General features: G+C 70.6%; 46 protein-coding genes and 2 pseudogenes (1 of these 48 only partly in view). 20 read left to right on the forward strand and 28 right to left on the reverse strand.

Going from position 1 to position 57,077, the window contains the following annotated elements; translation table 11 throughout:
• From ACZ4WS_RS15200 to ACZ4WS_RS15215, 4 genes are all read right to left on the reverse strand, one after another.
• On the reverse strand, nt 1–395 hold a 395-nt coding region (locus ACZ4WS_RS15200), incomplete at its 3' end, for a MerR family transcriptional regulator (protein ID WP_467980564.1).
• 134 nt (nt 396–529) lie between these two features.
• Nucleotides 530–1,357, reverse strand: a complete 828-nt coding sequence (locus ACZ4WS_RS15205; protein ID WP_467980565.1) for an alpha/beta fold hydrolase — start codon at nt 1,355–1,357, stop codon at nt 530–532.
• Nucleotide 1,358: 1 nt separating this feature from the next.
• Nucleotides 1,359–1,505 carry a hypothetical protein gene (locus ACZ4WS_RS15210; RefSeq protein WP_467980567.1) on the reverse strand — a complete coding sequence of 49 codons (147 nt, stop codon included), beginning with the start codon at nt 1,503–1,505 and terminating at the stop codon, nt 1,359–1,361.
• Between the two features lie 136 nt (nt 1,506–1,641).
• Entirely contained in the window at nt 1,642–2,496 is an 855-nt protein-coding gene (locus tag ACZ4WS_RS15215) for a GNAT family N-acetyltransferase (protein ID WP_467980569.1), read from the reverse strand.
• A 190-nt stretch (nt 2,497–2,686) separates the two neighbouring features.
• Here ACZ4WS_RS15215 and ACZ4WS_RS15220 point away from each other — a divergent pair, with 190 nt between their 5' ends.
• A complete protein-coding gene (locus tag ACZ4WS_RS15220; protein WP_467980571.1) occupies nt 2,687–3,205 on the forward strand; it encodes a GNAT family N-acetyltransferase in 519 nt (172 codons plus the stop codon).
• Nucleotides 3,206–3,270: 65 nt separating this feature from the next.
• Here the strand turns inward: ACZ4WS_RS15220 and ACZ4WS_RS15225 are convergent, their stop codons facing one another.
• Entirely contained in the window at nt 3,271–3,909 is a 639-nt protein-coding gene (locus ACZ4WS_RS15225) for a chaplin (RefSeq protein ID WP_467980573.1), read from the reverse strand.
• 389 nt (nt 3,910–4,298) lie between these two features.
• On the opposite strand from ACZ4WS_RS15225, the gene ACZ4WS_RS15230 reads away from it, so the two are divergent.
• Together ACZ4WS_RS15230 and ACZ4WS_RS15235 are read left to right on the forward strand one after the other, a co-directional pair.
• Nucleotides 4,299–5,867, forward strand: coding sequence for an alpha/beta hydrolase (locus ACZ4WS_RS15230; protein WP_467980574.1), 1,569 nt, complete (start codon nt 4,299–4,301; stop codon nt 5,865–5,867).
• 87 nt (nt 5,868–5,954) lie between these two features.
• Nucleotides 5,955–7,523 (forward strand): FMN-binding glutamate synthase family protein, encoded by a 1,569-nt coding sequence (locus ACZ4WS_RS15235; RefSeq protein ID WP_467980576.1) that lies wholly within the window; start codon nt 5,955–5,957, stop codon nt 7,521–7,523.
• A 3-nt stretch (nt 7,524–7,526) separates the two neighbouring features.
• Here the strand turns inward: ACZ4WS_RS15235 and arcA are convergent, their stop codons facing one another.
• Nucleotides 7,527–8,771, reverse strand: coding sequence for an arginine deiminase (gene arcA, locus ACZ4WS_RS15240; RefSeq protein ID WP_467981083.1), 1,245 nt, complete (start codon nt 8,769–8,771; stop codon nt 7,527–7,529).
• A 36-nt stretch (nt 8,772–8,807) separates the two neighbouring features.
• The gene (locus tag ACZ4WS_RS15245) at nt 8,808–10,226 is read right to left on the reverse strand and encodes a basic amino acid/polyamine antiporter (protein ID WP_467980577.1); all 1,419 of its coding nucleotides are present in this window, start codon (nt 10,224–10,226) and stop codon (nt 8,808–8,810) included.
• 132 nt (nt 10,227–10,358) lie between these two features.
• Between ACZ4WS_RS15245 and ACZ4WS_RS15250 the strand changes: the two genes are divergently transcribed.
• Together ACZ4WS_RS15250 and ACZ4WS_RS15255 are read left to right on the forward strand one after the other, a co-directional pair.
• Entirely contained in the window at nt 10,359–11,456 is a 1,098-nt protein-coding gene (locus ACZ4WS_RS15250) for a baeRF3 domain-containing protein (protein ID WP_467980579.1), read from the forward strand.
• Nucleotides 11,457–11,522: 66 nt separating this feature from the next.
• Nucleotides 11,523–12,548 carry a Gfo/Idh/MocA family protein gene (locus tag ACZ4WS_RS15255; protein WP_467980581.1) on the forward strand — a complete coding sequence of 342 codons (1,026 nt, stop codon included), beginning with the start codon at nt 11,523–11,525 and terminating at the stop codon, nt 12,546–12,548.
• On the opposite strand, the pseudogene ACZ4WS_RS15260 reads toward ACZ4WS_RS15255, so the two are convergent.
• From ACZ4WS_RS15260 to ACZ4WS_RS15270, 3 genes and pseudogenes are all read right to left on the reverse strand, one after another.
• Nucleotides 12,538–12,705, reverse strand: a pseudogene (locus tag ACZ4WS_RS15260) (phospholipase domain-containing protein); the annotation flags it as partial. The gene ACZ4WS_RS15255 and the pseudogene ACZ4WS_RS15260 overlap by 11 nt on opposite strands.
• A pseudogene (locus tag ACZ4WS_RS15265) lies at nt 12,699–12,908 on the reverse strand (alkaline phosphatase family protein); the annotation flags it as partial. The pseudogenes ACZ4WS_RS15260 and ACZ4WS_RS15265, both read right to left, overlap by 7 nt.
• Before the next feature lie 142 nt (nt 12,909–13,050).
• Nucleotides 13,051–14,130, reverse strand: coding sequence for a medium chain dehydrogenase/reductase family protein (locus ACZ4WS_RS15270; RefSeq protein WP_467980583.1), 1,080 nt, complete (start codon nt 14,128–14,130; stop codon nt 13,051–13,053).
• 127 nt (nt 14,131–14,257) lie between these two features.
• On the opposite strand from ACZ4WS_RS15270, the gene ACZ4WS_RS15275 reads away from it, so the two are divergent.
• Together ACZ4WS_RS15275 and ACZ4WS_RS15280 are read left to right on the forward strand one after the other, a co-directional pair.
• Nucleotides 14,258–14,938, forward strand: coding sequence for a TetR/AcrR family transcriptional regulator (locus tag ACZ4WS_RS15275; RefSeq protein WP_467980584.1), 681 nt, complete (start codon nt 14,258–14,260; stop codon nt 14,936–14,938).
• A gap of 270 nt (nt 14,939–15,208) precedes the next feature.
• Nucleotides 15,209–16,675: a PP2C family protein-serine/threonine phosphatase gene (locus ACZ4WS_RS15280; protein ID WP_467980586.1), complete on the forward strand. Its 1,467-nt coding sequence runs from the start codon at nt 15,209–15,211 to the stop codon at nt 16,673–16,675.
• Between the two features lie 18 nt (nt 16,676–16,693).
• On the opposite strand, the gene ACZ4WS_RS15285 is transcribed toward ACZ4WS_RS15280, so the two are convergent.
• Entirely contained in the window at nt 16,694–18,193 is a 1,500-nt protein-coding gene (locus tag ACZ4WS_RS15285; RefSeq protein WP_467980587.1) for a DNA-binding protein NsdB, read from the reverse strand.
• A gap of 232 nt (nt 18,194–18,425) precedes the next feature.
• On the opposite strand from ACZ4WS_RS15285, the gene ACZ4WS_RS15290 reads away from it, so the two are divergent.
• The gene (locus ACZ4WS_RS15290) at nt 18,426–19,568 is read left to right on the forward strand and encodes an aminoglycoside phosphotransferase family protein (protein WP_467980588.1); all 1,143 of its coding nucleotides are present in this window, start codon (nt 18,426–18,428) and stop codon (nt 19,566–19,568) included.
• Nucleotides 19,569–19,855: 287 nt separating this feature from the next.
• A complete protein-coding gene (locus ACZ4WS_RS15295) occupies nt 19,856–21,838 on the forward strand; it encodes an N-acetylmuramoyl-L-alanine amidase (protein ID WP_467980589.1) in 1,983 nt (660 codons plus the stop codon).
• A gap of 43 nt (nt 21,839–21,881) precedes the next feature.
• Here the strand turns inward: ACZ4WS_RS15295 and ACZ4WS_RS15300 are convergent, their stop codons facing one another.
• Both ACZ4WS_RS15300 and ACZ4WS_RS15305 read right to left on the reverse strand, forming a co-directional pair.
• A complete protein-coding gene (locus ACZ4WS_RS15300) occupies nt 21,882–22,247 on the reverse strand; it encodes a hypothetical protein (RefSeq protein ID WP_467980591.1) in 366 nt (121 codons plus the stop codon).
• Nucleotides 22,248–22,284: 37 nt separating this feature from the next.
• Nucleotides 22,285–22,581, reverse strand: a complete 297-nt coding sequence (locus tag ACZ4WS_RS15305) for a hypothetical protein (RefSeq protein ID WP_467980593.1) — start codon at nt 22,579–22,581, stop codon at nt 22,285–22,287.
• Nucleotides 22,582–22,803: 222 nt separating this feature from the next.
• Here ACZ4WS_RS15305 and ACZ4WS_RS15310 point away from each other — a divergent pair, with 222 nt between their 5' ends.
• Nucleotides 22,804–23,823, forward strand: a complete 1,020-nt coding sequence (locus tag ACZ4WS_RS15310) for an LLM class flavin-dependent oxidoreductase (RefSeq protein WP_467980594.1) — start codon at nt 22,804–22,806, stop codon at nt 23,821–23,823.
• 25 nt (nt 23,824–23,848) lie between these two features.
• On the opposite strand, the gene ACZ4WS_RS15315 is transcribed toward ACZ4WS_RS15310, so the two are convergent.
• The 3 genes from ACZ4WS_RS15315 to ACZ4WS_RS15325 form a co-directional block, all read right to left on the reverse strand.
• Nucleotides 23,849–24,346 carry a hypothetical protein gene (locus ACZ4WS_RS15315; RefSeq protein ID WP_467980596.1) on the reverse strand — a complete coding sequence of 166 codons (498 nt, stop codon included), beginning with the start codon at nt 24,344–24,346 and terminating at the stop codon, nt 23,849–23,851.
• Nucleotides 24,347–24,415: 69 nt separating this feature from the next.
• Nucleotides 24,416–27,319, reverse strand: a complete 2,904-nt coding sequence (locus tag ACZ4WS_RS15320) for a helix-turn-helix transcriptional regulator (RefSeq protein WP_467980598.1) — start codon at nt 27,317–27,319, stop codon at nt 24,416–24,418.
• A gap of 145 nt (nt 27,320–27,464) precedes the next feature.
• Entirely contained in the window at nt 27,465–28,064 is a 600-nt protein-coding gene (locus ACZ4WS_RS15325; RefSeq protein WP_467980599.1) for a CGNR zinc finger domain-containing protein, read from the reverse strand.
• Nucleotides 28,065–28,071: 7 nt separating this feature from the next.
• On the opposite strand from ACZ4WS_RS15325, the gene ACZ4WS_RS15330 reads away from it, so the two are divergent.
• Nucleotides 28,072–28,770 (forward strand): pyridoxine/pyridoxamine 5'-phosphate oxidase, encoded by a 699-nt coding sequence (locus ACZ4WS_RS15330; protein ID WP_467980601.1) that lies wholly within the window; start codon nt 28,072–28,074, stop codon nt 28,768–28,770.
• Nucleotides 28,771–28,783: 13 nt separating this feature from the next.
• Here the strand turns inward: ACZ4WS_RS15330 and ACZ4WS_RS15335 are convergent, their stop codons facing one another.
• The 6 genes from ACZ4WS_RS15335 to ACZ4WS_RS15360 all read right to left on the reverse strand — a co-directional run bounded on the left by ACZ4WS_RS15335 (nt 28,784) and on the right by ACZ4WS_RS15360 (nt 34,404).
• A complete protein-coding gene (locus ACZ4WS_RS15335; protein WP_467980603.1) occupies nt 28,784–29,689 on the reverse strand; it encodes a universal stress protein in 906 nt (301 codons plus the stop codon).
• Nucleotides 29,690–30,038: 349 nt separating this feature from the next.
• On the reverse strand, nt 30,039–30,281 hold the full coding sequence (locus tag ACZ4WS_RS15340) for a DUF397 domain-containing protein (protein ID WP_405885022.1): 243 nt from the start codon (nt 30,279–30,281) through the stop codon (nt 30,039–30,041).
• An 83-nt stretch (nt 30,282–30,364) separates the two neighbouring features.
• A complete protein-coding gene (locus ACZ4WS_RS15345; RefSeq protein WP_467980605.1) occupies nt 30,365–31,531 on the reverse strand; it encodes a thiolase domain-containing protein in 1,167 nt (388 codons plus the stop codon).
• Nucleotides 31,528–32,583 (reverse strand): thiolase domain-containing protein, encoded by a 1,056-nt coding sequence (locus tag ACZ4WS_RS15350; protein ID WP_467980607.1) that lies wholly within the window; start codon nt 32,581–32,583, stop codon nt 31,528–31,530. Before ACZ4WS_RS15350 ends, ACZ4WS_RS15345 begins: the two co-directional genes overlap by 4 nt.
• The gene (locus ACZ4WS_RS15355) at nt 32,584–33,522 is read right to left on the reverse strand and encodes a Zn-ribbon domain-containing OB-fold protein (RefSeq protein WP_467980608.1); all 939 of its coding nucleotides are present in this window, start codon (nt 33,520–33,522) and stop codon (nt 32,584–32,586) included.
• An 81-nt stretch (nt 33,523–33,603) separates the two neighbouring features.
• A complete protein-coding gene (locus ACZ4WS_RS15360; RefSeq protein ID WP_467980610.1) occupies nt 33,604–34,404 on the reverse strand; it encodes a crotonase/enoyl-CoA hydratase family protein in 801 nt (266 codons plus the stop codon).
• A 177-nt stretch (nt 34,405–34,581) separates the two neighbouring features.
• On the opposite strand from ACZ4WS_RS15360, the gene ACZ4WS_RS15365 reads away from it, so the two are divergent.
• Entirely contained in the window at nt 34,582–36,201 is a 1,620-nt protein-coding gene (locus ACZ4WS_RS15365; RefSeq protein WP_467980612.1) for an acyl-CoA synthetase, read from the forward strand.
• A 65-nt stretch (nt 36,202–36,266) separates the two neighbouring features.
• Here ACZ4WS_RS15365 and ACZ4WS_RS15370 read toward each other — a convergent pair whose 3' ends face one another.
• Nucleotides 36,267–37,055 carry an IclR family transcriptional regulator gene (locus ACZ4WS_RS15370; RefSeq protein ID WP_467980613.1) on the reverse strand — a complete coding sequence of 263 codons (789 nt, stop codon included), beginning with the start codon at nt 37,053–37,055 and terminating at the stop codon, nt 36,267–36,269.
• Nucleotides 37,056–37,161: 106 nt separating this feature from the next.
• On the opposite strand from ACZ4WS_RS15370, the gene ACZ4WS_RS15375 reads away from it, so the two are divergent.
• From ACZ4WS_RS15375 to paaK, 4 genes are all read left to right on the forward strand, one after another.
• Complete coding sequence (locus ACZ4WS_RS15375) at nt 37,162–38,121, forward strand: 5-dehydro-4-deoxyglucarate dehydratase (RefSeq protein WP_467980614.1); 960 nt, start codon at nt 37,162–37,164, stop codon at nt 38,119–38,121.
• 43 nt (nt 38,122–38,164) lie between these two features.
• Entirely contained in the window at nt 38,165–39,502 is a 1,338-nt protein-coding gene (locus tag ACZ4WS_RS15380) for a gluconate:H+ symporter (protein WP_467980615.1), read from the forward strand.
• Nucleotides 39,503–39,546: 44 nt separating this feature from the next.
• Nucleotides 39,547–40,875, forward strand: coding sequence for an enolase C-terminal domain-like protein (locus ACZ4WS_RS15385; protein ID WP_467980616.1), 1,329 nt, complete (start codon nt 39,547–39,549; stop codon nt 40,873–40,875).
• A 277-nt stretch (nt 40,876–41,152) separates the two neighbouring features.
• Entirely contained in the window at nt 41,153–42,457 is a 1,305-nt protein-coding gene (gene paaK / locus ACZ4WS_RS15390) for a phenylacetate--CoA ligase PaaK (RefSeq protein ID WP_467980617.1), read from the forward strand.
• Between the two features lie 67 nt (nt 42,458–42,524).
• On the opposite strand, the gene ACZ4WS_RS15395 is transcribed toward paaK, so the two are convergent.
• Entirely contained in the window at nt 42,525–44,024 is a 1,500-nt protein-coding gene (locus ACZ4WS_RS15395) for an acyl-CoA synthetase (protein WP_467980619.1), read from the reverse strand.
• Nucleotides 44,025–44,199: 175 nt separating this feature from the next.
• On the opposite strand from ACZ4WS_RS15395, the gene ACZ4WS_RS15400 reads away from it, so the two are divergent.
• Both ACZ4WS_RS15400 and ACZ4WS_RS15405 read left to right on the forward strand, forming a co-directional pair.
• Nucleotides 44,200–46,611 carry a penicillin acylase family protein gene (locus tag ACZ4WS_RS15400; protein ID WP_467980620.1) on the forward strand — a complete coding sequence of 804 codons (2,412 nt, stop codon included), beginning with the start codon at nt 44,200–44,202 and terminating at the stop codon, nt 46,609–46,611.
• Between the two features lie 82 nt (nt 46,612–46,693).
• Nucleotides 46,694–47,719, forward strand: coding sequence for an aldo/keto reductase family protein (locus ACZ4WS_RS15405; protein ID WP_467980622.1), 1,026 nt, complete (start codon nt 46,694–46,696; stop codon nt 47,717–47,719).
• Nucleotides 47,720–47,769: 50 nt separating this feature from the next.
• Here ACZ4WS_RS15405 and ACZ4WS_RS15410 read toward each other — a convergent pair whose 3' ends face one another.
• Entirely contained in the window at nt 47,770–49,320 is a 1,551-nt protein-coding gene (locus ACZ4WS_RS15410) for an acyl-CoA synthetase (protein WP_467980624.1), read from the reverse strand.
• Nucleotides 49,317–50,429: an NAD(P)H-dependent flavin oxidoreductase gene (locus ACZ4WS_RS15415; protein ID WP_467980626.1), complete on the reverse strand. Its 1,113-nt coding sequence runs from the start codon at nt 50,427–50,429 to the stop codon at nt 49,317–49,319. Before ACZ4WS_RS15415 ends, ACZ4WS_RS15410 begins: the two co-directional genes overlap by 4 nt.
• A 184-nt stretch (nt 50,430–50,613) precedes the next feature.
• On the opposite strand from ACZ4WS_RS15415, the gene ACZ4WS_RS15420 reads away from it, so the two are divergent.
• A complete protein-coding gene (locus tag ACZ4WS_RS15420) occupies nt 50,614–52,437 on the forward strand; it encodes a serine hydrolase domain-containing protein (RefSeq protein WP_467980628.1) in 1,824 nt (607 codons plus the stop codon).
• Nucleotides 52,438–52,540: 103 nt separating this feature from the next.
• Nucleotides 52,541–53,128, forward strand: a complete 588-nt coding sequence (locus ACZ4WS_RS15425) for a dihydrofolate reductase family protein (RefSeq protein WP_467980629.1) — start codon at nt 52,541–52,543, stop codon at nt 53,126–53,128.
• On the opposite strand, the gene ACZ4WS_RS15430 is transcribed toward ACZ4WS_RS15425, so the two are convergent.
• Entirely contained in the window at nt 53,125–54,696 is a 1,572-nt protein-coding gene (locus tag ACZ4WS_RS15430; RefSeq protein ID WP_467980631.1) for a phytoene desaturase family protein, read from the reverse strand. The two genes, ACZ4WS_RS15425 and ACZ4WS_RS15430, sit on opposite strands and share 4 nt — an antisense overlap.
• A 162-nt stretch (nt 54,697–54,858) precedes the next feature.
• Nucleotides 54,859–57,077 carry the 3' portion of a serine/threonine-protein kinase gene (locus ACZ4WS_RS15435; RefSeq protein WP_467980633.1) on the reverse strand. Its footprint extends 61 nt past the window's final position, so 2,219 of the gene's 2,280 nt are visible here — the last part of the coding sequence; its start codon lies off the right edge, out of view — the gene reads right to left on this strand; its stop codon occupies nt 54,859–54,861.

Raw genomic sequence — 57,077 nt, forward strand, 5'->3', positions numbered from 1 at the left:
TCTTGGTCGACAGCCCGGCCCTGGTCGCCACGATCCGGCTGGACCGCCTCCAGATAGGCCCGCAGCGCGTCCCGATTGCGGGCCAGGCAGTCGATGCGGCTCTGGATGCGGTCGATCTCGCCGCGCAGCAGTGCGGCGGTCTCCGGGGTGAGGCACTCGGGGTGGAGATGGATCCCGCCCGGGGCGGAAAGGAACGGCAGGATGGCGCGGATGATCTCGGTGGTGAGTCCGGAGTCGAGCAGCCCGCGGATCTGCTGGACGCACTGGACTGCTGAATCGCCGTACGCGCGATAGCCGTTGTCGGCCCGCTCGGGGTGGAGCAGGCGCTGCTCCTCGTAGTACCGCAGCATCCGGGTCGGGACGCCGGTGCGGCGTGACAGCTCACCGATCTTCATCGCTCTCCCCGGCGCATGCGCTTGCCTTCACACTGATGTGAAGGTTTCAGCATGGTCGTCCATCGCATCTCGTGGCCGTGGGGCGCGGGCGTGCCTTTCCCGCGCGGCGCCCTGCCGACGGTCACCCGTAGGGATCACGCGTGCGGGATCCGGCCCACGACGAGCCTGATCGCGCTGATCGTGAGGTCGGGGTCGTGGACCTGCACGTAGTGGTCGCTCCCCGTGGCGAGGAAGTGAGGGGTCTGCGGTGCCAGTTCCACGAGGGTCTGCTGCACCCGTGGCCAGGCCCGTTCCAGTCGTGTCAGCAGCGGTTTCGGGGTTCCCGCGGGGGCGGCGAAGGGCTCCGTCTTGCTGAGGACGGCGAGCGGTACCTTCGGCAGCGGACCGGCACGGTCGACCGCGGCGACGGCACCGTCGATGTCGACGTTCTCGAAGGCCGGGTCGTTGTCGAAGGGCGTGCCCGGATGGTTGAGCAGCCGCACGTACGCGGCCCAGTCCGTGCCGAAAAGCGGCTTGATGTTCGTACCGAACGAGTCGACGAAGACGAGGCCGCTGGTCCGTTCCGGATGCTGCTGCGCGTACAACCGTGTGACCATGCCCCCGAAGGAGTGACCCACCAGCAGGTAGGGACCGGGCACGTGCCCCGCCGTCAGCACCTTGTCGAGGTCGCGCACCATGTCCGGGAGCGCTCGCGTACCGGTCACCGGGGTGCTCCGCGCAGTGAGGGCGGGAGGGTTGGTGTACCGGACCGTTCCGGGCCGGTCGTAGGTGCAGACGCGGGTGAACTCCGCGACGCCCGGGAAGACCGCGGGCGCCTTCGGCACCGGCGGACGGGTGTCCGTGATGGTCCAGGTGTCGGACGAGTCGTGGAGCCCCGACTCGAGGACGACGGTCGGGCTGCCGCTTCCCCGGCAGTGCAGATAGATCTTCCGCCCGCCGCCAATGTCCACCTGCCGGGACACGTCACCGGCCGTGACAGTTGCCGTGGCAGTCGCCGTCGCCGTCGAACCCGCAGTCGCCGTCGCAGTCGCCGTCGCAGTCGAACCCGCAGCCGCCGCTGCCACTGCCGCTGTCGCCCGCGCGGCGCTTGCGGCCGTGACGGTATGACAAGCGGACAGCATCATCAGCGCCGCCGCGGTCGGCGCCAACACCCCGATGGGCACACGTCGTCGCATGACACCAGCCTGGCCGTAGGCGTGGTTGCCCGCCACCGGGCCCGGCGGGAACCGCAGGCCGGAGCCCCCCTCTATCCGAGCTCCAGTGTGGTGACGCCGTAGACGCGCTTCTGGGCGAACGGCCTGACCCGGCCGGTGTACATACGAGCCGTTTCGAACGAGGGGGTGAGGCCGAGTTCCTCCACGAGGGCGATGCCCGCCGCGTTCGTCTCGGGGACGTCGATGGCGACCTCGCTTCCGGCGGCGTCTGCGGCCAGCGCGGAGAAGAGCGCGCGGGCGTCGTCGGCGGAGTCGGCAAACAGCGGGCCGACGCGCAGACCGTCGCGGGCCGGGCGGATCACGCCGTAGCCGGTGAGGCGCCCGTCGGCGGCCAGGCGCACGAAGGTGCGGTGCCCCGGGCCCGTCAGCCACCGCTCCAGGAAGCGCGGGCGGTCGGCGGGATAGCTGGCACTGTCGTACGCCGTGATCGCCGCGAGGTCCGCCTCCTCGGCGGGCCGGACTCCCGACGACTCCCCCGCGGGCGCCACCCCGCCGAAACGGACCGTACGGTAGGCGAGTTCGAAGCCGGACTGACGGTAGTTGTCCTGCTGCGCGACCACTCCGTCGAGGCCGACCGTCCGGCCGCCCGCATGCGCGAGGGCCGTCTTCCAGGTGGTGAGGCCGTAGCCGCGGCCGCGCAGGTCGGGGCGTACGAGGTAGAAGCCCAGGAAGGCGTAGTCGGCGCCGTAGGTGACCACCGAGATGGCCGAGACGGGTTCCCCGCCGATCCGGCCGATGAAAAAGCCCTCGGGGTCCTGGGCGAAGAAGCTCGCGCCGTCGGACAGCCCGGGATTCCATCCCTCGTCCGCCGCCCATCCGCCGACCACCTTCCAGTCGTCGAGCGAGGCTCGAGTGACGACGAGGTCTTCGGGTCCCGCAGAGGTCATAGGGGCGCTCCCTTTCGTCGGAGTGGTGCGGCGGGGTGCGGTGATCGTCCGCACCGCGGCAATCCTTCCCGATCTCCACGAAGATTGCAGCGGCCAACACTCGACGAGGCGTCGGAGTTGGCCGAGGACCGAGCATCAACTGGCCTGATCCGGGACAGTGTTGGCGGCCGCGCGCATAGGGTTGCCACTCATGAGCGTCGATCACGTGACCTTGCGCCCGGTGACCGAGGACGACCTGTCCGTCATGGAGCGGTTCCTGATGGATCCGGAGACGGCCGAACCCTTTCAGTGGTTCGGCTGGTGGGACACCGGGCGCTGGCGGCGCCAGTGGGCGGAGAACGGCCTGATCACCGACGACGCGGGTCATCTGATGGTGGTGCGTGACGACGAGCGCCTGGGATTCGTCGCCTGGCGGAAGATCGTCTCCACCCGGACCACGCACTACTGGAACATGGGCATCGGTCTGCTGCCGGAGGCACGCGGCAAGGGCGTGGGGACCGAAGCGCAGCGGCAACTGGTCCGGTACCTCTTCGCCCACACGCTCGTGATGCGCATCGAGGCCGACACCGAGTCGGACAACATCGCCGAGCAACGCGCCCTGGAGAAAGTGGGGTTCACCCGCGAGGGCGTGCTCCGCAGTGTCGTGTTCCGCGACGGGCGGTGGCGCGACGGCGTGCGGTACAGCATCCTCCGCGACGACATCGGCTGAGCGAGCCGCGGAGGCCCCACCGGTCACGAGCCCGGTGGGGCCTTCCGTCCTCGGCGGGCCGTGGGTCAGCGAATCGCGGCGGGCCGGAATCGCCGGTACAGGACGGCCCCGCCCAGGACCAGCGCCGCACCCCCGGCGATCGCGGGCACCGTCTGGTCCGTGCCGGTGTGGGCGAGGGAGGCCACGGGCCGCGACGGGCTGTACTGGGGTGCATGTGCCGGTGTGTGCGCCTTGGGCGGCTTCGGGGCAGGGTGGTGGGGCCGGCCGCCGGAGGTGTTCGTGGACTCGTTGCCGACGGCGGCGTTGCCGAGGCCGACCGCGGTCACGGAGTTGCCGCTGACATTGACCGGGAGATGCACCGGGAGCTGGAGGGTGTTACCCGAGAGCACACCTGGCGAATCCTTTCCGCTGCCGTGCGCGACGGCACCGCCGGCTGTGCCGCCGGAACCCTTCGCTCCGCCGCCGCCCTGGTTGGCGCAGCTGTTGCCCGCCGCCGGGTTCAGGAGCCCGACCACGTTCACGGTGTTCCCGCACACGTTCACCGGAATGTGCACCGGGAGCTGGATGGTGTTGCCGGAGATCAGCCCTGGGGAGTCGGCCGCGGCGCCGTCCGCCGCGGAGTCGGCGTGCGCCGGCATGGTCACGGCCAGCGCGCCCGAAGCGGCGGCCGCGACGATCAAACCATTTCGGGTAACCCGTTTCATAGGTTCCCTGCCTTCCAGACATGGTCACGGACGCTCGCCCGCATGGCGTAAAACGCGGGAGAACCATCCGAGTTATGGCTTATCGGTCTTTCACTCCAACGAGCGTCACGGTTTTCGAACTGACGCAGGGGGCCCTCGCGCCGGGCGTCGGCGCGAGAGCCGGGCGCCGCGCGGCACGCAGGGTGGCGCCGCGCGGCCCGTGCGACCCGCAGGGTGGCGCCGCGCGGCACGCAGGGTAACGCCATGCGGCACGCAGGGTAACGCCATGCGGCACGCAGGGTAAGGCACGACGGCCCGTCCCGCTCGCCGAGAGGCGTGGCCCAGGACCCGCGCTTATCGTGATCGTGAAGGCACCGGCGGTACACCGCCGGGCGTCCCTGGAGGCTTGCATGCTGTCCGTGCACCACCGCTGCGCGTTCGCCGGAGCCGCGACCGCGACGCTGGCCCTGCTGGCAGCCGGACTGCCCGCGGTGGCGACGGCTGCCGACGGCCCCGACCTATCCCGTTTCTACCGCCAGAAGATCAAGTGGGCCGCCTGCGAGGGCGAGGGCATGCCCAAGGACTACCAGTGCGGGAAGGTGACCGTCCCACTGGACTACGCGCACCCGACCGGCGGGACGCTCGACGTGGCGATGGCCCGCTACCGGGCGACGGGTACGTCACGGGGTTCCGTGCTGCTGAACTTCGGCGGTCCCGGAGGCGCCGGAATCAGTCAGCTGGCCCTCGACAGCAAAGAATTCATGGGCCTGACGAACGGCTACGACGTGGTGACCTTCGACCCCCGAGGTGTCGGCCAGTCCTCGCCCGTCAGCTGCGGCGAGGGCGCCGACCAGGCCGCAGACGCGACGAACGGCACCCCCGACAGCAGTGATCCGCAGGCCGCCCTGAAAGTGGTCAAGCACGCCGCCGACCAGTGCGCCAAGCACTCCGGCCCCGTGCTGCCGTACATAGGGACGGTCAATGCCTCCCGGGACATGGACGTCATGCGCCAGGCGCTCGGTGACAAGAAGCTCAACTACCTCGGCTTCTCGTACGGAACGCGGCTGGGTGCGGTGTACGCGGCCCAGTTCCCCAAGAAGACGGGTCGGCTGGTGTTCGACGGCGTGGACACGCTCACCGAGCCGCTGACGGAGCAGGGGCTGGTGGGTGCCGAGGGGCAGCAGACCGCGCTGGAGGACTTCCTCACCTGGTGCACCAAGGACGTGGCCTGTGCGTTCGGGCAGGATCCGCGCAGCGCCCGGCAACAGGTCGTCGAACTCGTCGGCTCTCTCGACGAGAACCCGGTTCCGACCGACCTCGGCCAGCAGTTCTCTGGCCAGGACCTGGTGGGCGCCATCAGTCAGGGGCTGTACAGCAAGCAGACGTGGCCCACGCTCGAACAGGCCCTCAAGTCACTGGTCGAGGACGGCGACACCCGCGGGCTCCTGCAGCTGTCGGGAGGCGCCGCCCTGCCGAACGCCGCCGCGGCAGTCCGACAGGACGGCGGACTCGTCGACGAGGCGGACGTCCCCCTCGACAATCTCACCGCCGCCCTGATGGCGATCAACTGCGCGGACGACCCCGACCGGCCCACCGCCGACCAGGTCACCCGGGACATCGACAAGCTGCGCGCCGCGTACGAGGAGGCGTCCCCCGTCTTCGGCCAGTACCGGCTCACCCAGGTGCTGATGTGCTACGGCCGCCCCAAGGGCACCGCCTACATCCGCGACAAGGTGCGCGACGTCCACACCCCGAAGATGCTGCTCGTCGGCACCCGGGGCGACCCCGCCACCCCGTACCGCTGGACCCTGGAGACCGCCAAGCGGCTCGGTTCGTCGGCCGTCGTCCTCGACAACAAGGGCGAGGGACACACGGGGTACACGTCCTCCAAGTGCGTGCACCGGAAAGTCGACGACTTCCTGCTGTACGGCTCCCTGCCGGACAGCGGCAGCTCCTGCGCACCGGACTCGAACAGCTGAACCACACCCGCGGGGTTCCGTCACCTGATCGGCGCAGTCACCCCCGTGCATGCCGTTCCTGTGGGTTTGACTCATGGTGTGCGCCGGATGCTCTTGCTGCTGCTCGTCGCCCTCGGCGCGGCCGGGGCGCTGGTCCTGGTGTGGGCCGTCTCGCCGTGGTGGTGGTGCGCGGCGGGCGTCCTGCTGGCCCTGACCGCGCTCGGAGTGTGGGACCTGGTGCAGCGCCGCCACTCGGTGCTGCGGAACTACCCCCTGCTGGGCCATCTCCGCTTCCTCATGGAGGCGCTGCGACCGGAGCTCCAGCAGTACCTCGTCGAGCGGAACTACGGCGGGCGCCCGTACGACCGTGCCGTGCGCAGCATCGTGTACGGGCGTGCCGAGGGCATAGAGGCGGAGGAGCCGTTCGGCACCGAGCGGGACGTGTACGCCGACGGGTACGAGTTCCTTCAGCCGTCGATGCGCCCGGTCGAGGTACCGGACGAGCCGCCCGTGGTCCGCGTCGGAGGACCCGACTGCACCCAGCCGTACGACATGGCCCTGCTCAACGTCTCCGCGATGAGCTTCGGGGCGCTGTCCTCGAACGCGATCCTGGCGCTCAACAAGGGTGCCGCGCGGGGCCGTTTCGCGCAGGACACCGGCGAGGGCGGTCTGTCGGAGTACCACCTGCGGGGCGGCGGCGACCTGATCTGGGAGATCGGCACGGGGTACTTCGGCTGCCGCACCCCCGAGGGTGACTTCGACGCACGGGAGTTCGCGGACAAGGCCGCGCTGCCGGAGGTGAAGTGCGTGTCGCTGAAGCTCTCCCAGGGGGCGAAACCGGGCATCGGCGGGGTCCTGCCCGGTGCCAAGGTGAACGCCGAGATCGCCCGGACGCGCGACGTTCCGGTGGGTGAGACCGTGATCTCACCGCCGTATCACCGGGTGTTCTCGACGCCGCGCGACATGGTGCGGTTCCTCGCCCGTATGCGGGAGCTGGCGGGCGGCAAGCCGACCGGCTTCAAGCTCTGTGTCGGCTCGCGCCGCCAGTTCCTCGCCGTCTGCAAGGCGATGCTCGCGGAAGGCGTCACGCCCGACTTCATCGTGGTCGACGGCGCGGAGGGCGGTACGGGGGCCGCGCCGCTGGAGTTCGCCGACAACATCGGTACGCCGCTGACCGAGGGCCTGATCACCGTGCACAACGCGCTGGTCGGCACCGGGCTGCGCGACCGCGTTCGCATCGGCGCGAGCGGCAAGGTCGCCACCGGTTCGGACATCGTCAAACGGCTGGTGCAGGGCGCGGACTACACGAACGCGGCCCGCGCGATGATGTTCGCGGTCGGCTGCCTCCAGGCCCAGCGCTGCCACACCAACACCTGTCCTGCGGGGGTCGCGACGCAGGACCCGCGCCGGGTCCGTGCCCTGGACGTGGCGGACAAGTCCGAGCGCGTCCACCGCTACCAGCGCGCGACCGTACGCAGCGCGAGTCAGATCATGGCCGCCATGGGCGTACGGGATCCGGGCGCCCTCACGCCTCACCACCTCCGGCGGCGTACGGACCCGACGACCGTCCGGTCCTACGCCGAGCTCTACGAGTGGCTCGCGCCCGGGGTCCTGCTCCAGGAGCCGCCAGCCTCCTGGGACGCGGACTGGGCCGCCGCCGATCCGGACACCTTCTGAGCGTCAGAACTCCACGGGGTCCCGCACGATCGGACAGGTCATGCAGTGGCCGCCGCCCCTGCCCCGCCCCAGTTCGGCGCCGACGATGGTGATGACCTCGATCCCGGCCTTGCGCAGCAGCGTGTTGGTCTGGGTGTTGCGGTCGTAGGTGAACACCACGCCGGGCTCCAGGGCGACGGCGTTGTTGCCGCTGTCCCACTGCTGCCGCTCGGAGGCGTACACGTCTCCGCCCGTCTCGACGATCCGAAGCTCGGACAGGCCGAGCGCCTTCGCCACGACGTCGGTGAAGGGGCGCGAGCCCTCGTCGGTGAGTTCGATGCCGGGGGCCTTGTCGCTCGGGCGGAGGGAGAAGGTGTGGACCGCTTCCATGATGGTCGGGTAGAGCGTGACCAGGTCGCGGTCGGCGAAGGTGAAGACGGTGTCGAGGTGCATGGCGGAGCGCAGCTTCGGCATACCGGCGACGATCACGTGCTCGGCCGCGCCGTTCTGGAACAGCGCGGCCGCGACCTGAGTGATGGCCTGCCGTGAGGTGCGCTCGCTCATGCCCATGAGCACGATGCCGTTGCCGACCGGCATGATGTCGCCGCCCTCGAACGTGGCCTGGCCCCAGTCGAGTTCGGGGTCTCCCCACCACACGGTGGAGCCCGCGAAGTCAGGATGGAAGGTGTAGATGGCCTTCATCAGGAGCGTCTCGTCGTGCCGGGCGGGCCAGTAGAGCGGGTTGAGTGTGACGCCGCCGTACAGCCAGCAGGTGGTGTCCCGGGTGTAGAGGGTGTTGGGCAGCGGCGGCATCAGATATTCGCGTCCGCCCGTCGACTCGCGGGCCAGGGCGAGATAGCCGGAGCGGAATTCATCCGGCAGATCGGCGGTGGCCAGACCGCCGATCAAGTACTTGGCGAGCCGGGCGGGTTCGAGGGACTCCAGGAAGGCCCGGGTGTCGTCGATGAGTCCGAGTCCGACCTCGTTCGCGGTGATCTTCCGGTCCAGGAGCCAGTCCCGGGCCACGGGGATCGCCAGGGTCTGGGCGAGCAGGTCGTGCAGTTCCACGACGTCCACACCGCGCTCACGCAGCTTGTTGACGAAGTCGGCGTGGTCGCGCTGGGCGTTCTCCACCCACATGACGTCGTCGAAGAGCAGGTCGTCGGAGTTGGTGGGGGTGAGCCGGCGGTGCGCGAGACCGGGCGCGCAGACCAGCACCTTGCGCAGTCTGCCGACCTCGGAGTGGACGCCGTACGCCGGGCGGTTCATGCTGTCTTGACTGGTCACGGTGTGCCTTTCTCCAGGTCAGAGGCTGATCCAGCCCAGTGCCAGGGCGACGATCCCAAGGATCGCGCCGGCCACCGAGACGGCGAGGATGACGAGTTCACGGGGCGAGAACAGCCGTCTGCCCTGCTCGCGCCGGGCCATCACGAACAGGACCGTGGCGGGCGCGTAGATGATGAAGGAGACGAGGAGGTACTTCAGCCCGGCGGCGTAGAGGAGGAACGCGGTGTAGACGGTGGCGAGTGCGGCGATGACAAGGTCACCGCCGAGACGCCCTCGCGCGATCTTCACCGCGAAGGCCGCCGCCAGCAGGAACGGGATCAGCGTCAGCGCACTGGTCAGATCCAGCGCGAAGTTGAACGCGTCGTCCGAGAACAGGGTGACGACCAGCACGACTTGGGTCAGCACGGTCGTCATCACCAGCGCGGGGACGGGCACGTCGGCGGCGGTGGAGCGGCCGAGGAAGCGGGGCATGTCCTCGTCCTTGGCGGCGACGAACAGCACCTCGGCGGACATCAGGGTCCAGGCGAGATAGGCGCCGAGCACCGAGATGATCAGGCCGACGCTGACGAAGACCTCGCCCCAGGTGCCGACGGCGTGCTCCAGGACCCCGGCCATGGACGGCTGCCGCAGCTCGGCGATCTCGCTCATCGGCATGATGCCGTACGACACGATGGTGACCGAGGCGAAGATGGCGAAGACGCTCAGGAAGCCGAGGACGGTGGCCCGGCCCACGTCCTCACGGCGTTTGGCGTGCCGCGAGTACACGCTTGCGCCCTCCACGCCGAGGAACACGAAGACCGTGGCCAGCATGGTGCCTTTGACTTGCTGGAAGAGTGATCCGGCGTAGTCGGCGCCGGCGAAGTTCTCGGCGAAGACATGGGGATCCAGGTAGAAGAACGCAAGGATGACGAAGACGAGAATCGGCACGATCTTGGCCACGGTGACGATCCGGTTGATGGCCGCCGCCTCCTTCACCCCTCGGCGGATGAGCAGGAAGAACGACCACAGGCCGACCGAGGAGAGAACGACCGCGAGCACGGTGTCGCCGTCGCCGAGCGCGGGTGCGATCGCCCCGATGGTCGACATGATGAGCACCCAGTACGTCACGTTGCCGACGCAGGCGCTGGCCCAGTAGCCGAACGCCGAGAAGAAGCCGAGGTACTCGCCGAAGCCCGCCTTGGCGTAGGCGTAGACACCCGCGTCGAGGTCGGGCCTGCGGATCGCGAGCCGCTGGAAGACGAAGGCGAGCATCAGCATGCCGGTACCGGCGACGGCCCACGCGATCAGGGCTCCGGCGACGCCCGTCTCCTGGGCGAACCGCCGCGGCAGGGAGAAGACCCCGGCCCCGACCATCGAGCCGACCACCATGGTGGTGAGCGTCAGCAGCGTCAGTTTGGCGGGGGGCGGCGTCTGGGTTTCGGTGTCGACCTGCGTCATGGGCGTCCTATGACGGTGGAGGCATCGTCGTCCAGTGACGGCGATGGGGAAAACGCCATCTGGCGACGCGAGCGACCCTAGCAATCAATTGCACCAAATGCCCGATAACCGAATCAGTCTTATCGTGCAGGTATGGAGCACGCTCTCAGTACCGCAACCCTGACCGAGCTGCGCAGGCCGCGGCCCTATCCCGCGGTGTCCGTGCTGACACCGACACACCGCCGGGAGCCCGACAACGCACAGGATCCGGTGCGGCTGCGCAATGTGGTGGCCGAGGCCAAGAAACAGCTGGAAGCCGATCCCTCGGTCACCCGCGAACGGCGCAGCGATGTCGTCGAGCAGCTCGAGCGGGCGCTGGCCGAGGTCGATCTGGCGCACGCCGAGGACGGCCTGGCGATCTTCGCGGCCCCCGGTGAGCACCAGGTCTGGTCGCTGGCCCGCACCGTGCCCGAGCGCGTGGTGCTCTCGGACACCTTCCTGACCCGCAATCTCGTCGCCGCACAGGTCTCCGAGCGGCCGTTTTGGGTGCTCGCGGTGTCGGCCGACCGGGTGACGCTGTGGAACGGCGGCGGCGGCCATGTTGTGGAGGACCACACCGGCGGCTTCCCGCTGACCAGGGACCGCGAGAACTTCGACGCCGAGCGCCAGGAGCAGATCGGCGACATGCCGAGCACCTTCCGAGACGAGGGGACCCGGCGCTTCCTGCGCGAGGCCGACACGGCCATGGGCGTCGTCCTGCGCGAACTCCCGCGCCCGCTGTACATCACCGGCGAGACCGCCGCCCTCTCCTTCCTCGACGAGATCGGCACGGTCACCAAGGACGCGGCGCACATCCCGCACGGCGGCCTCGCGCACGCCACCCCCGACACGGTGTGGCAGGCGGTACGTCCACTGATCACCGCCGAGGAGAAGAAGAACACCGACGAGGTGGCACGCGTACTCGAAACGGCCCGCGGGCGCAAGGAGTTCGCCGCCGGGGTCGACGAGGTGTGGCAGAACGCGTCGGAGGGCCGGATCCGGCTGCTGGCCGTCGAGGAGAACTACCGCGTGACGGTCCGCGACGACGGCGGCGACCATCTCGTCCCGGCCGAGAGCGGTGACATGGACGCCCGGGAGGACATCGTCGACGAGATCGTCGAACAGTGTCTGGAGACCGGCGCCGAGGTCCGCTTCGTGCCCGACGGCAGCCTCGGGGACGCGAAAGGGATCGCCGGGGTGCTGCGTTACTGATCTTTCCGGCCGACAATCGGATCGCAAGGGTTGCATCGAGCTGTCGGCAGGAGAGGTGCGGAGCGCGTGAGTGAACTGTTGGGTGTGGCGGTCCTGGGTGCCGGACACATGGGGGCCGACCACATACGGCGGATCGACCGAGTGGTGAACGGCGCTCGGGTCGCCGCAGTGGCGGATCCCGAGACCGCCCGGGCCAAGGAGGCGGCGGCCGGGATCGACGGCGTCTCGGTCCACGCCGAGGTGACGGCCGCGCTCGACGCGCCCGGCGTACAGGCGGTGTTGATCGCCTCCCCCGGACCCGCGCACGAGGAGGCACTGCTCGCGGCCTTCGAGCGCGGCCTGCCCGTGCTGTGCGAGAAGCCGCTGACGCCTGAGTCGGCCGGCGCACTGCGCGTGGTGGAAGCCGAGACGCGGCTCGGGCGGCGGCTGGCGCAGGTCGGGTTCATGCGGCGGTACGACGCCGAGTACCAGCGTCTCAAGTCCCTGCTGGACAGCGGGCGGCTGGGCCGTCCGCTGATGCTGCACTGCACGCACCGCAATGTCTCGTCGCCGGCCGACTTCACCTCGGCGATGCTGGTCAACAGCTCCGTCTCGCACGAGATCGACGCGGCACGCTGGCTGCTGGACCAGGAACTCACGGCCGTGACCGTGCTGCGCCCCCAACCGTCCTCGCATGCCCCGGAGGGCCTGCTCGATCCCCAGTTCGTGCTGTTCGAGACCTCGGAAGGCGCCCTGGTCGACGTCGAGATCTTCGTCAACTCCGGCTTCGGTTATCAGGTGCGGTGCGAGGCGGTCTGCGAGACCGGGAGCGCACGGATCGGGGACGAGCGGACGATGGTCGTGACGACGGCCGGCGGTGCCTGCCAGGACGTGGCGCAGGACTACCTCGTACGATTCGCCGACGCCTACGACCGCGAGGTGCAGGCCTGGGTGGACGCCACCCGGGAGGGCCGGGTCACCGGGCCCAGCGCCTGGGACGGGTACGCGGCGTCCGCCGCCGCCGAGGCGGGGGTCCGGGCGCAGGAGAGCGGCGGCCGGGTGACCGTCGAACTCGCCCCGCGCCCGGATCTCTACGGGCGCGTCAGCCACTGACGCTCGCCGCGCCCGTCTCGATGTGCCCGCTGAACCGGCGCGACCAGCTCGCGTCGGAGTCGACGGTGATGGTGAAGTCGTACCAACCGTCCTGGTGGGCCACCGCGTTGAAGAAGTCCTCCGCCGAACCGCTCGCGGCCACCGTGTACGTCCACGGACGCCCTTGAGGCGGCCGAAGTAGTGGTCGAAGCTGCGGTTCTCCTGCATGAGGGTGACGACGTGCTGTACGTCCGAGATCGTGCCGGTCGCCGTCGCCGCGCTGTCGGCGGCGGCCGCCGGGCGCGAACCGACGCCCATCGCGGCGCCCGTCGCCACGGATGCGCCGAGCCCCACAAAGCCTCTTCGGCTGATCGGTGCCATTCGCCCGCCCTCGTCACACTTCGTCGTCGACAGCGTCTACCACCCCGGGGACTCGTACATCCCCCTGGGCGAGTCGGTCGGCCTCCAGTGCCGGACCCGATCCGAACCGTCAGGCCCCGGTGGGGAGTTCCACCACGTATTCCTAGATCTGTTCCTGTGTCAGGTCCGGGACGAGGATCACCTTGCCGGTGACGGTGCCGGACTCGGCCAGCCGCATGGCCTCCGCGGCCCGGCTGAGCGGGATGCGGGCCGCGACCTGCGCGGTGATGGCGCCGTCGGCGAGCAGGGCGAACACCTGGCCGAGGTCGGTGCGCAGGCGGTCGTGGAAGGCTGCCGAACGGCGCTTGCCCGCCCAGATGTTGTAGAAGTGCGTACGCCGGCCGTTGGGCAGGAGCTTCCAGAGGAACAGTCGCCCGACGAGCTTGAGGACCGGCAGCTTGGAGGATCCGGCGACGTCCCGGGTGGCCGCAGTGCCGTAGGAGACCAGCGTGCCGCCCCGGGCCAGCAGCCCGAAGGAGTCGACGATGCCGTCACCCCCGACGTGATCGAAGACGGCGTCGACTCCGCCCGGCACCAACTCCCGCACCCGGACGGACAGATCGGCCGCGCGGTAGTCGAGCGGAGTCGCGCCGAGCGCGCGCACCGCGTCGTGATGGCGGGGCGAGGCGGTGCCGATCACCCGGATACCGGCATGGGTGGCCAACTGCACCAGGGTGGAGCCCACTCCGCCGTTCGCCCCGTGCACCAGCACGGTCTGTCCGGCGCGGACCTTGGCGATGCGGTGCAGCATCTGCCAGGCGGTGATGCCGTTGACGACCACGGTCTCGGCGTCGGCGGCGTCCAGTGTGCCGGGGACTTCGACCAGGCCGACAGCGGGCAGGGCGACCTGGCCGGCCCAGCCTCCCACCTTGGTCAGAGCGGCGAAGCGTCGGCCGACCAGCGCATCGTCCACCCCCGCACCGGCCCGGACCACGACGCCGACCAGGTCATAGCCGGGCACGAAGGGGTACGGCGGCTGGTCGTAGTACTTGCCGCGGCGCATCTGCTGTTCGGCGAACGACACCCCGGAGGCCTCCAGGGCCAGGACGACCTCACCCGCCGCGGGCTCCGGCGCGGGGCGCACACGGATCTCGAGGCCGGACGGCTCCACGACACCTGGGAGGACGACTTCGGTCACCACGTCTGCGACGGCCTCACTGCCCTCGGCGGTCTCGGTGTCCATGACGGTCAGAGCTCCTTAGTTATTGCTTAGTTATTGCTTCTCGTGTTCGTTATAGGTTCTAACTGAAGCTTGCTCCTCTATATTCCGTAAGTCAAGGACCACCAGCAGAAGACAGAGAGGCGATGACATGGCCGCAGAGAGCCGCACGGGGCCTGGCCTGCGCGATCGGTTCCGCGCGCAGGTACAGCAGGAAGTCAAGACGGCGGCCCTTCGGCAACTGGCCGAAGGCGGCCCGGAAGCGCTGTCGCTCAACGCCATCGCCAAACAGGTCGGGATGACCGGCCCCGCGCTCTACCGCTACTTCGCCAACCGGGACAGCCTGCTGACCGAGCTGGTCATCGACGCGTACGGAGACCTGGCGTCCACGCTCGCCCGCGCGGCCGACGACACGAGGAAGGACGGGGCCGCACGCCTGACCTCCGTGGTAGCGGCCTACCGCACCTGGGCCCTGACCCAGCCGCACCGCTACCGCTTGCTCTTCCGGGCACCCCTGCAGGGCTACGACGCGCAGTCCACGAGCCTCGTCGAGGCCGCGCAGCCGGCCATGAACGTCGTACTGAACGTGGTGAGCACCCTCGCCACACCGGGCACGCCGGTTCCGGAAGGCCCGGCAGCCCAGTTCCGGGAGTGGATGAAGCGGCACGGAGTCGAGGACGTGCCGGCGGCGGTCGCCTCACGCACCACACTGCTGTGGGCCCATCTGCACGGTCTGGTGAGCCTGGAGATCGAGGGCAACTTCGCCTCGATGGGCATCGACCCGACCTCCCTCTACGAGGCCGAGGTACGGGACTTCGTCCACTCCCCCTGACTCGCACACCTGCTCCTCGAACAAGAGAATGAACCTAGAGTGCGCGCGCCCCAACAGACCATCAAGTCACGTACGCTGCCTACGACTTGACCTCGTAAGGCGCGTACTGCATAGGGGCCACACGCTCGGCCCATGAGGACTGCGGCATATGCCAGAAGCACCACCGTATCGGGTGTTGCCAAATCCCTTACAGGGCATCGCGGGCTGTGCAACAGTCGTAACGGTCCTTCCGTCAGCCTTGGTCGTACCGTCCCCGCATCGGAGTACGTCATGCCCTCCCATCTCTCTGCGGACCGCCCAGCCGCCCAGCCGCCCCAGCGCGGCACGGTCGACGCGCTCATTTCGCAGACGCGGCGGCTGCGCGGCGAGGTGGACGCCGTACGGCGTGACGCGCCCGGCGACGGCGAGGACCCGCAGGGACGCTGGCAGCGTGCGCTGTGCAATCTGGCGATGCATCAACTCAACGACCTCGACGAGCACTTGGCCCAGCTGCGGGACGGACCACCTCCCGTGCCCGTCCAACCCCCAGCCGCACCCGCCGTCCGAGCCGTGCCGGCCGCATCCCGGCGCGGCTCACTGCTGAGCCGGGTCGGCAGCGCCGAGTGGAATCTGCTGACGGACGAGGCCAGTTGGTCGGGAGAGCTCTACCAGATCCTGGGCCGCGACCCCGCCGCTCCCCCGCTCACGCTCGACGAACTGCCGTCGCTGGTGCTCGACGAGGACCGGCCGATGCTGACCGCGATGGTCACGGACTGCCTCATCGACGCCAAGCCCATCGACGGTGAGTTCCGCATAGTGCGCCCCGACGGCGAGGTGCGGACCGTGCACATGATGGGCGAGCCCGTGCTCGACGCCGACGGCAGCACCGCCTCGATGTGGGCCGTGCTGCGTGACGTCAGCGAACTGCGCCGCAGCCAGCGGACGGTGAGCGAGACCCGTGACTCGCTGCAACGCCAGCGGCACATCGCGCAGACCGAGCACCGGCTCGCGGTCGAGCTGCAGGAGGCCGTGCTGCCGCCGTGGCGTGGCTCCCTACGGTTCCCGCAGCGGGGTCCCGAGACCCTGGACCTCGCCGCCCACTATCTGCCGTCGTCGACCAGCGCACTGATCGGCGGCAACTGGTACGACGCCCTGGAACTTCCCGACGGGGAAACCCTGTTGAGCGTGGGCGACCTCACCGGCCACGGAGTCACCGTGACGTCCGGCATGGCGATGCTGCTCGGCGCCCTGCGCGGCATGGCCGTGGCAGGCACCCAGCCGGGTCAACTCCTTTCCTGGCTCAACCAGTTACTCGACGCCTCTGTCCAGCCGGCCCTCGGCAGTGCCGTCTGCTGCCGCTACCGGCCCGAGACCCGCACCCTCAGCTGGGCACAGGCAGGCCACCCCGCCCCACTGCTGTTCCACAACGGGACGGGGCGCGTGCTGCCGGCGCCGGACGGCGTGCTGCTCGGGGCGACATCGGGCGCCGTCTACGGGCAGACCGAGGAGACGCTCGAAGCGGGCGACCTGCTGCTGCTGCACACCGACGGGCTGGTGCCCCGGCGATGGGGGTCCCCCCGCTCGGGAGAAGCCGAGAGTGAGGGAGGAACGGCGGCCGTCCAGAGGCTGCTCGACCTGGCCCCGCGCTTCGACGAAGCGCGCAGCGCCCAGGACTGTGTACGGATGGTTGTCGAGGAATTCGGTGAGTCCGAGCGCGAGGACGACGCCTGCGTACTCATCGCCAGGGTTGCCCCCTGACGGCTCATCGCCAGGGGCTCACGCCCGCGCGCTGTTGCCGCCCCTGGGCTTGAACGCGCTCTTGGGGAGAGCGAGTTTGATCTCCTCACGCAGTTCGTGGATCTTCGGATAGCTGGAGTACTGCCCGGTGAGCCGGTACATCTCGCGCAGCCGGTCCCAGGTGCGGTGGGAGGAGTTGGCCCCCATCGACGTCAGAGCCAGTCGCGCGTACCGGTCGGCCTGTTCGGGGTCGTCGGCGATGAAGCAGGCCGAGGCGAGGGAGATATGGTCGAAGATCTTCGACCGTTCCCGGCCCGACTCGCGCAGCCTGAGCGCCTCCTTCGCATGGCGCTGTGCGGTGGCCGCCGCGGCGGGCTCGTGCTCGGCGAGGGTGCGGTAGGCGAGGGCCTGCATGCCGTGCATGTCCGCCTCGTCGAACAGCTGCATCCAGCTCGGCGGAGGCACGTCGCCCCGGTCGGAGACGAACAACTCCTCCGCCTGGCCGAGGGTGCGCCGCATGGCCTGGCCCTTGCCCATGGACGCCTGTGCCCAGGCCTCGATGGTGTAGAGCATGGCGTGGGTGCGAGGCAGCACCTCGTCGCCGGATCCGGACTTGGCGAGCTTCATGAGATCGAGTGCGTCGTCGGGCCGGCCCAGGTGCACCATCTGGCGAGCCGCTCGCGAGAGCGCCTCCCCGGCGCGGGGCCGGTCACCGCCCTCACGGGCCGCGTGGGCGGCGATGACGAAGTACTTCTGAGCCGTGGGCTCCAGGCCGATGTCGTGCGACATCCAGCCCGCGAGGACGGCGAGGTTGGCGGCGACGCCCCACAGGCGCCGCTGGAGGTGGTCGGGGTGTCGATAGGAGAGCATGCCTCCCACTTCATTGAGCTGGCCCACCACAGCCTTGCGCTGCAGCCCGCCGCCGCGGGCCGCGTCCCAGGCCCGGAACACCTCGACCGAGCGCTCCAGTTCCTCGATCTCCTGCGACCCGATGGGGGCGGCCTCATAGCGGTCGAACCCAGCGAGGTCGGCGTGCAGGGGATCGTCGAACTGGGGAGCGTCGGCCGAGAGAGCCGGATCGGTGTGCAGCCAATCGTGCATGGCAGTACTGAGTGCGGATCCTGCGGCGAGCGCGGCACCCGCGCCCACCAAGCCGCGTCGGTTGAGCATGAGGTCCATTCCCGTGAATTCGGTGAGGACCGCAGCAGTCCGCTCGGGCGCCCACGGCACTCCGTCGGGATGTTCCGCATTCCCGCCGCCCGGCCGTTTCCCCACGCGCCCGTGCCGGACCAGACCGAGGTCCTCGATGGTCACGACACGGCCGAGACGCTCGGTGAACAGAGCTGCCAACACCCGCGGTACCGGATCGCGCGGGATCTCTCCCATGTCGATCCAACGCCGCACCCGTGAGGTGTCGGTCGCCAGTTGGGGGTGGCCCATGGCCGCCGCCTGCCGGTTGACCATCCTCGCGAGTTCGCCCTTGGACCAGCCGGCCAGGCCGAACAGGTCCGAAAGACGGGTGTTGGGTTGTCCGTTCACAACAAGCCCCCAGGTTCTCGGCTGAATTGACAGTAACCCTCTGTCAGTTGCTGAGCGACTATTCGCCAGGGTTCGCCAGGGTTCGCCAGATGGTGTGCCACTGGGCATCGGGTGTCAGGTAGGAAAGCGCCACCCCGACCCGGTTGCCACAGGGACATTCCCCAGGTGGACCAGGGCGGCCGGGGCGGGTAGCGCGGCAACTTGCAGGCACACGAAGGGATCTGTTTCGCCCATGTACGCAGCATCGTCCTCCGTGTCCGCTCCGCCCCGGTCGCTGCACCCCCGCCCGGGCGGCAGCGGCCCCTACCTCGACCCCGCGCGCCCTGCGGCGGCCCCCGTGCTCGGTGCCGGCAGGACACGGCGCGTTCCGGGGCTCGGCACCCAACCGCTCAGCGGGAGACTCGACTTGTCCGGCCCTCAGGGCGCGCAGCTGCGCACGGCGATCGCGTCGGTGCACCGGATCTGTCCGGAGTTCGCTCCGGTCCAGGTGCTGCGCCGCAGCGGGCGCTCCGTGCTCCTTGTCGGCACGACAGGGCGCAGCACGGCCGTCGCCAAGTGCTTACTGGACCACTCCCCCATCTGGGCCGAGCAGATCCAGCATGAAATAGCTGCCTACCGCTCGTTCGTGCGGCACCGGCCGCCGGTCCGGGTGCCCCGGCTGATCGCGGCGGACCCGGACAACTGCACCCTGGTGATCGAGCGGATGCCGGGCCGGGTGGCCGCCCTGCAGCGGCATCCGGCCGAGGCTCCGCCCCGCGCGGACATCCGGGCGGCGCTGGGTGCGATCTGCCGGCTGAACGCGTGGCGGCCACCCGCGGGGACGTTCAACGCCCCGCTGGACTACGCGGAGCGGATCTCCCGTTTCCACGAGCTGGGTCTGCTCACGGACCGGGACATGGGCGATCTGCAGAAGCTGGTGCACGGCATCGCGCACTCGGCGGGCCGCCAGGGCATGGGCCAGTTCTGTCACGGCGACGCCCTGCTGTCGAACATCCTCCTTTCACCGGCCGGTCCAGTGCTGGTGGACTGGGAGCACGCGGGCTGGTATCTGCCGGGGTACGACCTGGCGACGCTGTGGGCGGTCCTCGGTGACGCTCCGGTGGCGCGCCGCCAGATCAGTCAGCTCGCGCAGTCGGCGGGGCCCGCGGCGCGCGACGCCTTCCTGGTGAACCTGATGCTCGTACTGACCCGCGAGATCCGTACCTATGAGACGGCCGTGCAGCGTTCGATGCACGACGCGACCCCGGCGGCACCGGGACCGGCCCACCCGGGTGCTGCGCCGTCCGGTGAGGAACAGCGGCTGCTGCTGAGGCGGCTGCACGACGACTGCCAGTTGGCCCGACGGGCTGTTCGAGCGGCGGTCGGCACTCGCTGACGGGGATGGCGGTCCGCGGTTGCGCCTGGACAGCGGCGCAACCGCGGACCTTCGTCATGTCCGGGCATCCCCCGAGTGTCCGGGCGTCCCCCGATCGGGTTATTGGTCCACGCCACTGACGCCCCGCAGGCGGGATCGCCGCCGCCACGAAAACCCTTTCACTCATTGCTGACATGGGAAATCGCCCGCCTCTGGGCATGATTGACGGATCGTCGGAGAGCCGATACCACTGACGCACGTTCGGCCCCCGCACGCCCCACCGCGCTCGACCGTCCCAGGAGGCTGCATTGCGAGGATCCGCCACCGACCCCAAGGCCACCACCGCCGGGTACAGACGCGCACGCAGGACCGCGGGTGCCGTCGCCTCGGCGGCGCTGCTGCTGCCGCTGCTCGGCGCGGCACCGTCCGGCAGCACCGCACTGGTGTCCTCCGCACAGTTGCAGAGCGCCTTCGCCTCCGCGGCTGCCGAATACCAGGTGCCGCAGAGCGTGCTCCTCGCCGTCTCCTACCTCCAGTCCCGCTGGGACGCGCACGCCGGAGCGCCGAGCGTCAGCGGCGGCTACGGGCCCATGCACCTGACCGACGCGCGTACGGCGCTCGCGGAGGCGCCGCACCACAGCGAGGGCACGGAGGACGCCCGCGGCGACAGCTCGCGCGTGGCCCTCCTCCCCGACACCAAGGTGCCGGAGAACACCGAACTCCCGGCCCGCCTCAAGACGTTGCCGAAGGCCGCCGAACTCACCGGCCTCCCGGCGGAGCAGCTGCGTACGGACGCGGCCGCCAATGTGGCGGGCGGCGCGGCGCTCCTCGCCGCGGCGCAGAAGGATCTCGGCGAGCCGCTGAGCGAGAACGCCGCCGACTGGTACGGGGCGGTGGCCCGCTTCTCGGGCGCGGACGACAGCGCGACGGCGGCGACGTACGCCGATGACGTCTACGAGGTGATCCGCGACGGCGAGCAGCGCACCACGGACGCCGGTCAGCAGGTGGAGCTCGCCGCCCAGCCGGGCCTCGGCCCCGACACGGCACAGCTCCAGCGAGCGGGACTGCGTACGGCCTCCACCGATGGCACGGAGTGCCCCAAGACGGTGTCCTGCGAGTGGGTGCCTGCTCCGTACGAGGAGTTCGGCGAGGGCGACTACGGAAATCACGACCTCGGCGACCGGCCCACTGCGCAGAGCATCAAGTACATCGTCATCCATGACACGGAGGGCACCTGGGACGGTGTTCTGAAGCTGGTCCAGGACCCGACCTATGTGTCGTGGAACTACACCCTGCGCTCGACCGATGGTCACATCGCCCAGCATGTGAAGGCCAAGGATGTGGCCTGGCACGCGGGCAACTGGTACGTCAACGCCAAGTCGATCGGCCTCGAGCACGAGGGCTTCCTCGCCTCGCCGGACGCCTGGTACACCGAGGAGATGTACCGGGCCTCGGCGCGGCTGGTGCAGTACCTCTCCGGGAAGTACGGCATTCCGCTGGACCGGCAGCACATCCTCGGGCACGACAACGTTCCGGGCCCGACGACGTCGACCATCCCCGGCATGCACACCGACCCGGGCCCGTACTGGGACTGGCAGCACTACTTCACCCTGTTGAGCCATCCCCTCGCCCGCACCGCGAAGGCCGGCGGCGGTCTGGTCACCGTACTGCCGGACTTCACCGAGAACCGCCCGGAGTACACGGGCTGCGACACCAAGGGCGTGCCCTGCGCGGCGCACGGCTCCAGCGAGGTACGGCTCTACAGCGCGGCGGACGAGAACTCGCCGCTCATCAAGGACATCGGGCTGTATCCCAAGGGCGACGACTCGACGATCGACGTGAACGACGTCGGTTCACGGATCTCCACGGGTCAGCGGTACGCGGTCGCCGACCGTGACGGGGACTGGACGGCGATCTGGTACCTGGGCCAGAAGGCCTGGTTCAAGAACCCGAAGAACCAGCGGACGGCCGTGAACGCGTCGGGGCCGGTGGTGACGCCCAAGGCAGGGCTCAAGGAGATTCCCGTCTACGGTCGCGCCTACCCGGAGAAGGAGGCCTACCCGGCGGGCGTGCCCGTCCAGTCGGTCTCGCCGCTGCCGTACAAGCTGCTCGAAGGCCAGCGGTACGCGGTCGGCGACAAGGTACCGGGCGAGTACTACTACGCGCCGACCTTCGACACGGCAGCGCACAAGGTCGTGATCGGCACCGACATGTACTACGAGATCCAGTTCGGGCACCGGGTGGCGTTCGTGCGGGCGGCGGACGTCCAGGTGGTTCAGTCGACCTCGTGACGGCCGGCGCCGGGTCCGCACGCAGCGGGCCCGGCGCCGGGCCTCACTGCGGCCAGTCGAGCTGGTGTTCCGGGACACCGAAGGTCCGGCCGATCCGGCGGGCCTGGGTCCGGCCCGCGCTATCGCCCCGCGGAAAGCGCAGGACCTGCCCCGGGAACACCACGAACGTCTCCTCGGCGGACCGCAGATCGACGTACCAGCCGGGCTGGTCCAACGCGTGCGAGAGCGCCTCGGCGACTTCTGCCGCGCGGGAGACCTCCACAGTGAACTCGATGACAGTCCAGATGTCCGGCTGCCCCGGCCCGAGGTTCTGCGGGCGGAACCGGTAGATCTCCCGGGCTTCGATCCGCAGGTCCTTCAGATGGGTGCCGACCTTGAGACTCTCCGCGATGAGAGAACCGTCGGTCATGGGGGCTCCTTTCGGTCGCGTGCTGTCGTCGCCGTCCTCAGCTTCTCGTACGGCCCGTTACACCCAGCCCCGGCGGGCGGCCTGCCATGCTGACCGTTCCGGAGTCGTCGACCCGCAGAGGGACGGCGTCGTCCCAGTAGCGCTCGCAGAGCGCGACGAGCGCCGCCAGGAGACTGGGCCTTGCAGGCCGGTGGCCGTGCTGTGGGGCACTGAGGCCGCCCGTCGCCGTGGCCGCCATGCCCGGTCGGGCCGGGCCCGCGGCGACGGGCGGCACACCACCGGCGGCCAGCGCGAGCCCGGCCGATATCACCGCCGCAAGGCGGATCCGCCTCATCTGGTCAGCACCTTTCCACGCACGGGAGGCGAAGTTCATGCGGTGCTGGACAGAATCCGATGGCGCCGGATGCCCTGTCACCGAATCCCGGTGGCGCAGGCGGGACATCTCGCAACCGCGACATCGCAAGCGGGTCGGCATCCCCACAGGTGATCGCCGCCTGCCACAATTGGCGCAGTACTGGTGTTCGGCAGACCTTGCCGCGGACATTGGAGGAGCCCTGTGCCGCTGCCCTCGAAACCGTTGCGGAAGCTGGGCTTCTTGACCATCGGGCTGTTCGACGGGGACAACCCCCGCCGGGGCCACGAGTCGACGCTGGAGATCATCGAACTGGGTGAGCGGCTGGGTTTCGACAGCGCCTGGGTGCGGCACCGTCATCTCCAGTACGGCATCTCCTCCCCCGTCGCCGTCCTGGCGGCGGCCTCGCAGCGCACCAGCCGCATCGAACTCGGCACGGCGGTCATCCCCTTGGGGTGGGAGAACCCGCTACGGCTGGCCGAGGACCTGGCGACGGTCGACATCCTGTCCGGCGGCCGTCTCAATCCGGGTCTCAGCGTCGGTCCGCCGATGCACTACGACGAGGTCAAGCACGCGCTCTACCCCGACACCGCCGACGTCGAGGACTTCAGCTACGACCGCATGGCACGGCTGCTGGACTTCGTACGCGGCAAACCGGCCACCGACTTCAGCGGCATCGAGGGCTTCGAGGTGTTCTCGGACCGCGTCCAGCCCCACTCGCCAGGCCTGGGCCGCCGCATGTGGTACGGCGGCGGAAGCCTGCGATCGGCTCAGTGGGCCGGTGAGCACGCCATGAACTTCTTGACCAGCAGCGTGGTGAAGGCGGAGGAGTCCGAGGACTTCGCCGAGATCCAGCTGTCGCACATTCGGACCTTCCGCGCCCACCATCCCGACGGTGACCGCGCCCGCGTCTCCCAGGGACTGGTCGTCATCCCGACCGACAGCGCCTCACCCGAGCAGCGCAGGAGGTACGAGGAGTACGCCCTGAAGCGCACCCCGCGTACCGCCACTCCGCAGGGTCCGGCCCGCATGATGTTCGCGCCCGATCTGGTCGGCACCTCGGACCAGATCGCCGAACGGCTCTACGCCCACGCCGCGTTCCGGGAGATCGACGAGGTCGCGTTCGCGCTGCCCTTCACCTTCGAGCACGACGACTATGTCCAGATCCTCACGGACATCGCCACCGGACTCGGCCCGGCACTCGGCTGGCGGGCGGCCGCCTGAGCCGGGCGCGGGCCGTACGCGGTGGTCAGCCCTGCTGGAAGAGCTCCGGGGGCAGCGGCTTGAGCAGTGCGTACAGGTCGTCGGTGATGGGGCGGTCCCAGGCGGCGATGGTCACCAGCACATTGTCGCTGCGGTCGAACTGCACGCAGGAGATGCGCGTCTCGGAGAGCTTGAGGCGGCGCACGATCAGGAGGTTGTCGCCCTGCATCACCGGCATGTCCTCGGTCCCGGTGACGGTGACCTCCTCCTCGTTCTCCAGCGCGAGCAGCAGCTGGGCCACCTCGAAGGGGACCTCTCCCTCGGCGACGTCGCGGGCCGGGGAGCCCTCCGGCAGATTGCCGATGATCATCGCGGGGCCACGGCCGCCGAACAGGTCGTAGCGCAGGAAGACGCCCTGGCAGCTGCCGTCGGGGGCGGGCAGCAGGCCGGCGCCGAGATTGCCCGGCCAGTCGCCCGGGTCCATGGCCAGAACGTCGAAGTCGGGCCCGGCGGGTGTGGCGCTGCGGCGGCGGAGGAAGGACATGCCGCAATGGTACGTGCACGGCCGTGAACCGGGCCCCGGGGGCGCCCCCGCCAGGACAGGTGTTCCCCGCTACGGAGACGGGTGTTCCCCCAGCGCGGCATCGAGTCCCGTACGGTCCGTGCCCACCTTCCGGTAGACCGCCGACAGCAGGCGTACGACGGTCGGCTCGTCGGTGTGCAGCTCCTCGGCGATTTTCGCCGTGCCGCAGCCCCGGACGGTGAGCGCGGCGGCGGCGCGTTCGCGGGCCGTCAGGGTGTCCGTCTCGGTGCTGTGCAGGCGACGGGGCCGCAGACCGGCCGCCGCCAGTTCGTCGCGGGCCTCTTCGACCAGGCCGTCGGCTCCGCACTGGACGGCCGCGTCGAGCCCCCGGTAGAGGTGTTCGGCGGCTTCCTTGGGGCGGCCGGCGCGGCGCAGTTCGGTGCCGAGCGCGACCAGGGCACAGGCCAGCTCGTACGCGGCCGGGGAGCGCTCCAGATGGCCGACGGATTCTTCCAGCAACTTGACGCGGACCGAGCCGGAGGAGACATCGGCGGCGGCGCGCAGTGCCTGTCCGATCGCGGAGGGGGTGCCGTACTGGCGGGCGCGGTTCACCGCGTCGAGTGCCGTGGTGACGGCGCGTTCCGGGGCGTCGTGGCTCTCGGCGCGGGCGAGGTGGAGCTGCCACGGGCACCAGGCGGGATTGCGCATGCCGCGCGGGTCGAGGCGGCGCCCGGCCGCGGCCAGCTCGGTGGCGGCGTCCTTGGTCAGGCCGCGGGCGAGCAGCAGCTCCCCGTGCACGGTCTGGACGTCGGGGAAGGTCACGGCGGCCGGGAAGGGCGCGCCGAACGCGTAGTCCTCGCCGGTCTGTGCGGCCTCGGTGATCCGGCCGCGGGCGAGCAGGATCTCGATGAGGACGCCGACGGCATACCAGTGCACGGGGGTGCCGGGCCCGACGCGTTCGGCGAGCCTGAGGCCCGCCCGTACGAAGTCCTCGGCCTCGGCGAGGCGGCCGCGGCGGTAACGGACGTACGCGAGCAGGGTGTAGCCGAAGGAGAGGTGGGCGCCGTGCCAGCCCTGGGCCTCGAAGTCGGCGATTCCGGTGGCGAACAGTTCCTCCGTGCGCCCCGGCCTGTCCGCGTACATGAACGTGAGCGCGACCAGGACGGGCACCTCGAAGCCGCGGTCGGCCTCGGCCCAGCCGAGTCCTCCGGCGAGGGCGCGTTCGGCGTGGTGGAGGGCGATGTGGGCGGGTTCGCCGCGCAGGGTGGCGTCCCAGGCCCGCAGGCCGATGACATAGCGCTCGGTGAGTTCACGGCCGGTGAGCCGGTCGGCGAGGCGGGCCAGGCGGCGGGAGCGGGCCGGCGAGTCGGGTTCGTCGGCGCGGAAGGCGTCCCACATGAACTGCTCGGACTGCATGCGCAGCCGCACCCGGGCGTCGCCGGTCAGACGGGTCTCGCGGGCGAGGGTGTCGGAGGCCTCGCCGAGGCGGTCGCTGTGGGCGAGGACCTGGGAGAGGCGGTAGACGATGTGATGGCGCAGCTCAGGGTCGGTGATGGGTTCTTCGAGGGCTGCCCGGAGGTGGTTGACGGTGGTTGCCGGTTCGGTGAGCAGGGAGGCGCTGCCCAGTTCGTACAGGACGGCGGCCCGGTCCTTGAAGGGCGGCGGTTCGCGCAGGGCGCGGGCCAGGTAGCGGCGGGCGGCGTCGGGGGCTCCGGCACGCAGGGTCTCGCGGGCGGCGGCGCGCAGTTGCTGGACGACCCAGGTGTCGCCGTCGGGGTGGGTCTCCAGGAGGTGGCGGGCGGCGGCGGACGCGCCGATGCCTTCGTTGATGATGCACCAGGCGGCCTGGCCGTGCAGGGCGACGCGGACGCCGCCGGGGATGGCGCGGTAGACGGCGGTGGCGATGAGCGGGTGGACGAATTCGAGCGTGCCCGCGGCCGTCACGGCGCCGGTCAGGATGCGGGCGCCGCGCAGCGCGTCGGCCGCGTCGGCGGCCTCCTCGGAGCCGAGGCCCGCGACGGCTGCGGCGAGCGCCGGATGGATCTCCGTGCCGAGCACCGCGCAGGCCCAGGCGAAGCGGACGGTCGAGGTACCGAGACGTTCGAGGCGGGCGATCAGGCCGCTGCCCTTGACGGCGGCGGCCAGGTCGCGCAGCAGATGTGCCCCGGCCTCCGTCGGGGTCAGTCCGCGGTCGCGCACCTTCGCGGTCAGCTCGACGGCCTCGAAGGGGTTGCCCGCGGTGACCGCCCAGCACTCGCGGCAGAACGCGTCGTCGGCCTGGGTGCCGAGATCCTCCCGGACGAGACGGGCGACGGCCGCCGCGCTGAGCGGTTCAAGGTCGAGGGGGCGCTGGCCCGCGCGGCCGGGCAGCCCCCTGAACGCCTCGGCGTGGTCGGGGAGTTCCTCGGGCCGGTAGCCGACCGCGAGCAGCAGCGGGAGTTCCTCGGCGCGCGGCGCGAACGCGGCGAGCCAGCTCATCGACTCCGGGTCGGCCCAGTGCGCGTCGTCCAGGACGAGCACCATCGGGGCGCGCTGTACCGCGAGATGCGTGAGCACCCAGTCGAGGCCGTCGCGCAGGCCCTGCTGGTCGGGCGGGGCGCCCTCGGCCGGGGCGCACAGGCCGAGCGCGGGGCCGACGATCGCGTACCAACTGCCCAGCGAGGCGCGGAGTTCGGGCTCCGCGGTCCCGGCGAGCTGCGGCTGCAGCAGCTGGCGGGCGACGTGGAAGGCGACGCGCTGCTCCTGGTCGCCGCCGCGCGCGGACAGCACGGTGCAGCCCTTGGCGGCGGCGCGCCGCCGTACTTCGGCGAGGAGCGTGGTCTTCCCGATCCCGGCACGTCCGGCGAAGGCGAGAAGCGCGCCGCGGGGGCGCTCCGGTGGCTCACCGCCGTCCCCGCGCAGGCCGGTGAGCTCCCCCAACGCCTCCTCGACCGCGGCGAGTTCGCTCTCGCGCTCGAAGAGTGTCCGTCGGCTCCGTGCGATCCGCTGACCCATGGCCCACCCCCTGCCACGGTGGTGCAGCCGGCGCGAAGAGCAGGTGCGCACCGTGACCTACAGGCAGCTCAGCGTACGCCCAGAGCACCCCTGTGGCGCCCACCCGACCGCTACTGACCGGAACCGTCGCGCAACGATCGGGGACCTACGCCGACTTCTTGTGACGCTCGTGGTGCCGGGCGACCCGGGCACGGTTTCCGCACGACGCCTTGCACCACTCCTGGCGCGGATGCTCCTTGATGAAGTACCGCACGCAGCGCGGCGCGTGGCAGGCCCGCAGCCGCTGCCGGTCGGGGCTCGCGAGGAAGCTCATGGCGGCGCGGGCGAGGACGGCCGCGAGCGGGACGTCACCGCTCACGGCTTCCTGGCGTACGACGGGATCGGCGCCCTCGGCCCATACGAGGGCGGGGACGGTCGGGGCGAGCGCCACCGCCGCGTTGAGGCGCTCCAGGGCCTGTGGCACGGGCAGCAGGTGGGCGGCGTCGGCCGGACTCGGTTCGCCCGGACGCACGGCGCGGGCGAAGAGGGCGCGCACGGCCGCACGGAGGTCGCGTACGGCGGCGAGCGTCGCCGGGTCGGCGACGAAACGGCCGGCTCCCGGCAGGGCGTCGGCGTGCGCGTGGACCCAGGCCGTCAGTCCGGTGGGGCCGGTGAGGTCGTCGGCGACACCGCCCTGACCGTCGTGCCGGATGGTCAGGGCGAGGTCCAGGGCGAGCCGGGCGTCCTGGCTGATCGAGTCCTTCATGGAGCTAATGATAGTTTCATCGGCATCCATTAGCGTACGAGGGGGAGAGTCCGCGGAAGATCTGTGTCAACTGCTGCGCGGCCTGAAGGTGTTCGCGGGCGAGCTGCCCACGTTCGACCCGTCCGCGGCACCGGGCAGCCCGGCCGAGCTGTTCACCGAGTGGCTGCTCGCGGCCGTACACGCCGGGGTGCGCGAGCCACACGCGATGACCGTCTCCACCGCCGGCGCCGACGGCGATCCGACGGCCCGGACCTTGATCCTCAAGGGCATCGGCCCCGACGGCCGGCAGTTCGCCTCGGACGGCGGCAGCGTCAAGGCGCGGAATCTCGCGGAGCGGCCCTACGCGGCGCTCACGTTTTACCTGCCGCAGCTCGCCGGTCAGGTGCGGGTGCGGGGAGGTGTCATGGCCGAGTCCGCCGCGGACAGCGCGGCGGACTTCCTGGCGCGCGGCGCCGGGGCCCGCGCGGAGGCGCTCCTGGGGCGTCAGTCACAGCCGCTCGCGGATCTCGACGAGCGCGACGGGGCCGTCAAGGAGTCCCTGATGCGGCTCGAGGCCGAGCCTGATCTCGTCGCACCCGGGTGGACGCTGCACACCGTGCGCCCCGAGTCGGTCGAGTTCTGGCAGGGAGACAAGGAGCGGCGGCACACGCGGCTCGCCTATCTGCGGGACGGCTCCGCCTGGACCAGGCAACTGCTGTGGCCGTGACCGGGACCGCCGATCAGTCCTCGTCGGCGGCCGTCGGCGGCACCACCGCGACCGGGCTCGCCGCGTGCACCAGGACCGCCTGGGTGACCGAGCCCATCATGCGGGCGGGCGCGAGCAGCCGTCGGCGGTGGCGGCCCACGACGACGAGTACGGCGTCCTTCGAGGCCGCGACGAGCTGACCGGCCGCGTCGCCCGGGACCACGTCCAGGTCGACGTGGACGTCGGGGTGCCGTTCGCGGTACGGCGCGACAAAGCCGTCGGCCAGACTCCGGGTCTCGCCCTCGACGGCGTCCTGGTCGAGGGTCGCGGGCGCGTAGTCGCCGGGCACGGCCCACGTCAGGACCGGCCAGGCGTACGCGGCGACCACCTGGACGCGGGCGTCGCGCAGGGCCGCCTCCGCGAACGCGAAGGTGAGCGTGGCCTCGTCGGGGCTGTCGGTGTGCAGGCCGACGACCACACGCGGTCCCGGTTCCACCGCAGGCACGTCGGACACCTCGCGCCCGGGGCGGGGCACCACGACCACGGGGCAGTCCGCGTCGCGTGCCGCGGCCATGCCGATGGAGCCGAGCAGCAGGCTGGCGAAGCCGCCGCGCCCCCGGGAGCCGAGCACCAACAGCTGGGCCTCGGAGCCGAGTTCGGGCAGCAGGGCGCCCGGCGCGCCCTGCAGACCGAGGTACTCCGTCGCGGGCAGGTCGGCCCGTCCCGCCAGGTACGCGCGCACCTGGTCGAGCACCGGATCGTCGGCCGGATCCGGTGGTCCGGCGACCAGGACGTCGGGCTGCGCCCAGGGCGCGTGCTGCCGTACGTGGACCACGCGCAGGGGCGCCTCGCGCGTCCAGGCGTCCGTGAGCGCCCAGTCCAGGGCGCGCAGGCTGTCGTCCGATCCGTCGACTGCCGCGATGACCGGCAGGGTGCTCATGGAATCCTCGCCTCCGGTACAGGCCTTTGATCTTCCTGCGACCAGCCTGACTCAGGCGCGGGCTCCAGAACGGAGAAGGCGGGGGTGTCGGCCTCCCGATGTCGGCCGTCCCGCCGGACGGCGTACCGGACGGAGTATTGAGCGGAGTACCGGGCGGAGTACCGGGGAGAGTGGCATGCAGGCGGTCTCGGTGGCCATCGCCTGGCTCGGCACCGTCCAGCTCCAGCTCCAGCTGAGGGACGAGCACAAGGTGAGCCTCGACGGCAGCACAGAGGACATCATCACGGCGCGCGTCGCCAAGGAGGCAGCCGCCCCTGTCCTGATCGCAGGAGGCGGGGCGGCTGTCGGCTCACGTCAGGTCGAACTCGCCCTCCCGCGCCCCCGACACGAACGCCCCCCACTCCGCGGGTGTGAAGATCAACGAAGGGCTCTCGGGACGGCCACTGTTGCGCATCGCGATGAAGCCCTCGACAAAAGCGATCTGGACGTCTCCCCGCCCTCGGCTGCTGGACTGCCACTCGGCGTTGCTGAGGTCCAGCTCCGGCTTGTCCCAGCCCTTGAGCGGGTGCTGCTCGATGGTGCTTTCGGCCACGTCCGTGCTCCTCCCGGTTCGTCGTCCGCGGCCAGCCTAGCGATCGGTTCGGGCGGCGGACAGGCCACGTGAGGGGGGCGGTCTCAGGATGCGGGCGGCGCGGCGCCGACCAGCCACATCGAGAAGAACTGGGATCCGCCGCCGTAGGCGTGTCCCAGCACCCTGCGGGCCCCGTCCACTTGGTGCTCTCCCGCCTGCCCGCGCACCTGAAGTGCCGCTTCGGCGAAGCGGATCATTCCGGAGGCGCCGATCGGATTGGTGGAGAGGACCCCGCCCGACATGTTGACGGGCAGGTCCCCGTCCAGCTCCGTCACCCCGGATTCGGTGAGCTTCCAGCCCTCGCCCTCCTCGGCGAAGCCGAGATTCTCCAGCCACATCGGCTCGTACCAGGAGAACGGCACGTACATCTCGACGGCGTCGATGTCCCGGCGCGGGTCCGCGATGCCCGCCTGCCGGTACACGTCCGCCGCGCAGTCCTTTCCCGCCTGCGGCGACACGAAGTCCTTGCCCGCGAAGAGAGTCGGCTCACTGCGCATAGCGCCGCCGTGCATCCATGCGGGCGGCCGCGGCGAACGGGCCGCCCCCGCACGGTCGGTGAGGATCATCGCGCACGCCCCGTCCGAGGAGGGACAGGTCTCCGAGTAGCGGATCGGGTCCCACAGCATGGGCGAGGCCTGCACCTTCTCCAGCGTGATGTCGTGCTCGTGGAGATGCGCGTACGGGTTCTTCAGCGCGTTGCGGCGGTCCTTGTACGCGACCAGGGAGCCGACGGTGTCGGGGGCTCCGGTGCGCCGCATGTACGCGCGCACGTGCGGCGCGAAGAAGCCGCCCGCCCCGGCCAGCAGGGGCTGCTGGAAGGGGATCGGCAGGGACAGGCCCCACATGGCGTTCGACTCGGACTGTTTCTCGTAGGCCAGGGTCAGGACGGTGCCGTGGACGCGGCCCGCGATCAGGTTGGTGGCGACGAGGGCCGTCGATCCGCCGACCGAGCCCGCCGTGTGCACCCGCAGCATCGGCTTGCCCACCGCGCCGAGCGCGTCCGCGAGATACAGCTCCGGCATCATGACGCCCTCGAAGAAGTCGGGCGCCTTGCCGATCACGACGGCGTCGATGTCGGCCCAGGTCAACTCGGCGTCTTCCAGGGCACGTTGGGCGGCCTCGCGGACCAGCCCCGCCATGGACACGTCCCGTCGGGCCGCCACGTGCTTGGTCTGGCCGATGCCTACGACGGCCACGGGCTCCTTGCTCATCGGGCGTCCCCTTCGAGTACGGCGACCAGGTTCTGTTGGAGGCAGGGGCCCGAAGTGGCGTGGGCGAGCGCCCGGTCGGACTCCCCGCGGTGGATGCGGGCGGCGGCCTCGCCGATGCGGATGAGTCCGGCCGCCATGACCGGGTTGGCCGCGAGCGCTCCGCCGGAGGGGTTGACGTGCACGTCCTCGCCCAGTCGCAGAGCCTTGCGCAGCACCACTTCCTGGGAGGTGAAGGGGGCGTGCAACTCGGCGGTGTCGACGGGCCGTTCGAAGGCGCCGGCGTTCTCGGCGGCGAGGCGCGTGGACGGCGAGTCGGTCAGGTCACGTACGCCCAGGCTGTGCGCCTCGATGCGGTGGTCGAGGCCTCGGATCCAGGCGGGCCGCGCGCACAGTTCCCTGGCGCGCTCCCCCGCCGCGAGGATCACGGCGGCGGCACCGTCACCGATGGGCGGGCAGTCGCCGGTGCGCAGGGGACGTACGAGGTAATCGCCTTGAGCCACCGAACCCCTCAACTGGGCATGGGAGTTGGCGGCGGCCGACGCGCGACTGCGGGCGGCGACACCGGCGAGCGCGGGCTCGTCGGTCTCGCCCGCGTCGATGAGCGCCTGCGCCTGAAGCGCGGCGACGGCTACGGAATCGGGCCACAGGGGCGCCACGTAGTACGGGTCGAGCTGCCGGGTCAGGACGTCCCGCACGGAGCCGGGCGACGACTTGCCGTAGGCGTACACGAGCGCGGTGTCGGCATCCCCTGTCAGCAGCTTCGTCCACGCCTCGTACAGCGCCCACGCGCCGTCCATCTCCACGTGAGACTCGGAGATCGGCGGCCAGGCGCCCACCCCGTCGAGCGCCATGGTGAAGGAGAAGGCGCGGCCCGCGAGGTAGTCCGTGGAACCGGAGCATGTGAAGCCGATGTCGCTGGTCTTGAGGCCGGTCTGGTCGAGGACGTCGTGCAGGACCGGGATGAGCATCTCCACCTCGGAGAGCTCGTCGCTGGTGCGCCGGTGGTCGGTCTGCCCGAAGGCGATGACGGCGACATCCCTGATGGGCGGCATCTACAACAGCTCCTTGTACGTCTCGTAGTCCGCGTCCGGTTCACCGGTGGGCCGGTAGTGGTCGGGGTAGCGGCCGCCTTCCGTCCACACCGGCTCGACGCGCAGGCCCATCCGCACCTGGTCGTAGGGGATGCCGCCGATCCGGCCGTGCAGCGCGAGGTCGGCGCCGTCGAGGGCGATGTGCGCGTAGACGTACGGCACCTCGATGTCGAGGTTCCTCGCCTTGATGTTGACGATGCAGTACGTGGTCACTGTGCCGCGCGGACCCACCTCGACCTGTTCCGATGTGGCGACGCCACAGGTGGGGCAGGCGCCCCTCGGCGGGACGTACACCTTGCGGCAGGACGGGCAGCGCTCGCCGACGGTCCGCCGGCCGGAGAGGGAGTTGATGTAGCCGGACTGGGCGCGCCCCGGCGAGTAGACGTAGTCGAGGCGGGCGGGGGCGACGATGCCGGTCACCATGTCCTCGAACCGGCCGCTGTGACCGGTGAGTTCCGCGCTGCCCTCGTACGGCTCGAAGCACGCGATGTCCGTGATGGCGCCGGAACGGTCCCCTGCCCAGCGGATGCGGACGCGCATGCCGGTGCGTACGGCGTCGGGGCCCGGGGCGTCGAGGGCGTGCAGGAGGGCGGTGTCGGCGCCGTCGAGCTTGACCAGGACCCAGGCGAAGGGGGTGTCGAGGGGCTGGCCGCGGCGGGGTTCGTGGTTCCAGGCCCAGGTGATGACGGTGCCGGTGGGGGCGACCTCGACCAGGTCGTGTATCTCCTCGGCGGTGACCGGGTCGTACTCGACGGGTGGGACGAGTGTCCGGCCGTCGGCGGTCTTCACGCCGAGGACGACGCGGTCGCGCAGCCCGGTGAGGAACGCGCTCTGGACGGGGCCCAGTGAGCGGGTGAAGGGGAACTCCACGACTAGGGGGGCTTTGAGGACTTCGGGCATCCCGGTTGTCTCCTTCGGAGGTCGGGCGCGCCCGGACGCGGGCTTCCGGGGTCGGGCGCGCCCGGGCACGGGCATCGGGGGTCAGGCGCGCCGGTAGACGGCTGGGCGCTTCTCGGCGAAGGCTCGGGAGCCCTCCTTGGCGTCGGCGGTGTCGAAGACCGGCCAGCCGCGCTTGAGCTCGGCGGCGAGCCCGTCGGTCTCGGTCATCTCGGCGGTCTCGTACACGGACGCCTTGACGGCCTCGACGGCGAGCGGGCCGCAGGCGTTGATCTGCCCGGCGATGGCGAGGGCCTTGTCCAGCGCGGTCCCGTCGGGGACGACATGGCCGATCAGGCCGATGTCCGCGGCCTCCTGGGCCGCGTACGGGCGTCCGGTGAGCAGCATTTCCAGGGCGTGCGTGCGCGGGATCTGCCGTTGCAGGCGGACCGTCGAGCCGCCGATCGGGAACAGGCCGCGCTTGACCTCGAAGAGCCCGAAGGTCGCGGATTCTCCGGCGACCCGGATGTCGGTGCCCTGGAGGATCTCCGTGCCGCCCGCGACGCAGTACCCCTCGACGGCGGCGATCACCGGCTTGCGGGGGCGGTGGTGGCGCAGCATCGCCTTCCAGTGCAGGTCCGGGTCGGCCTTCAGGCGGTCCCGGTACTGCTGGCCCTCCATCCCCTTGCCCGCCAGCGCCTTGAGGTCCATTCCGGCGCAGAAGGCACCCCCGGCGCCGGTGAGCACGATCGAGCGGATCGCGTCGTCCTCGTCGGCCTCGATCCAGCCGTCGTACAGACCGACCAGCATCGGCAGCGAGAGCGCGTTCTTGGCCTCGGGCCTGTTGAGTGTGAGCACCAGTGTGGCGCCTTCGCGCTGCACGGTGAGGTGTTCCGTCCCACCCATTACCGTCCTCCCGTCTCGGATGCGAGAACAGGTTGCAGGAGGCGCGGAGCCAGTACAAGGGTTTTCTGACAGACAGTCAGATTTCTTCTGCCGGAACCCTTCCCAGTTGCCTCGCGCTTTGCTCTGATGACCGTCGAGTCGAGAGGCAGCCACGGACGTTCGGGGTCAGGAGGAACGGTGGAGTACAACCTTGCCGACCTGTTCGAGTCGGTCGTCGACGTGGCCCCGGGCCGCGAGGCGCTCGTGTACATCGACCACCCCGGCACGGGTGATGAGCGCCGGCTGACGTACGCGCAGCTGGACGCGGCCGCGAACCGCGTCGCGCACCATCTGATCGACAGCGGCATTCGCCCCGGTGAGCACCTGGGACTCCACCTCTACAACGGCGTCGAGTACCTGCAGACGGTGCTGGGCTGCCTGAAGGCGCGAATCGTGCCGGTCAACGTCAACTACCGCTATGTGGAAGAGGAGTTGGTCTACCTCTACCGTGACGCGGATCTGGTGGCGCTGGTCTTCGACGCGGAGTTCACGGACCGGGTGGCGGCGGCGCTGCCGCACACTGCGGCACTGCGGCATCTCGTACGGGTGGGGGCCCCTGCACCCGGTGCGGCCTCGCTGGACGCGGTGGACTTCACGGACGCGGAGGCCGCCGGGTCCCCCGAGCGGGGTTTCCCGCCGCGCTCGGCGGACGACCAGTTCATCATCTACACCGGGGGCACCACCGGGATGCCCAAGGGTGTGATGTGGCGACAGGAGGACCTGTTCTTCTCCGGCCTCGGCGGTGGCGCTCCGACGGGCGAGCCGGTCAAGAAGCCCGAGGAGCTCGCCGAGCGGGTGGCGGCCGGCGGCGAGGGGATCACCTTCTTCCCCACTCCCCCGCTGATGCACGGCACCTCGACGCTCACCGCCTTCATCGGCTTCAACTTCGGCCAACGGATCGTGATTCACCGCAAGTTCGTGCCCGAGGAAGTCCTGCGGACGATCGAGAAGGAGAAGGTCACCAGCATGTCGCTGGTCGGCGACGCGATGCTGCGCCCGCTGATCGACGCGCTGAACGGCCCCATGAAGGGCACGGACTGCTCCTCCATGTTCAGCGTCTCGTCCTCCGGCGCGATCATGTCGGAGACGGTGCGCGAGCAGTTCCAGGCGCTCGTCCCGAACGTGATGCTGCTGAACAACTTCGGCTCGTCGGAGTCGGGCTTCAACGGTACGGCGACCGCCGACTCGGGGCCGGACCGGGGCTTCCGGATCCGTGTCAACTCCCGTACGCAGGTGGTGGATCCGGTCACCCACGAACCGGTCGCGGTCGGCGAGCCGGGGCGCGTGGCACAGCGCGGGCACGTCCCCCTCGGCTACTACAACGACCCGAAGAAGACCGCCGAGACCTTCTTCCGCAAGGGCGACGAGCGGTGGGTGCTGCTCGGCGACATGGCCACCGTCGACGAGGAGGGCATCGTCACCGTCCTCGGCCGCGGCTCCCAGTGCATCAACACGGGCGGCGAGAAGGTCTATCCGGAGGAGGTCGAGCAGGCCCTCAAGTCCCATCCGGACGTCTACGACGTCCTGGTCGCCGGGGTGCCCGACGCGACGTGGGGCAACCACGTGGCGGCGGTGGTCCAGCTCCGCGAGGGCGCGGGCCGGCCGTCCCTGGAAGACATCCAGACCCACTGCCGCACCCACCTCGCGGGCTACAAGATCCCGCGCCAGCTCGTCATCGCGGACACCATCCAGCGCTCGCCGAGCGGGAAGGCGGACTACCGGTGGGCACGGTCGGTCGCGGCGGAGGCGGCTCACTGAGCACCGGGGTCAGCCGCGTCGTCGCCGTGTCTCCCCGGCGGCCCCGGGGCGGCACGGGACCGGGGTCAACGCCAGTCGGGAGCGCCTGAGACGGGCGGCAGGCGAGTTTCGATCTTCGTCTGGATCTCCCGCATCACGGAGACGATGCGGGCCTCGTGGTCCGCGGTGAGCCGGTGCACCGGGACCGAGCAGCTGATGGCGTCGGTGGCGGGCGCGTCGTAGCGCAGGGCGAAGCCGAATCCCGCGATGCCGACCACGGTTTCCTCGCGGTCGATGGAGTAGCCGCGCTCACGGACTCCGGCGAGGTCGGCGAGCAGACCGGCGCGGTCCGTGTGCGTGTTCTCGGTGAGGGCGGCCAGCGGTTCGGCGGGGAGCGGGAGTGCGTCGTCGGGGCGCTCGGCGAGGAGTGCCTTGCCGAGGGCGCCGGCGTGGGCCGGGATCCGGCGGCCGACGCGGCTGATCGTGCGCGGGTACTCATGGGACTCGCGGGTCGCGAGGTAGACGACGTTCGAGCCGTCGAGCCGTGCCAGGTGGATGGTCTCGCCGAGCGCGTCCGAGGCCTCGTCGAGGTAGGGGCGGGCCATCCGTACGTACCGGTCGCTGTCGAGATAGCTCGTGCCCGTGAGCAGCGCGCGGATCCCGATGCCGTAGAGGGAGCCGGTGGTGTCCGTGCGCACCCAGCCGCTGTCGACGAGGGTTCGCAGCAGCTGGTACATGCTGCTGCGCGGCACGCTCAGTTCCTCGGCGAGTTCGTCCAGGCGGGAGGGGCGGTCGCCCCGCCCGGCGAGCAGTTCCAGCAGCGCGACGGTGCGGAGCGCCGACTTCACTCCACGGACCCCGCTGCTCTCCGGCATGGGCACATCGTAAATCCGCGTCGTCACACCCATTGACCCTGCCGCGATCACCAACCTAGCCTCCATTCTCATACGTAGACGCCATCTGCATATAGGGATGAGATTCATGACGCGGATCAGCGCGAAGGTCGAAGAGGCTGTCCAGCGACTTCGGGACGGCATGGCTCGAGGGGTGCTGTCCTTCCCGCTCACCAGCTTCCGGGACGACGGCGGCCTCGACCTGGAGTCGTACCGGACGTACCTGACGGCCCAGTTGGCCACCGAACCCGGCGCGGTGTTCCCCGCCTGCGGGACCGGGGAGTTCAGCGCGCTGGACGAGGACGAGTACCGCGCGGTCGTCGCGGCCACGGTCGAGATCGCCGACGGCAGGATGCCGGTGGTCGCGGGCATCGGCTACGGCTGGGCGCAGGCGCTGCGGTTCGCCCGGATCGCCGAGGAGGCGGGGGCGGACGCCGCGCTGGCGCTGCCCCACTACCTCGTCGAGGCCCCGCAGGACGGGCTGGTGGAGCAGTTGCGCAGGATCGCCGCCGGTACCGGGCTGCCACTCATCGCCTACCAGCGCGGCCCGGTCGCCTTCACCCCCGACAGCCTGCGCCGGATCGCGGAGATCCCCACCGTCATCGGCCTCAAGGACGGGCACAGCGACCTCGACCGGCTCCAGCGCCTCACGCTCGCCGCCCCCGACGGCTTCCTCTTCTTCAACGGCGCCGCGACCGCCGAGATCCAGGCCCGCGCGTACGCCACCGTCGGCGTCCCCGCCTACTCGTCGGCCGTCCACGCCTTCGCGCCCGAGATCGCCGACGCCTTCTTCGCCGCCCTGCGGGACGGCGACGACGCGGGCGTGCACAAGCTCCTGCGCGACTTCTACGTCCCGCTCGTCGAGCTGCGCGACCGCGTGCCGGGCTACGCCGTCTCGCTGGTCAAGGCCGCCGCCCGGCTGCGCGGCCTGCCGGTCGGCCCGGTCCGCGCCCCGCTCACCGACCCGGCCCCGGACGACCTCGCCGCTCTGGAGCAGATCCTCGACACCGGCCTGCACCTGGTCGGCGCGGTACGACGACCGGCCTGACGGCCCTACGGCTACTTGACCCGCAGTTCAAAGGAGAACTGACTTGCCTCTCGTCGTAGTCGGAATCAGTGTTCTGGTTCTGCTCTTCCTCATGACCAGACTGAAGCTGAACGGCTTCGCCGCCCTCCTGCTCGTGGCCGTCGGTGTCGGCCTCGTCCGGGGCATTCCGGTGGCGACCATCCCGGACGTCCTCTCACAGGGCATCGGCGACCAGATCGGTGACACGATGCTCACCATCGGGCTCGGTGCCATGGTCGGCCGTGTCATGGGGGATTCCGGTGCCGCACAACGCATAGCCGGCAAGCTCCTCGACGCCTTCGGCCCACGGTGGGTCCAGGTGGCCATGGTGGTGACAGCCATGCTCATCGGCGTGACCATGTTCTACGAGGTCGCGTTCATCATCATCGTGCCCATCGCGTTCACCCTGGTGAGGGTGACCGGTGCGAAGCTGCTGTGGGTCGGGCTGCCGATGTCGATCGCCCTGTCCACGATGCACAGCTTCCTGCCGCCGCACCCCGGCCCCACCGCCGTCACCGCGACCTTCCACGCCTCCGTGGGACTGACCCTGTTCTACGGCCTGTTCATCGCCGTCCCGGCCGGTGCGCTCATCGCGCTCGTGTGGCCGCGCCTTCCGTTCGTCGCCGCGATGAACCCCTCCATCCCCAAGGGCCTGGTCAGTGAGCGCGAGTTCACCGACGAGGAGATGCCGGGCCTCGGCTGGTCACTGTCCGTGGCCCTCTTCCCCGTGGTGCTGATCGCCGGGGCCGCGGTGACCGACCTGGCCACCTCCGGCGAGAGCCCGTTCCTGCACTTCATCGCCTTCATCGGCTCGGCACCGATCGCGCTCCTGCTGGCCCTGCTGCTGGCGGTCTGGGCGTTCGGACCGCGGATCGGCCGCAGTCTGTCGGAGGTCAGCGCCTCCTGTTCCTCGGCGGCCCAGGCGATGGCGATGATCCTGCTGGTGATCGGCGCCGGTGGCGCCTTCAAGAACGTCCTCGTCGAAGGCGGGATCTCCGACTACATCAAGGACGCCACGGACTCCTGGTCGATCTCGCCGATCATCCTCGCCTGGCTCATCGCGGTCATCCTCCGCGTGGCGCTCGGCTCGGCGACGGTCGCCGTGGTCACGGCCTCCGGCGTGGTGCTGCCGCTCCTGGCGGGCAGCGGCGTCCACCCCGAGATGATGGTGCTCGCCGTCTCCTGCGGCTCGATCGCCTTCTCCCACGTCAACGACCCCGGGTTCTGGCTGTTCAAGGAGTACTTCAACCTCTCGGTCATCGAGGCGATCAAGGTCCGCACCAGCTATACGACGGTCCTCGCGACCCTCGGCCTGGGCGGCGTCCTCGCGGCCGAGTGGACCCTCGACGTCCTCAGCCTCTGATGACCGCCTCCGCACCACCCTCGTACACAAGGACTTTGATGAGCATGAGCCAGCCGACCGTCACCGCGTTCTCGGTCTATCCCGTCGCCGGCCGGGACTCCATGGAGCTGAACCTCTCCGGCGCCCACGGCCCGTACTTCACCCGCAACATCGTCGTCCTCAAGGACTCCGAGGGACGTACGGGACTGGGCGAGGTACCCGGCGGGGAGAAGATCACCCGGACGCTCCGGGACGCCGAGTCCCTCGTCGTCGGCGCCAAGGTGGGCGACTACAAGCGCGTCCTGCGCGAGATCGGGGACCGGTTCGCCGACCGCGACTCCGGTGGACGCGGCGCCCAGACCTTCGACCTGCGCACCACCGTCCACGCTGTCACCGCGGTCGAGTCGGCGCTGCTGGACCTCCTGGGCCAGCACCTCGACGTACCGGTCGCGGCCCTCCTCGGCGACGGGCAGCAGCGCGACTCCGTACGGGTCCTCGGCTATCTCTTCTACGTCGGTGACCCCGACCGCACCGACCTGGAATACGTCCGCGAACCCGACGCGGCCGTGGACTGGTACCGGGTCCGGCACGAGGAGGCCCTCTCCCCCGAGGCGATCGTCCGCCAGGCCGAGGCCGCCTACGACCTGTACGGCTTCCGGGACTTCAAGCTCAAGGGCGGTGTCCTGGCGGGCGCCGAGGAGGTCAAGGCCGTACGCGCGCTGAAGGACCGCTTTCCCGAGGCCCGGATCACCCTCGACCCGAACGGCGCGTGGTCGCTGCGCGAGGCCGTCGAGCTGTGTACGCCCCTGGTCGGCACGCTCGCTTACGCCGAGGACCCCTGCGGAGCCGAGGGCGGCTACTCCGGGCGCGAGATCCTGGCCGAGTTCCGCCGTGCCAGCGGTCTCCCCACCGCGACCAACATGATCGCCACCGACTGGCGGCAGCTGACCCACGCCCTGGCCCTCCAGTCGGTCTCCATCCCGCTGGCCGACCCGCACTTCTGGACCATGCAGGGCTCGGTGCGCGTGGCTCAGCTGTGCAACGCGATGGGCCTGACCTGGGGGTGCCACTCCAACAACCACTTCGACATCTCGCTGGCCATGGTCACCCACTGCGGGGCCGCCGCGCCCGGCGAGTACAACGCCCTGGACACGCACTGGATCTGGCAGGAGGGGCTGGAGCGGCTCACCGTCGCACCGCCGCGCATCGCCGACGGCGAGATCGCCGTCCCGGACGCCCCCGGTCTGGGCGTCCAGCTCGACCTCGACCGGCTCCTCGCGGCCCACGAGCTGTACCAGGAGAAGGCCCTCGGGGCACGTGACGACGCCGTCGGGATGCGGTACCTCGTCCCCGACTGGGAGTTCGACGCCAAGCGGCCGTGCCTGGTGCGCTGAGGGGGGTCCTGCGGAGGTGCAGGAACAGGCGCTTTTCGCCCCCGCCGCCCCTACCCATTCCCGTCCCCTGGGGCTCCGCCCCAGACCCCGCTCCTCAAACGCCGGAGGGGCTGATTCTTAGCCCGTCCGGCGTTTGTAGGGGCGGCGGGGGCGAAAAACCCACCCTCAACGTCACACGCCTTGACGACCGCCCAAGCCCCTGAATTTACTGATCCCGAACACCTCGACCGAATGATCGGTCGCCCGGATTGATGTGGTTGGCGAGGGAGAAGTCCCTGTGACGGACTCGAAGGGCCCGCTGGACGCGGGAGAGCGGCTCGGCGCGGACGGCCTACGGGCACTCCAGCTGGAGCGGCTACGGGCATCACTGCGGCACGCGTACGAGAACGTGCCCTTCTACCGGGAGTCCTTCGACAAGGCCGGCGTGCACCCCGACGACTGCCGGGCCCTCAGCGACCTGGCACGGTTCCCGTTCACGGTGAAGGCGGATCTGCGCGAGAACTACCCGTACGGAATGTTCGCCGTACCCCAGGAGCGGATCCGCCGCATCCACGCGTCCAGCGGCACCACCGGACGCCCCACGGTCGTCGGCTACACGGAGAACGACCTCTCCATGTGGGCCGACATGGTGGCCCGTTCGATCCGCGCGGCGGGCGGCCGCCCCGGCGACAAGGTCCATGTGGCGTACGGCTACGGGCTGTTCACCGGCGGCCTCGGCGCGCACTACGGCGCGGAGCGGCTCGGCTGTACGGTGATCCCCGCCTCCGGCGGCATGACGGCGCGCCAGGTCCAGCTGATCCAGGACCTGAAGCCCGGGATCATCATGGTGACCCCCTCGTACATGCTGACGCTTCTCGACGAGTTCGAGCGGCAGGGCGTCGACCCGCGGGGCACGTCACTGAGGGTGGGCATCTTCGGGGCCGAGCCGTGGACCGAGGAGATGCGGCGCGAGATCGAGGAGCGGTTCGCGATCGACGCGGTGGACATATACGGGCTGTCCGAGGTGATCGGCCCGGGTGTCGCCCAGGAGTGCGTGGAGACGAAGGACGGGCTGCACATCTGGGAGGACCACTTCTTCCCGGAGGTCGTCGACCCGATCACCGGTGAGGTGCTGCCGGACGGCGCGGAGGGCGAGCTGGTGTTCACCTCGCTCACCAAGGAGGCGATGCCCGTCATCCGTTACCGGACCCGGGACTTGACGCGGCTGCTGCCCGGCACGGCGCGTGTCTTCCGCCGGATGGAGAAGATCACCGGCCGCAGCGACGACATGGTGATCCTGCGCGGGGTCAATCTCTTCCCGACGCAGATCGAGGAGATCGTGCTGCGTACGCCGGGAGTCGCTCCCCACTTCCAGCTGCGGCTGACCCGCGAGGGCCGCCTCGACGAGCTCACCGTGCGGGCGGAGGCGCGCTCCGGCGCCACACCGCAGTTGCGCGAGGCCGCGGCACAGGCCATCGCCGCGGCCGTGAAGGACGGGATCGGTGTGTCCGTCGCGGTCGAGATCGTCGAACCGGAGTCGCTGGAGCGGTCGGTGGGGAAGATCAAGCGGATCGTGGACCTGCGGGGCCGCCAGGACCGCTAGAGGGTCACGGAACCGATGCTTCAGAGGTCACGGAACCGGTCCCTTCAAAGGTCACGGAACCGGCCCTTCAGACGTCACCGAACCGGTCCCGCAGCTCGCGCTTGAGGATCTTCCCGCTGGCGTTGCGCGGCAGCTCGTCCACGAACAGCACCCGCTTGGGCGCCTTGAAGTGGGCGAGCTTCTCGCGTGCGTGGGCGACGAGTTCGGCCTCCGTGACCTCCCCGCGAGGGACGACGACCGCGGTGACGGCCTCGATCCAGCGCTCGTCGGGAAGCCCGATCACGGCCACCTCGGCGACCCCCTGATGGGTGTACAGCACGTCCTCCACCTGGCGTGAAGCGACCAGCACACCACCGGAGTTGATGACGTCCTTCACCCGGTCCACAACGGTGAAGTACCCCTCGGCATCCCGCACGGCGAGGTCCCCTGAGTGGAACCAGCCGTCGCGGAACGCCTCCGCCGTCTCCTCCGGCTTGTCCCAGTAGCCCTCGCACAACTGCGGTGAGCGGTAGACCACTTCGCCCGGTGTCCCGTCGGGCACGTCCTTGCCGTCCTCGTCGACGACGCGCGCGTCCACGAACAGGACCGGACGCCCGCAGGAATCCATCCGTCCGTTGTGCTCGTCGGGACCGAGGACCGTGGCCAGCGGGCCGATCTCGCTCTGGCCGAAGCAGTTGTAGAAGGCCAGCTTCGGCAGCCTTTCCCGCAACCGCTCCAGAACGGGCACCGGCATGATCGACGCCCCGTAGTACGCCTTGCGCAGCCCGCTCAGATCACGGGTCGCGAAGTCGGGACGGTTCGCCAGGCCGATCCACACGGTGGGCGGGGCGAACAGACTGTCCGCGCGGCCCGCCTCGATCAGGTCGAAGATCCGCTCGGCGTCGGGCGAGTCGAGGATGATGTTCGACGCGCCGACCGCGAGATAGGGCAGCAGGAACACATGCATCTGCGCCGAGTGGTAGAGCGGCAGCGAGTGCACGGGCCGGTCCCCCGCGCTCAGGTCGAGGGCGGTGATCGCGCTCAGGTATTCGTGCACCAGGGCGCGGTGCGTCATCATCGCGCCCTTGGGCAGGGCGGTGGTGCCCGAGGTGTAGAGCAACTGCACGAGGGTGTCGCCGCGCGGCTCGGCGCCGTCGTACGGGGGCGCCGCGTCCAGCCTGGCGAGCAGCGAGTCGTCGGCGTCGCGCAGCGGCAACGTCCGTACGCCGTCGGGTAGTTGACCGGCGATATCAGGGTCGGCCAGGACCAGCGTGCTCCCGGACTGGCCGACGATGTACGCGAGGTCGTCGCCGGTCAGGTTCTGGTTGACCGGCACGTGCACGAGTCCCGCGCGGGCGCAGGCGAGGAAGCCGATCAGGTACGCGTCCGAGTTGTGGCCGTAGGCGCCGACCCGGTCGCCGAGGGCGAGGCCCTGGTCAAGGAGCACGCTCGCGGCACGGGACACAGCCTCGTCCAGCTCCGCATAGGTCCAGGAGCGCTCGCGGTAGTCGACCGCGCGGCGCGCCGGGGTGCGCCGGGCGCTGCGTCGCAGCACCCCGTCAACCGTGCTGCCGTGTCCAGGCGTCATGACACATGATCCTCGGTCCGCGCGCGAAGGAGGTCAAGACAGACGCACGGAGGGGCGTGGCCGGAGCACCACGGAGGCCGCGGCAACGCACAGAGATCGCGGCGGACACCCCGACGCGGCACATACCCGTTGGTACGCTCAACCGCCCCTTCCCTCAATGACGTTGGGAGGCACGATGCGCACCCGCCTGAGACGGTTCGTCGTCACGGCCGTCACTCTGCTCACCGCCACGGCTTCACTGCCCTCGGCCGCGGCCCAGCAACAAGGCCGTCAGGAACATCCCTCGCACGGCGGCCTGTCGGCCGTGATCCGCTACACCGAGTACGGCATTCCGCACATCGTCGCGAAGGACTACGCGAACCTGGGCTTCGGCACCGGCTGGGCGCAGGCCGCCGACCAGGTGTGCACCCTCGCCGACGGCTTCGTGACCGTACGCGGCGAACGCTCCCGCTTCTTCGGGCCCGACGCGGCGCCCGACGGTTCGCTGTCCTCGGCGGCCAAGAACCTCTCCAGTGACCTGTACTTCCGTGGCGTACGGGACACGGGAACGGTGGAGAAGCTGCTGGCCGAGCCCGCGCCCCTTGGACCGAGCCACGAGGTCAAGGATCTGATGCGCGGCTGGGCCGCCGGGTACAACGCCTGGCTCGCCCAGAACCGGATCACCGACCCGGCGTGCGAGGGCGCCGCCTGGGTCCGACCGGTGACCTCCCTGGACGTGGCCGCGCGCGGCTTCGCGCTGGCGGTGCTCGGCGGCCAGGGCCGCGGGGTCGACGGCATCACGGCCGCGCAGCCGCCGACGACGTCCACTGTCGCCCTTACACCTGACGCGAAGAGCACCGTCCAAGCCGCACAGGAGCTCTTCGACACAGGCAGCGCCGACATGGGATCCAACGCGGTCGCCTTCAGCGGTGCCGGCACCGCGAACGGCCGCGGCCTGCTGCTCGGCAATCCGCACTACCCATGGCAGGGCGGCCGCCGCTTCTGGCAGGTGCAGCAGACGATCCCCGGCGAGCTGAACGTCGCGGGCGGCTCGCTGCTCGGCTCGGCGACGATATCCATCGGGCACAACGCGCAGGTGGCGTGGAGCCACACGGTCGCGACGGGCATCACGCTCAACCTTCATCAGCTGACCCTGGATCCGGCCGACCCGACGACGTATCTGGTGGACGGCACGCCGGAGCGGATGACGCGGCGGACCGTCACCGTAGACGTGAAGGACGGCACGCCGGTGACGCGCACCCAGTGGTGGACCCGGTACGGCCCGGTCGTCACGTCGCTCGGCGCACAACTGCCGCTGCCCTGGACCGCCACGACGGCGTACGCGCTGAACGACCCGAACGCGGCGAACCTGCGCGCCTCCGACACCGCGCTCGGCTTCAGCAAGGCCCGCAGTACGGCCGACATCCTCACGGCTTTGAAGCGCACGCAGGGGCTGCCCTGGATCAACACGATCGCTGCCGACTCGGGCGGCCACTCGCTGTTCACACAGTCACAGGTACTCCCGCGCATCACCGACGAGTTGGCGCAGCGCTGCTCGACGCCGCTCGGGAAGCTCACCTATCCGTCGACCGGCCTTGCCGTTCTCGACGGCTCGCGCGGCGACTGCGCGCTGGGCAGCGACCCCGACGCCGTCCAGCCGGGGATCTTCGGGCCCGCGAAGATGCCGGTACTCAAGGACGCGCCGTACGCGGAGAATTCCAACGACAGCGCCTGGCTGGCCAATGCCGACCGGCCGTTGACGGGGTACGAGCGGGTCTTCGGCACGATCGGCACGCAGCGCACGATGCGCACGCGCGGCGCGGTCGAGGATGTGGCGGCGCTCGCCGCGCGGGGCCGGCTGACCGTACGGGATCTCCAGGCGCAGCAGTTCGCTAACCGGGCGCCCGCGGGCGATCTCATCGCGGACGACGCGGCGCGCGCGTGTGCCGTGCTGCCGGGTGGCACGGCAACGGGCAGCGACGGCAAGGGCGTTGATGTGACCGATGCCTGCGGTGTGCTCAAGGCGTGGGACCACTCCATGAACACCGACAGCCGGGGCGCACTGCTCTTCGACCGCTTCTGGCGGAAGCTGACGGCCGCGGTTCCGGCCGCGCAGCTCTGGAAGGTCCCGTTCTCGGCGGCGGACCCGGTCCGCACCCCGAACACGCTCAACACCGACGCACCGGGCTTCACCACGGCTCTCGCCGACGCGGTGGCCGAGCTGCGTACGGCGGGCATCGCACTGGACGCGCGGCTCGGCGCGAACCAGTTCGTCGTGCGCGGCGGTCAGCGCATCCCCGTGCCGGGCGGCACGGAGTCGCTGGGCGTGTGGAACAAGGTCGAGCCGGTGTGGAATCCGGCGGCGGGCGGATACACCGAGGTGACCACCGGGTCGTCGTACATCCAGGCCGTCGGCTGGGACGGCAGCCGCTGCCCCGTCGCCCGTACGCTCCTGACGTACGCGCAGTCGTCCAATCCCAACTCGCCGCACTACAGCGACCAGACGCGGCTGTTCTCCGGCGAGAAGTGGGTCACGTCCCGCTTCTGCGAGAAGGACATCCTGTCGTCGCCCGGGCTGCGAGTGATCAGGGTCGGCGAACACCGCTGACCGCAGCGCTGTGGTCCCGTCCCACGTGGGGCGGGACCACATTCGACCTCTCTCCTTGACGGCCCTTGTACGGTGGTCCGCCATGGAGCACCGTTCTCTGGGCCGCAGTGGCCTGATGGTCAGCGAGATCACGTACGGAAACTGGCTCACGCACGGCGAGTTGGTCGGCCGCGACCCGGCCCTCGCGTGCATTCGGGCCGCGCTCGCCTCCGGCGTCACGACCTTCGACACCGCCGATGTGTATGCGCAGGGCGCCGCCGAGGAATTGCTCGGTGAGGCGCTGGAGTCGAGCGGTGTGCGCAGGTCTTCCCTGGAAATCGCCACGAAGGTCTGTCTGCCGGTGGGTGACGGTCCCAACGACCGCGGGCTGTCCCGCAAGCACGTCATGGAGTCCTGCGAGGCTTCGCTGCGCAGGCTGCGCACCGACTATGTCGATCTCTACCAGGCGCACCGCTTCGACCCGCGGACCCCGGTGGAGGAGACCCTCGTCGCCTTCGACGATCTGGTGCGCCAGGGCAAGGTGCTCTACCTGGGCGTCTCGGAGTGGACCGCGGCGCAGATCGAGTCCGCGCTGGATCTCGCCGACGAGCTGGGGCTGCGCAGTCGGATCGTCTCCAACCAGCCGCAGTACAACATGCTGTGGCGCGTCATCGAGCCCGAAGTACTGCCGCTGTGCCGTGAGCGGGGCATCGGGCAGCTGGCGTTCCAGCCGCTGGCTCAGGGTGTCCTGACCGGGAAGTACCGGCCGGGGCAGGCGCCGCCGGAGGGTTCGCGCGCCGTCGCGGGCGGCCGCGGCCCGCGGTTCATCAGTCGCGTGCTGGGCAGCCAACTCCTGGAGAGGGTCCAGGAGTTGCGGCCGATCGCGGACGACTGCGGGCTGTCCATGGCCCAGCTGGCCGTCGCCTGGGTGCTGCACCAGGAGGGCGTTTCGTCGACGATTGTCGGCGCCAGCCGCCCCGAGCAGGTCACCGAGAACGCGGCGGCCTCCGGCAAGCACCTCGACGACGACACGTTGAAGGCCGTGGACGACGTACTCGCCGGTCTGATCGACCGCGAACCTTCGAAGACGGCGAAGATGATGGCGGTCGAGTCGGCGTGGCGGGACTGAAGGGACGGGCGAGTGCCCTTCGGCGTGACAGGTCGCGAAGGTGACGCCGATCACACCGCGCGCGTACGCCCCTCCCAGTACGGATCCCGCAGCCGCCGCTTGTACAGCTTCCCGTTGGGATCGCGCGGCATGACCTCGATGAAGTCGACGCTCTTGGGACGCTTGTACCCGGCGAGCTGCCGTTCGCAGTGGCCGAGGATGTCGGCGGCGAGCGCCGGGCCCGGCTCGTGGCCGGGGGCGGGCTCGACGACGGCCTTGACCTCCTCGCCCCAGTCGTCGTGCGGGATGCCGAAGGCGGCCGCGTCGGCGACGGCGGGGTGGGTGAGCAGGGCGGCCTCGATCTCGGCCGGGTAGATGTTGACCCCGCCCGAGATGATCATGTCGATCTTGCGGTCGCGGAGGAAGAGATAACCGTCCTCGTCGAGGCAGCCGAGGTCGCCGACGGTGAAGAAGTCGCCGATGCGGTTCTTCTTCGTCTTGGTCTCGTCCTTGTGGTACGAGAATCCGCCGGTGCTCATCTTCATGTAGACGGTGCCGAGTTCACCGGGCGGCAGCCTGTTGCCGTCGTCGTCGAAGACGGCGAGCTCGCTGATGGGCCACGCCTTGCCGACCGTGCCGGGTTTCTTCAGCCAGTCCTCGGCGGTCGCGAAGGCTCCGCCGCCCTCGCTGGCCGCGTAGTACTCCTCGACGCTGTGGCCCCACCACTCGATCATGGCCCGTTTCACATGGTCCGGGCACGGGGCGGCGCCGTGGATGGCGTGCCGCATCGACGACACGTCATAGCGGGCCTTCACCTCGTCGGGAAGCGCCAGCAGACGGTGGAACTGGGTCGGGACCATATGGGTGTGCGTGCACTTGTGTGCGTCGATGACACGGACCATCTCCTCGGGCGTCCACTTGTCCATCAGCACCAGGCGGTGGCCGATGTGCAGGGAAGCGCCCGCGAATTGAAGTACGGCGGTGTGGTAGAGCGGTGAGCAGACCAGGTGCACATTGTCGTCGAACGGCTTGATGCCGAAGATGCCGAGGAAGCCGCCGAGGTAGGACTCCTCGGGGAGCTTGCCGGGCAGCGGGCGCCGGATGCCGCGCGGGCGTCCCGTGGTACCCGAGGTGTAGTTCATGACCCAGCCGAGGGTGCGGTCGGCGGGGGCCGACTCGGGCTGTCCGTCGAGGAGTTCGGCGTACGGCCGGAAGCCTTCGACGGCGCCGACCGCGTACCTCTGCGACGCCGGGAGCCTCGCCTCGTCGGCGGCATGGCGTGCGGCGTCCGCGAACCGTTCGTGCGCGATGAGCACCTTGGCGCCGGAGTCGGAGACGATCCAGGCGATCTCGGGGCCGACGAGGTGATGGTTGACGGGGACGAGGTAGAAGCCCGCCTGTGCTGCGGCGAGGTAGGCGACGAAGAACTCGACGCTGTTGGGCAGGACGACCGCGAAGGCGTCGCCGCGCTCCAGGCCCGCGGCGCGCAGGCCGTGGACCAGCTGGTTGGCCGCGGCGTGCAGCCGCCCCGCGGTCCACTCGTCCGCGTCCGGGGTGATGAGGGCCGTGCGCCCGGGGTCCGCGGTGGCCTGGGCCCAGAAACCGTTCGGTGGTGTGCTCACGACTGGGGGCTCCTTCCCGCGATGCGGTTGATGCGGTCGACGGCCTGCTCGAAGCCCCGTGTCAGGTCGTCGAAGACGGCCTGGACGCTGCGTTCGCTGTTCATCCGGCCGACGATCTGCCCGACCGGGGTGCCGAGCAGCGGCTCCACCTCGTACTTCTGGATGCGGGAGACCGCCTCGGCCACCAGCAGCCCCTGGAGCGGCATGGGGAGCGTGCCGGGACCGTTCGGGTCGTCCCAGGCGTCGGTCCACTCGGTGCGCAGCTGGCGTGCGGGCTTGCCGGTCAGGGCGCGCGAGCGGACGGTGTCGCCGGACCCGGCGGCGAGCAGTTTGCGCGTCACGGCGGGCGAGTGCATGTCGGCCTCGGTGACGGTCAGCCACAGGGAGCCGAGCCACACACCTTGGGCACCTAGGCTGAGCGCGGCGGCCACCTGCTGTCCGCTGCCGATGCCGCCCGCCGCCAGTACGGGCAAGGGGGCGACGGCGTCCACGACTTCGGGCGTGAGCACCATCGAGGCGATCTCCCCGGTGTGGCCGCCCGCCTCGTAGCCCTGCGCGACGACGATGTCGATGCCCGCCTCGGCGTGCTTGCGCGCGTGCCGGGCGCTGCCCGCGAGGGCCGCGACGAGCACCCCGCGCTCATGGGCGCGCTCGACGACGTCGACGGGCGGTGAGCCCAGTGCGTTGGCGAGCAGCTTGATCGGATAGTCGAAGGCGACGTCGAGCTGGCTGCGGGCGACTCGCTCCATCCACCCCGTGATGCGCCACCCGGACACCTCGCCCTCGGCGAGTTCGGGCACGCCGTACTTGGCGAGCGTGTCCCTGACGTACTGCCGGTGCCCCTCGGGGATCATCGCCTCGACGTCGGCCTCCGTGACCCCTTCGACCTTCTTGGCGGGCATGACGACGTCCAGGCCATAGGGCTTGCCGTCGACGTTCGCCTCGATCCAGTCGAGGTCGCGCTTGAGGTCGTCGGGGGCGGTGTAGCGGACCGCGCCGAGCACACCGAATCCGCCCGCCCGGCTGATGGCCGCGGCGACGGCGGGAAACGGCGTGAAGCCGAAGATGGCGTGCTCGACTCCCAGTTTCTTGCTCAGCTCCGTCTGCATGGCCGCAGGATGCCGCAGTCCTCCGGACGAGGGAAGGGGTTTTCTGATGCTCCGTCAGATTTCTGGACACGACACGACCGGGCTTCGGACAGGGTTGACACACCCTACGGCTGACAGGAAAGTTTCACCCCGCATGGCGAATCCGGAAAGATACTTTCAGGACGGCGCGGCGGGAGGCTCCTCGATGACCGGAGAAGCGGCGGGCAGAACGACCGACGGGCTGACCCGTCGTCAACTGGGCAAGGGCGTACTGGCCTTGGGCGGCGCCCTGGCCATCGCCCCCTTCCCCGCAGGACCCGCGGCGGCTTCGGAGCCCGAGGCGGCTTCGGAATCCGCGGCGGCTTCGAAGGAGGGCAGCGCCCGGCCGGTCCTGCGGCACGGATCGGCCGAGCAAGCGGGTCTGCTGCCGGAACATCTGCGTCAACTGGTCACCGACGCCGAGGCCTTCCTCGGCCCCTCCCCCAAACACCCCTGGTACGCGGGCGCCGTGCTCCTCGCCGGGCGCGGCGGCACCGTGGCCCTGCATCAGCCGATCGGCATGGCGGTGCGCTACTCGGCGTACGACGAGAAGAGCGACACCGGCGTCGAGTTCCCCGCCGACCAGCAGATCGCGGCGGCCGAGGACACCGTCTACGACCTCGCCTCCGTCTCCAAGCTGTTCACGTCGATCCTCGCCGTCCAGCAGATGGAGCGCGGCGCGCTGGAGCTGGAGGCGACGGTCGCCACGTACCTCCCGGAGTTCGCGGGCGGCGGCAAGCAGGACATCACGATCCGTCAACTCCTGACCCACACCTCCGGGTTCCGCGCCTGGATCCCCCTCTACAACGCGCCGACCCGCGAAGGAAAGCTCCAGCTCATCTGGGACGAGGCACCACTCAACCCACCGGGCACCAAGTACCTCTACTCCGACCTCAATCTCATCTCCCTCCAGCTGGTCCTGGAGAAGATCAGCGGCCGCACCCTCGACACACTCCTGCGCGAGGAGATCACCGACCCGCTCGGCATGCGCCGCACCCGCTACAACCCGCCCGCCTCCTGGCGACCGAAGATCGCCGCCACCGAGGACGCGCGGCTGCCCTGGTCGGGGCTGAACCGCGGGCTGGTGTGGGGCGAGGTGCACGACGAGAACGCGTACTCGCTCGGCGGGGTGGCGGGCCATGCGGGCGTCTTCTCCTGCGCCTGGGACCTCGCGATCCTCGGCCGGACGCTGCTCAACGGCGGCGCGTACGGCAGGGCGCGCATCCTGAAGCCGGAGACGGTGGACCTGATGTTCACCGACTTCAACACGGCCTTCCCGGGCGACGAGCACGGCCTCGGCTTCGAGCTCTACCAGCACTGGTACATGGGCGCGCTGGCCACACCGCGCACCGCGGGCCACACCGGCTTCACCGGCACCTCGCTCGTCCTCGACCCGACGACCGACTCCTTCCTGATCGTCCTGGGCAACTCCGTGCATCCCGTGCGCGGTTGGCGGTCCGGCTCCGCTCCCCGGGTCGCCGCCGGGAACAACCTGGCGCGAGCCGTCCCGGTCCGCCCCGCGCGCGGCCGTACGTCCTGGTTCTCCGGGATGGCGAACGCGACGACGGCGACACTGACCCTGCCCACGCTCGACACCACCGCGGGCTGCGCACGACTGCGCTGCGGCCTGTGGTGGGACACCGAACCCCAGTCGGACCTCCTCTTCCTGGAGGGGTCGACCGACGACGGCACGACCTGGCAGCCGGTCCCGTTCACGACGGTGCCGCGGGGCGACGATCCGCAGGAGCATCCGGCCGGTTCGGTCACCGGCTGGTCCGGGCGGGTGTGGCACCGGCTCACCGCGATCCTGCCGGAGGCACCGCGGCTCGCACTGCGCTGGCGGTACACGACCGACCGGCTGTACGTCGGCCGTGGCGCCTACGTCCACGGCCTGCGGGTCGAGGCCGGTGACCGGGTCGCCTTCGACGAGGCGCGGCCGGCGGACGCCGCGCGCATCGAGGCGGTGGGCTGGGCGGAGTCCGGCGACTGAAGGGTTCCCCACAGCGGGTATCGCGGCGGTCCTTGCTCATCACCATGAGAGCGACACAATCGGTGCGTCATGCCCCATGCTCATTCTGAAAGGGAGCAAAGGGATGGGAAGGATCATCGTCACCGAATTCGTCTCGCTCGACGGCGTCCTGGAGGCGCCCGGCGGAGGCGAGGGCTTCAAGTACGACGGCTGGAGCTTCGAGATCGACCGGGGAGAGGAGGGCAACCAGTTCAAGCTCGACGAGACCCATGACTCGGACGCCCTGCTGCTCGGCCGGGTCACCTACGAAGGGTTCGCCGCCGCCTGGCCCTCTCGCGAGGGCGATTTCGCCGACAAGTTCAACAGCATGCCCAAGTACGTGGTCTCCTCGACCCTCGACAAGGCCGAGTGGAACAACTCCACGGTCCTCGGCGGCGACGTGATCGAAGAGGTCACGAACCTCAAGGGGACGCAGTCCGGGAACATCGTGGTCCACGGCAGCGCCCGCCTGGTGCAGACCCTCATCGAGCACGACCTGGTGGACGAGCTGCGCCTGATGGTCTTCCCGGTCATCCTCGGGACCGGGAAGCGCCTCTTCGGGGCCACGTCCGGCAAGAAGCGTCTGCGTCTGACGGATTCCCGGGTCGTCGGCGACGGCGTCGCCATCCTCACCTTCGAGCGGACGGGGCAGCAGGACGAGGCCGCTGCCTAGCGGGTTCCTGCCGGGTCCTGCTCCTCCAGGACCGCCATGGCGGCGTTGTGTCCGGGCACCCCGCTCACCCCGCCGCCGCGCACCGCGCCCGCCCCGCACAGCAGGACGTTCGCGTGGCGGGTCTCGACGCCCCAGCGGCCCGTGCCCTCCTGCGTGTACGGGAAGGCGAGGTCGCGGTGGAAGATGTTGCCGCCGGGCAGCCGCAGGTCGCGCTCCAGGTCGAGCGGGGTCTTCGCCTCGATGCACGGGCGGCCGTCCGCGTCGGTGGCCAGGCAGTCCGCGAGCGGCTCGGCGAGGTGGGCGTCCAGCTGTGCCAGGGTCGACTTCAGCAGTTCCTCCCGTACGGCGTCGTTGTCGCGTGCGAAGAGGCGTGCTGGCGTGTGGAGGCCGAAGAGCGTGAGGGTCTGGTAGCCCTGCTCGATCAGGTCCGGGCCGAGGATGGTCGGGTCGGTGAGCGAGTGGCAGTAGATCTCGGAGGGCGGCGCGCTGGGCAGCTCCCCGGACGCGGCCTGCGCGTGGGCTTTCGCCAACTGCTCGTAGCCCTCGGCGATGTGGAAGGTCCCGGAGAACGCCTCGCGCGGGTCGACGGAGGTGTCGCGCAGCCTCGGCAGCCGCTTGAGCAGCATGTTCACCTTGAGCTGGGCGCCCTCGGCCGGCGTCGGCGGTTCGTCGCCCGTGAGGGTCGCGAGCTCCTGCGGCGAGGCGTTCACCAGGACGTGCCGGGCCGCGACGACGCCCTCTCCGTCCGCGGTCCGGTAGGTGACCTCGGCGGCCCGCCCGTCGGTCTCGATGCGCACCGCCTCGTGGCCGGTGGCGATCACGACACCCGCGTTGCGCGCCGCCGCGGCGATCGCGTCCGTGAGGGCGCCCATGCCGCCCACCGGCACGTCCCAGGCGCCGGTACCGCCGCCGATCACGTGGTAGAGGAAGCAGCGGTTCTGCCGCAGCGAGGGGTCGTGGGCGTCCGCGAAGGTCCCGATGAGCGCGTCGGTGAGTACGACACCGCGGACGAGATCGTCGGCGAAGTTCGCCTCCACGGCGACGCCGACCGGCTCCTCGAACAGCACGCGCCAGGCGTCCTCGTCGTCGACGCGGCGGCGCAGCTCGTCCCGGGTGGGCAGCGGTTCGGTGAGCGTCGGGAACACCCGCTGGGCGACGCGGCCCGTCATCCCGTAGAACCGCTGCCACGCCTGGTACTCGCGGTCCGAGCCGGTCAGCCGCGCAAAGGCCTCCCGGGTGCGCCGCTCGCCACCGCCGACGAGCAGCCCGGTGGGCCGTCCGTCGCGTTCGACGGGCGTGTACGAGGAGACGGTGCGGCCGCGGACCCGGAAGTCGAGGCCGAGATCCCGCACGATCTTGCGGGGCAGCAGGCTCACCAGGTACGAGTAGCGCGACAGCCGCGCGTCGACCCCGGCGAACGGCCGGGTGGACACGGCGGCGCCCCCGGTGTTCCCCAGGCGCTCAAGCACCAGCACGGACCGCCCGGCCCGGGCCAGATAGGCGGCGGCGACGAGCCCGTTGTGGCCCCCGCCGACGATCACGGCGTCGTATCCCTCGTGTGCAGGCATGGTTCTTCGTAGCACGAGATGATCTACGACGACCAGAGGTGCGCGGCAGGCGGCGGGCAGCCGGATGGGGACGCGGACGCCTTCCCGGGCACTTCGTACCGTGGAGCACGGACGCCTTCCCGGGCACCTGGTGCCGTGGGGCACGGACGCCTTCCCGGATGCTCAGTGCCCTCCGGACGCCCGCTGCTGCCGTAACGCCGCCACCCTCCGGTACAGCTCCACCGCCTCCTGGCCGCGCCCCAGCTGTTCCAGGCAGTGGGCCTCGTCGTTGCGGCTGGCGAGGGCGTCGGGGTGGTCGGCGCCGAGGACGCGCTCGCGGGCGGTGGCGACGCGGCGGTACTCGGTGAGGGCGTCGGCCCAGCGGCCGAGCCAGCCGAGGCCGACGGCCACCTCGCGGCGGCTGACGAGGGTGTCCGGGTGGTCGGCGCCGAGGACGCGCTCACGGATCGCGCACACGTCACGGGACTCGGCGAGGGCCTCCTCCCAGCGGCTCATACGGCCGAGGTTGACGCCGAGTCCGTGCCGGGCGCGCAGCGTCTCGGGGTGTGCGGGGCCGTGCACGCGCGTGCGGTCGTCGATCAGGTCGCGGTACAGCTCCAGGGCCTGCGCGCTGCGGCCGAGCCGTCCGAGGCTGATGCCGACCTCGTAGCGGGCGGCAAGCGTGTCCGGATGGTCGGGGCCCAGGGCCTGCGCACGGGCCTCGGCGACCTCCTGGTAGGTGTGCAGCGCCTGGGGCCAGCGCCCCAACTGACCCAGCGCGTACGCGACTTCGTACCGGGTGACGAGCGTGTCGGGGTGGGTGGGGCCGAGTACCCGGGCGCGGGCGGAGGCGACCTCGCTCGCCATGCGGTACGAGTCCTCCAGACGTCCCAGCCTGCTCAGGTTGAAGGCGAGGTTGTGGCGGCAGCGCAGGGTGTCGGGATGGTCGGGGCCCATGGCGCGCTCCCGGACGGCGAGCACCGACGTATAGGCCTGGTGCGCCTCGAAGTGGCGGCCCAACTGGCCCAGCACGTACGCCATTTCCTGCCGCGCGGCGAGGGTGTCGGGGTGGTCGGCGCCGAGCACCCGATCCCTGGCCTGGGCGACATGGGCGTACTCGCGCAGTGCCTCTGCGGGGCGTCGGGTGCGGCTGAGTGTGAAGCCGACCTCGTAGCGGCTGGCGAGGGTGTCGGGGTGGTCGGGCCCGAGAGCGTGCTCGCGCTCGGCGGCGACCGCGCGGTGCACCTCGCCCGCCTCGGTCCACCGGCCGAGCCGCCCCAGACTCAGGCCCGCATTGTGCCGCCCGGCCAGGGTGGTGATCAACTCCGGTGAGGGGGTGGGGCGTTCGGTGACCTCGGGCTCGCGCTCGGCGGCCGTGGAGGGGCGCGCGATCCAGTCGCCGGTGAGGCCCGCCGCGGCGTCCGGCGGGGTGGTGCGCAGTTCGGCGCCGGTCGCTTTGTGGCCGGTGGTCATGCCGCTGGTCCAGGAGGGCAGCCGGGGTTCGCGCGACGGCGGCTGCTCCGGACGCGCCTGGGCCGAGGGCGCCAAGGTCCGCTGCCCGGCGGCGGGTTGCCGCACGGCCGACGACACCACGGTCGGCACGTACACCCCAGTCGTGCGGCCCGCGCTGATGCGGCGGCCGAGTTCACGGGCGTCCTGCGGACGCTGTTCGGGCTGTTTGGCGAGCAGATCCAGGATGATCTTCTCGACGTACTCGGGGAGTTCGGCCCGGTGGTTGCGCGGCGGTTCCGGAGGCGTGTCACGGTGTCCGACGAGGACGGCCCAGGCGTCGTCGAGGTCGAACGGCGGTGCCCCGGTGGCGATTTCGTAGAGCACGCATCCGAAGGAGTACAGGTCGCTGCGCTGGTCGACATGGGCACCGCTGATCTGCTCCGGCGACATGTAGTGCGGGGTGCCCATCGCGATGCCGGTGCCGGTCAGCCGTGCCGTGAAGCCGATGTCGTGGCCGAGGCGCGCGATGCCGAAGTCGCAGATCTTCACCGTGCCGTCGGCGAGCCGCATGATGTTCGCGGGCTTCAAGTCGCGGTGCACAATGCCCTGTTGATGCGTGTACGCGAGCGCGGAGGACACCTGGTCGGCGATGTCGACGACATCGGCGACCGGTAACGGATGATGCTTGTTGTCCTCCAGGAGCTGACTGAGGTTCCGCCCTTCCAGCAGCTCCATCACCAGATACAGCACACCGTCGGCCTCGCCGAAGTCATGGACGACCGTCACCCCACGGTGCTGCAGTGCGGCGGCCACCCGCGCCTCGCGCCGGAATCTCTCCCGCAGGACACGGGTGAAGGACTGATCGTGGTGCGGCCCGAGCGGCTTGAGGCATTTCACGGCGACCTGCCGGCCCAGCGACTCGTCGCGCGCCCGCCACACCTCGCCCATCC

The organism is Streptomyces sp. NPDC029292 (assembly GCF_055569295.1).

What these genes read in the sequence shown, in the direction of transcription:
- ACZ4WS_RS15325 (WP_467980599.1), bottom strand. Translation starts at nt 28,064, where the DNA reads ATGAAGGACTCGATCAGCCAGGACGCCCGGCTCGCCCTGGACCTCGCC.
- ACZ4WS_RS15395 (WP_467980619.1), bottom strand. Translation starts at nt 44,024, where the DNA reads ATGACGCCTGGACACGGCAGCACGGTTGACGGGGTGCTGCGACGCAGC.
- ACZ4WS_RS15245 (WP_467980577.1), bottom strand. Translation starts at nt 10,226, where the DNA reads ATGACGCAGGTCGACACCGAAACCCAGACGCCGCCCCCCGCCAAACTG.
- ACZ4WS_RS15215 (WP_467980569.1), bottom strand. Translation starts at nt 2,496, where the DNA reads ATGACCTCTGCGGGACCCGAAGACCTCGTCGTCACTCGAGCCTCGCTC.
- ACZ4WS_RS15405 (WP_467980622.1), top strand. Translation starts at nt 46,694, where the DNA reads ATGGAGCACCGTTCTCTGGGCCGCAGTGGCCTGATGGTCAGCGAGATC.
- ACZ4WS_RS15420 (WP_467980628.1), top strand. Translation starts at nt 50,614, where the DNA reads ATGACCGGAGAAGCGGCGGGCAGAACGACCGACGGGCTGACCCGTCGT.
- ACZ4WS_RS15280 (WP_467980586.1), top strand. Translation starts at nt 15,209, where the DNA reads ATGCCCTCCCATCTCTCTGCGGACCGCCCAGCCGCCCAGCCGCCCCAG.
- ACZ4WS_RS15335 (WP_467980603.1), bottom strand. Translation starts at nt 29,689, where the DNA reads ATGAGCACCCTGCCGGTCATCGCGGCAGTCGACGGATCGGACGACAGC.
- ACZ4WS_RS15230 (WP_467980574.1), top strand. Translation starts at nt 4,299, where the DNA reads ATGCTGTCCGTGCACCACCGCTGCGCGTTCGCCGGAGCCGCGACCGCG.
- ACZ4WS_RS15220 (WP_467980571.1), top strand. Translation starts at nt 2,687, where the DNA reads ATGAGCGTCGATCACGTGACCTTGCGCCCGGTGACCGAGGACGACCTG.
- ACZ4WS_RS15225 (WP_467980573.1), bottom strand. Translation starts at nt 3,909, where the DNA reads ATGAAACGGGTTACCCGAAATGGTTTGATCGTCGCGGCCGCCGCTTCG.
- ACZ4WS_RS15360 (WP_467980610.1), bottom strand. Translation starts at nt 34,404, where the DNA reads ATGGGTGGGACGGAACACCTCACCGTGCAGCGCGAAGGCGCCACACTG.
- ACZ4WS_RS15375 (WP_467980614.1), top strand. Translation starts at nt 37,162, where the DNA reads ATGACGCGGATCAGCGCGAAGGTCGAAGAGGCTGTCCAGCGACTTCGG.
- ACZ4WS_RS15330 (WP_467980601.1), top strand. Translation starts at nt 28,072, where the DNA reads ATGATAGTTTCATCGGCATCCATTAGCGTACGAGGGGGAGAGTCCGCG.
- ACZ4WS_RS15385 (WP_467980616.1), top strand. Translation starts at nt 39,547, where the DNA reads ATGAGCCAGCCGACCGTCACCGCGTTCTCGGTCTATCCCGTCGCCGGC.
- ACZ4WS_RS15320 (WP_467980598.1), bottom strand. Translation starts at nt 27,319, where the DNA reads ATGGGTCAGCGGATCGCACGGAGCCGACGGACACTCTTCGAGCGCGAG.
- ACZ4WS_RS15315 (WP_467980596.1), bottom strand. Translation starts at nt 24,346, where the DNA reads ATGTCCTTCCTCCGCCGCCGCAGCGCCACACCCGCCGGGCCCGACTTC.
- ACZ4WS_RS15270 (WP_467980583.1), bottom strand. Translation starts at nt 14,130, where the DNA reads ATGGACACCGAGACCGCCGAGGGCAGTGAGGCCGTCGCAGACGTGGTG.
- ACZ4WS_RS15415 (WP_467980626.1), bottom strand. Translation starts at nt 50,429, where the DNA reads ATGCAGACGGAGCTGAGCAAGAAACTGGGAGTCGAGCACGCCATCTTC.
- ACZ4WS_RS15235 (WP_467980576.1), top strand. Translation starts at nt 5,955, where the DNA reads ATGCTCTTGCTGCTGCTCGTCGCCCTCGGCGCGGCCGGGGCGCTGGTC.
- ACZ4WS_RS15350 (WP_467980607.1), bottom strand. Translation starts at nt 32,583, where the DNA reads ATGCCGCCCATCAGGGATGTCGCCGTCATCGCCTTCGGGCAGACCGAC.
- ACZ4WS_RS15305 (WP_467980593.1), bottom strand. Translation starts at nt 22,581, where the DNA reads ATGAGGCGGATCCGCCTTGCGGCGGTGATATCGGCCGGGCTCGCGCTG.
- ACZ4WS_RS15400 (WP_467980620.1), top strand. Translation starts at nt 44,200, where the DNA reads ATGCGCACCCGCCTGAGACGGTTCGTCGTCACGGCCGTCACTCTGCTC.
- ACZ4WS_RS15430 (WP_467980631.1), bottom strand. Translation starts at nt 54,696, where the DNA reads ATGCCTGCACACGAGGGATACGACGCCGTGATCGTCGGCGGGGGCCAC.
- ACZ4WS_RS15250 (WP_467980579.1), top strand. Translation starts at nt 10,359, where the DNA reads ATGGAGCACGCTCTCAGTACCGCAACCCTGACCGAGCTGCGCAGGCCG.
- ACZ4WS_RS15425 (WP_467980629.1), top strand. Translation starts at nt 52,541, where the DNA reads ATGGGAAGGATCATCGTCACCGAATTCGTCTCGCTCGACGGCGTCCTG.
- ACZ4WS_RS15345 (WP_467980605.1), bottom strand. Translation starts at nt 31,531, where the DNA reads ATGAGCAAGGAGCCCGTGGCCGTCGTAGGCATCGGCCAGACCAAGCAC.
- ACZ4WS_RS15300 (WP_467980591.1), bottom strand. Translation starts at nt 22,247, where the DNA reads ATGACCGACGGTTCTCTCATCGCGGAGAGTCTCAAGGTCGGCACCCAT.
- ACZ4WS_RS15370 (WP_467980613.1), bottom strand. Translation starts at nt 37,055, where the DNA reads ATGCCGGAGAGCAGCGGGGTCCGTGGAGTGAAGTCGGCGCTCCGCACC.
- ACZ4WS_RS15355 (WP_467980608.1), bottom strand. Translation starts at nt 33,522, where the DNA reads ATGCCCGAAGTCCTCAAAGCCCCCCTAGTCGTGGAGTTCCCCTTCACC.
- arcA (WP_467981083.1), bottom strand. Translation starts at nt 8,771, where the DNA reads ATGAACCGCCCGGCGTACGGCGTCCACTCCGAGGTCGGCAGACTGCGC.
- ACZ4WS_RS15290 (WP_467980588.1), top strand. Translation starts at nt 18,426, where the DNA reads ATGTACGCAGCATCGTCCTCCGTGTCCGCTCCGCCCCGGTCGCTGCAC.
- ACZ4WS_RS15275 (WP_467980584.1), top strand. Translation starts at nt 14,258, where the DNA reads ATGGCCGCAGAGAGCCGCACGGGGCCTGGCCTGCGCGATCGGTTCCGC.